Annotated in this window: 49 protein-coding genes, 1 tRNA gene and 1 pseudogene (1 of these 51 running past the window's edge); 24 read left to right on the top strand and 27 right to left on the bottom strand. The window is 66.6% G+C overall.

Translation table 11 applies throughout. The features are described from left to right. A protein-coding gene (locus AAFN46_RS17440; protein WP_347809967.1) for a HAMP domain-containing methyl-accepting chemotaxis protein crosses the window boundary here: on the top strand, positions 1-116 show its final stretch. The gene continues 1945 nt to the left of window position 1, outside the view; only the last 116 of its 2061 coding nucleotides appear in the window; its start codon lies beyond the left edge, outside the window; its stop codon occupies positions 114-116. Positions 117-443: 327 nt separating this feature from the next. Here the strand turns inward: AAFN46_RS17440 and AAFN46_RS17435 are convergent. The 5 genes from AAFN46_RS17435 to rpsU form a co-directional block, all read right to left on the bottom strand. Beyond that, positions 444-520, bottom strand: a tRNA-Ile gene (locus tag AAFN46_RS17435). 17 nt (positions 521-537) lie between these two features. Further along, complete coding sequence (locus tag AAFN46_RS17430; protein ID WP_347809966.1) at positions 538-4266, bottom strand: EAL domain-containing protein; 3729 nt, start codon at positions 4264-4266, stop codon at positions 538-540. A gap of 152 nt (positions 4267-4418) precedes the next feature. Next, positions 4419-6263: an RNA polymerase sigma factor RpoD gene (rpoD, locus tag AAFN46_RS17425; protein WP_347809965.1), complete on the bottom strand. Its 1845-nt coding sequence runs from the start codon at positions 6261-6263 to the stop codon at positions 4419-4421. A gap of 67 nt (positions 6264-6330) precedes the next feature. Beyond that, entirely contained in the window at positions 6331-8316 is a 1986-nt protein-coding gene (gene dnaG / locus AAFN46_RS17420; RefSeq protein WP_347809964.1) for a DNA primase, read from the bottom strand. Positions 8317-8456: 140 nt separating this feature from the next. Then, complete coding sequence (gene rpsU, locus AAFN46_RS17415; protein WP_021702507.1) at positions 8457-8672, bottom strand: 30S ribosomal protein S21; 216 nt, start codon at positions 8670-8672, stop codon at positions 8457-8459. 203 nt (positions 8673-8875) lie between these two features. Here rpsU and tsaD point away from each other — a divergent pair, with 203 nt between their 5' ends. Further along, positions 8876-9901, top strand: a complete 1026-nt coding sequence (gene tsaD, locus AAFN46_RS17410; protein ID WP_347809963.1) for a tRNA (adenosine(37)-N6)-threonylcarbamoyltransferase complex transferase subunit TsaD — start codon at positions 8876-8878, stop codon at positions 9899-9901. A gap of 9 nt (positions 9902-9910) precedes the next feature. On the opposite strand, the gene plsY is transcribed toward tsaD, so the two are convergent. Continuing rightward, positions 9911-10480 carry a glycerol-3-phosphate 1-O-acyltransferase PlsY gene (plsY, locus tag AAFN46_RS17405; protein WP_347809962.1) on the bottom strand — a complete coding sequence of 190 codons (570 nt, stop codon included), beginning with the start codon at positions 10478-10480 and terminating at the stop codon, positions 9911-9913. A gap of 60 nt (positions 10481-10540) precedes the next feature. Here plsY and folB point away from each other — a divergent pair, with 60 nt between their 5' ends. Beyond that, positions 10541-10894 (top strand): dihydroneopterin aldolase, encoded by a 354-nt coding sequence (gene folB / locus AAFN46_RS17400; RefSeq protein WP_347809961.1) that lies wholly within the window; start codon positions 10541-10543, stop codon positions 10892-10894. Continuing rightward, a complete protein-coding gene (gene folK / locus AAFN46_RS17395; protein WP_347809960.1) occupies positions 10891-11424 on the top strand; it encodes a 2-amino-4-hydroxy-6-hydroxymethyldihydropteridine diphosphokinase in 534 nt (177 codons plus the stop codon). Before folB ends, folK begins: the two co-directional genes overlap by 4 nt. A gap of 137 nt (positions 11425-11561) precedes the next feature. On the opposite strand, the gene AAFN46_RS17390 is transcribed toward folK, so the two are convergent. The 11 genes from AAFN46_RS17390 to AAFN46_RS17340 form a co-directional block, all read right to left on the bottom strand. Further along, complete coding sequence (locus tag AAFN46_RS17390; RefSeq protein WP_347809959.1) at positions 11562-12791, bottom strand: multifunctional CCA addition/repair protein; 1230 nt, start codon at positions 12789-12791, stop codon at positions 11562-11564. A gap of 174 nt (positions 12792-12965) precedes the next feature. Beyond that, positions 12966-14531 carry a SpoVR family protein gene (locus AAFN46_RS17385; RefSeq protein WP_347809958.1) on the bottom strand — a complete coding sequence of 522 codons (1566 nt, stop codon included), beginning with the start codon at positions 14529-14531 and terminating at the stop codon, positions 12966-12968. Positions 14532-14541: 10 nt separating this feature from the next. Then, complete coding sequence (locus AAFN46_RS17380; protein ID WP_347809957.1) at positions 14542-15813, bottom strand: YeaH/YhbH family protein; 1272 nt, start codon at positions 15811-15813, stop codon at positions 14542-14544. Between the two features lie 110 nt (positions 15814-15923). Beyond that, the gene (locus AAFN46_RS17375; RefSeq protein WP_347809956.1) at positions 15924-17846 is read right to left on the bottom strand and encodes a PrkA family serine protein kinase; all 1923 of its coding nucleotides are present in this window, start codon (positions 17844-17846) and stop codon (positions 15924-15926) included. A gap of 278 nt (positions 17847-18124) precedes the next feature. After that, on the bottom strand, positions 18125-18454 hold the full coding sequence (glpE, locus tag AAFN46_RS17370; protein WP_347809955.1) for a thiosulfate sulfurtransferase GlpE: 330 nt from the start codon (positions 18452-18454) through the stop codon (positions 18125-18127). Then, entirely contained in the window at positions 18451-19275 is an 825-nt protein-coding gene (locus AAFN46_RS17365) for a symmetrical bis(5'-nucleosyl)-tetraphosphatase (RefSeq protein WP_347809954.1), read from the bottom strand. The genes glpE and AAFN46_RS17365 overlap by 4 nt, the downstream gene beginning before the upstream one ends. Next, positions 19275-19655 carry a Co2+/Mg2+ efflux protein ApaG gene (apaG, locus tag AAFN46_RS17360; protein ID WP_347810028.1) on the bottom strand — a complete coding sequence of 127 codons (381 nt, stop codon included), beginning with the start codon at positions 19653-19655 and terminating at the stop codon, positions 19275-19277. Before apaG ends, AAFN46_RS17365 begins: the two co-directional genes overlap by 1 nt. Before the next feature lie 31 nt (positions 19656-19686). Next, positions 19687-20499, bottom strand: coding sequence for a 16S rRNA (adenine(1518)-N(6)/adenine(1519)-N(6))-dimethyltransferase RsmA (gene rsmA / locus AAFN46_RS17355; protein WP_347809953.1), 813 nt, complete (start codon positions 20497-20499; stop codon positions 19687-19689). 170 nt (positions 20500-20669) lie between these two features. After that, positions 20670-21659 (bottom strand): 4-hydroxythreonine-4-phosphate dehydrogenase PdxA, encoded by a 990-nt coding sequence (gene pdxA, locus AAFN46_RS17350; protein ID WP_347809952.1) that lies wholly within the window; start codon positions 21657-21659, stop codon positions 20670-20672. A gap of 84 nt (positions 21660-21743) precedes the next feature. Beyond that, positions 21744-23036: a peptidylprolyl isomerase gene (locus AAFN46_RS17345; protein ID WP_347809951.1), complete on the bottom strand. Its 1293-nt coding sequence runs from the start codon at positions 23034-23036 to the stop codon at positions 21744-21746. Further along, positions 23017-25770 (bottom strand): LPS-assembly protein LptD, encoded by a 2754-nt coding sequence (locus AAFN46_RS17340; RefSeq protein WP_347809950.1) that lies wholly within the window; start codon positions 25768-25770, stop codon positions 23017-23019. The genes AAFN46_RS17345 and AAFN46_RS17340 overlap by 20 nt, the downstream gene beginning before the upstream one ends. 127 nt (positions 25771-25897) lie before the next feature. On the opposite strand from AAFN46_RS17340, the gene AAFN46_RS17335 reads away from it, so the two are divergent. From AAFN46_RS17335 to AAFN46_RS17325, 3 genes are read left to right on the top strand one after another with little or no spacing between them, the layout of a single operon-like run. Next, entirely contained in the window at positions 25898-26923 is a 1026-nt protein-coding gene (locus tag AAFN46_RS17335; protein WP_347809949.1) for a phosphotransferase, read from the top strand. Continuing rightward, positions 26920-27591, top strand: coding sequence for an N-acetylmuramate alpha-1-phosphate uridylyltransferase MurU (murU, locus tag AAFN46_RS17330; RefSeq protein ID WP_347809948.1), 672 nt, complete (start codon positions 26920-26922; stop codon positions 27589-27591). The genes AAFN46_RS17335 and murU overlap by 4 nt, the downstream gene beginning before the upstream one ends. After that, the gene (locus AAFN46_RS17325; RefSeq protein WP_347809947.1) at positions 27592-28365 is read left to right on the top strand and encodes a TerB family tellurite resistance protein; all 774 of its coding nucleotides are present in this window, start codon (positions 27592-27594) and stop codon (positions 28363-28365) included. It abuts the gene before it with no gap. Between the two features lie 2 nt (positions 28366-28367). On the opposite strand, the gene AAFN46_RS17320 is transcribed toward AAFN46_RS17325, so the two are convergent. Further along, positions 28368-29345 carry a DUF3530 family protein gene (locus tag AAFN46_RS17320; RefSeq protein ID WP_347809946.1) on the bottom strand — a complete coding sequence of 326 codons (978 nt, stop codon included), beginning with the start codon at positions 29343-29345 and terminating at the stop codon, positions 28368-28370. A 94-nt stretch (positions 29346-29439) separates the two neighbouring features. On the opposite strand from AAFN46_RS17320, the gene AAFN46_RS17315 reads away from it, so the two are divergent. The 12 genes and pseudogenes from AAFN46_RS17315 to trpC all read left to right on the top strand — a co-directional run bounded on the left by AAFN46_RS17315 (position 29440) and on the right by trpC (position 42870). Continuing rightward, positions 29440-31818 (top strand): transporter substrate-binding domain-containing protein, encoded by a 2379-nt coding sequence (locus AAFN46_RS17315; protein ID WP_347810027.1) that lies wholly within the window; start codon positions 29440-29442, stop codon positions 31816-31818. After that, a complete protein-coding gene (locus AAFN46_RS17310; RefSeq protein WP_347809945.1) occupies positions 31815-32444 on the top strand; it encodes a response regulator transcription factor in 630 nt (209 codons plus the stop codon). The genes AAFN46_RS17315 and AAFN46_RS17310 overlap by 4 nt, the downstream gene beginning before the upstream one ends. A gap of 251 nt (positions 32445-32695) precedes the next feature. After that, positions 32696-33805, top strand: a complete 1110-nt coding sequence (locus tag AAFN46_RS17305) for an ABC transporter ATP-binding protein (protein WP_347809944.1) — start codon at positions 32696-32698, stop codon at positions 33803-33805. A gap of 41 nt (positions 33806-33846) precedes the next feature. After that, complete coding sequence (locus AAFN46_RS17300) at positions 33847-34890, top strand: ABC transporter substrate-binding protein (protein WP_347809943.1); 1044 nt, start codon at positions 33847-33849, stop codon at positions 34888-34890. 122 nt (positions 34891-35012) lie between these two features. Further along, positions 35013-36260 (top strand): ABC transporter permease, encoded by a 1248-nt coding sequence (locus AAFN46_RS17295; protein WP_347809942.1) that lies wholly within the window; start codon positions 35013-35015, stop codon positions 36258-36260. A 145-nt stretch (positions 36261-36405) separates the two neighbouring features. Further along, on the top strand, positions 36406-37233 hold the full coding sequence (locus tag AAFN46_RS17290) for an ABC transporter permease (RefSeq protein WP_347809941.1): 828 nt from the start codon (positions 36406-36408) through the stop codon (positions 37231-37233). Between the two features lie 100 nt (positions 37234-37333). Then, the gene (rpe, locus tag AAFN46_RS17285; RefSeq protein WP_347809940.1) at positions 37334-38008 is read left to right on the top strand and encodes a ribulose-phosphate 3-epimerase; all 675 of its coding nucleotides are present in this window, start codon (positions 37334-37336) and stop codon (positions 38006-38008) included. A 38-nt stretch (positions 38009-38046) separates the two neighbouring features. Beyond that, positions 38047-38819: pseudogene (locus AAFN46_RS17280) on the top strand (phosphoglycolate phosphatase). 69 nt (positions 38820-38888) lie between these two features. Further along, complete coding sequence (gene trpE, locus AAFN46_RS17275; protein WP_347809939.1) at positions 38889-40382, top strand: anthranilate synthase component I; 1494 nt, start codon at positions 38889-38891, stop codon at positions 40380-40382. A gap of 13 nt (positions 40383-40395) precedes the next feature. After that, complete coding sequence (locus AAFN46_RS17270) at positions 40396-40989, top strand: aminodeoxychorismate/anthranilate synthase component II (protein WP_347809938.1); 594 nt, start codon at positions 40396-40398, stop codon at positions 40987-40989. 1 nt (position 40990) lies between these two features. Next, entirely contained in the window at positions 40991-42037 is a 1047-nt protein-coding gene (gene trpD / locus AAFN46_RS17265) for an anthranilate phosphoribosyltransferase (protein WP_347809937.1), read from the top strand. After that, complete coding sequence (gene trpC, locus AAFN46_RS17260) at positions 42034-42870, top strand: indole-3-glycerol phosphate synthase TrpC (RefSeq protein ID WP_347809936.1); 837 nt, start codon at positions 42034-42036, stop codon at positions 42868-42870. Before trpD ends, trpC begins: the two co-directional genes overlap by 4 nt. Before the next feature lie 65 nt (positions 42871-42935). Here trpC and crp read toward each other — a convergent pair whose 3' ends face one another. After that, positions 42936-43580, bottom strand: coding sequence for a cAMP-activated global transcriptional regulator CRP (gene crp / locus AAFN46_RS17255; RefSeq protein WP_347809935.1), 645 nt, complete (start codon positions 43578-43580; stop codon positions 42936-42938). Positions 43581-43802: 222 nt separating this feature from the next. On the opposite strand from crp, the gene AAFN46_RS17250 reads away from it, so the two are divergent. After that, positions 43803-44225 carry an OsmC family protein gene (locus AAFN46_RS17250; protein WP_347809934.1) on the top strand — a complete coding sequence of 141 codons (423 nt, stop codon included), beginning with the start codon at positions 43803-43805 and terminating at the stop codon, positions 44223-44225. 45 nt (positions 44226-44270) lie between these two features. Here the strand turns inward: AAFN46_RS17250 and coq7 are convergent, their stop codons facing one another. Further along, a complete protein-coding gene (gene coq7 / locus AAFN46_RS17245) occupies positions 44271-44918 on the bottom strand; it encodes a 2-polyprenyl-3-methyl-6-methoxy-1,4-benzoquinone monooxygenase (RefSeq protein ID WP_347809933.1) in 648 nt (215 codons plus the stop codon). A gap of 74 nt (positions 44919-44992) precedes the next feature. Continuing rightward, positions 44993-45331 carry a histidine triad nucleotide-binding protein gene (locus AAFN46_RS17240; RefSeq protein ID WP_347809932.1) on the bottom strand — a complete coding sequence of 113 codons (339 nt, stop codon included), beginning with the start codon at positions 45329-45331 and terminating at the stop codon, positions 44993-44995. Between the two features lie 59 nt (positions 45332-45390). On the opposite strand from AAFN46_RS17240, the gene AAFN46_RS17235 reads away from it, so the two are divergent. Further along, entirely contained in the window at positions 45391-46872 is a 1482-nt protein-coding gene (locus tag AAFN46_RS17235; protein WP_347809931.1) for an AAA family ATPase, read from the top strand. On the opposite strand, the gene AAFN46_RS17230 is transcribed toward AAFN46_RS17235, so the two are convergent. From AAFN46_RS17230 to hemJ, 4 genes are all read right to left on the bottom strand, one after another. Further along, a complete protein-coding gene (locus AAFN46_RS17230) occupies positions 46869-47666 on the bottom strand; it encodes an SDR family oxidoreductase (RefSeq protein ID WP_347809930.1) in 798 nt (265 codons plus the stop codon). The genes AAFN46_RS17235 and AAFN46_RS17230 overlap by 4 nt on opposite strands. Then, the gene (locus AAFN46_RS17225) at positions 47663-48661 is read right to left on the bottom strand and encodes a DUF805 domain-containing protein (protein ID WP_347809929.1); all 999 of its coding nucleotides are present in this window, start codon (positions 48659-48661) and stop codon (positions 47663-47665) included. The genes AAFN46_RS17230 and AAFN46_RS17225 overlap by 4 nt, the downstream gene beginning before the upstream one ends. Before the next feature lie 86 nt (positions 48662-48747). Continuing rightward, the gene (locus AAFN46_RS17220) at positions 48748-49710 is read right to left on the bottom strand and encodes a nitronate monooxygenase family protein (protein ID WP_347809928.1); all 963 of its coding nucleotides are present in this window, start codon (positions 49708-49710) and stop codon (positions 48748-48750) included. Between the two features lie 20 nt (positions 49711-49730). Next, positions 49731-50156 carry a protoporphyrinogen oxidase HemJ gene (hemJ, locus tag AAFN46_RS17215; protein ID WP_347809927.1) on the bottom strand — a complete coding sequence of 142 codons (426 nt, stop codon included), beginning with the start codon at positions 50154-50156 and terminating at the stop codon, positions 49731-49733. A 135-nt stretch (positions 50157-50291) separates the two neighbouring features. Here hemJ and argC point away from each other — a divergent pair, with 135 nt between their 5' ends. Beyond that, the gene (gene argC / locus AAFN46_RS17210; RefSeq protein ID WP_347809926.1) at positions 50292-51326 is read left to right on the top strand and encodes an N-acetyl-gamma-glutamyl-phosphate reductase; all 1035 of its coding nucleotides are present in this window, start codon (positions 50292-50294) and stop codon (positions 51324-51326) included. 167 nt (positions 51327-51493) lie between these two features. Beyond that, positions 51494-51844: an iron-sulfur cluster insertion protein ErpA gene (gene erpA / locus AAFN46_RS17205; RefSeq protein ID WP_347809925.1), complete on the top strand. Its 351-nt coding sequence runs from the start codon at positions 51494-51496 to the stop codon at positions 51842-51844. Positions 51845-51895: 51 nt separating this feature from the next. Here erpA and AAFN46_RS17200 read toward each other — a convergent pair whose 3' ends face one another. Together AAFN46_RS17200 and AAFN46_RS17195 are read right to left on the bottom strand one after the other, a co-directional pair. After that, the gene (locus tag AAFN46_RS17200) at positions 51896-52987 is read right to left on the bottom strand and encodes an anhydro-N-acetylmuramic acid kinase (RefSeq protein ID WP_347809924.1); all 1092 of its coding nucleotides are present in this window, start codon (positions 52985-52987) and stop codon (positions 51896-51898) included. A 1-nt stretch (position 52988) separates the two neighbouring features. Continuing rightward, the gene (locus tag AAFN46_RS17195) at positions 52989-54410 is read right to left on the bottom strand and encodes a peptidoglycan DD-metalloendopeptidase family protein (RefSeq protein WP_347809923.1); all 1422 of its coding nucleotides are present in this window, start codon (positions 54408-54410) and stop codon (positions 52989-52991) included. 180 nt (positions 54411-54590) lie between these two features. Here AAFN46_RS17195 and tyrS point away from each other — a divergent pair, with 180 nt between their 5' ends. Then, positions 54591-55790, top strand: a complete 1200-nt coding sequence (gene tyrS, locus AAFN46_RS17190) for a tyrosine--tRNA ligase (RefSeq protein WP_347809922.1) — start codon at positions 54591-54593, stop codon at positions 55788-55790. The last annotated feature ends 123 nt before the right edge of the window (positions 55791-55913 follow it).

The raw sequence follows: 55913 nt of genomic DNA, 5'->3' as shown, positions 1-55913 counted from the left end.
ACGAGGCCGCCGCCGATCTACTGCACGGCGCGCAGACCGTGCATGGCGTCGCCGACCGCCTGAGCCAGGGCAGTCGCAGCCTGGCGCAGAATACCGCGCATTTCCATCTGGAATGATGCGTGCTGCCTAGGTAGGGCTACGTATGCACGAAGGCCTAAGGAAACGCTGAAGAAAACTTCCTGAATCAGGTGAGATGTACCGATCTCGTTGTTCGAGTATGTAGGTAATTACAAGCAGACCTGCTAGCAACTGCCCTCGAGGTAACGCTCGAGGGCCTCATCCAGTGTTACTCGCACGAAGCTGATGATTGTGGCTATCTATAAGGACTCTAAAGGCAGGCTGGCGTACCAGCACTGTACCGATTTTGTACCTTTGGACCATAGACTGATCCAGATGCCACTACCGTTATGAGAAAAAAGCCGCGCATTGCGCGGCTTTGGAGTTGGTGGGCCCACACGGACTCGAACCGTGGACCAAAGGATTATGAGTCCTCTGCTCTAACCGACTGAGCTATAGGCCCTCAGAAGGAGCGGCGGATTATACCGGCGCCTTTTCCGCGCTGCCAATCGTTAGCGGGCCGAGAAAGTTGGCGGCGAAGGCTTCGGCGCTGAGCGGGCGGCTGACCACGTAGCCCTGGATTTGCGCGCAGCCTTCGCTGGTGAGGAAGATCTCCTGGGCCTTGGTTTCCACGCCTTCGGCGATCACCGTCATCTGCAGGCTGCGGCCGAGGGCGATGATGGCGCGGGTGATGGCGGCGTCGTCGGGGTCGCCGGGCAGGCCGCGGACGAAGGACTTGTCGATCTTCAGGATGTCCAGCGGCAGGCGCTTGAGGTAGCTGAGCGAGGAGTAGCCGGTGCCGAAGTCGTCTATCGCTAGCTGCAGGCCGAGCGCCTTGAGTCCGTGGAGGATCGACAGGGCCTCTTCGGCCTGGGTCATGATGAAGCTCTCGGTGATTTCCAGCTGCAGTTTCTCGGCGGCCAGGCCGAAGTCGCTCAGGGCCCCGGCGATGCGCGCGGTCAGCTGTGGTTGGCGCAGTTGGCTGCCGGACAGGTTGATCGACAGCGGGCCGAAAGGTGCATGGTTTTCCTGCCAGATGCGCATTTGCCGGCAGGCCTCCTGCAGGACCCAGTCGCCGAGCGGGAGGATCAGGCCGCTCTCTTCGGCCAGCGGGATGAAGCGGTCCGGTGGGATGTCGCCGAACACTGGGTGGTGCCAGCGCAGCAGGGCTTCGGCGCCGACCAGTTCGCCCTTGTGCAGGCACAGCTTGGGTTGGTAATGCAGGCTCAGCTCGTCGCGTTCGATGGCGCGGCGCAGCTCCAGATCCAGGGTCATGCGTTCGGTGGCCTGGAAGGTCAGGCTGCGGGTGTAGAACTCGACGCGATTGCGGCCCTTGGCCTTGGAGCTGTACATGGCCGCGTCGGCGTTCTTCACCAGGGTGGCGACGTCGTTGCCGTTCTCGGGGAACAGGCTGATGCCGATGCTGGCGCTGATGAAGAACTCGTGGCCTTCGGCCTGGAAGGGGGCGTTGAAGCAGGCCAGCAGCTTGTTCGCCACCCGCTCGGCATCGCCTGGCAGATGCAGGCCGGGCAGCAGCACGATGAATTCGTCGCCACCCAGGCGCGCCACCGTGTCGATGTCGCGCAACTGCTCGCGCAGGCGCTGGGCGATGCTCTTGAGCAGCAGGTCGCCGACCGGGTGGCCGAGGCTGTCGTTGATGTGTTTGAAGCGGTCCAGATCGAGGAACAGCACGGCGCCGCGGGCATGGTCGGTGCGCACGTCGCGCAGCGCCTGCTCCAGGCGGCTCTCGAACAGCAGGCGGTTGGGCAGGCCGGTCAGCGGGTCGTGGTGGGCCTGGTAGTCCAGGCGGTCCTGGGCGAGTTTGAGCGAGCTGATGTCGGCGAACACGCCGACGAAGTGGGTGATCTGCCCGCTGCGGTCGCGCACCGCGCTGATGGTCAGCCACTCCGGGTACAGCTCGCCGTTCTTGCGCCTGTTCCACACCTCGCCTTGCCAGTGGCCGGTGGCGGCCAACTGGTGCCACATGGCGGCATAGAAGGCGCTGTCATGCTTGCCGGAGGCGAGCAGGCGCGGACTCTGCCCCAGGGCTTCTGCTTCGCTATAGCCGGTGATGTCGGTGAAGGCGCGGTTGACCGCGGTGATGCGCTGTTCCAGGTCGGTGATCATCACGCCTTCGGCGGTGCTCTCGAAGACGGTGGCGGCCTGGTGCAGGCGCTCCTGCATCTGTTCGCGCTCGGTGATGTCGCGGGCGATGATCAGCAGGCAGGGCTCCTCGTCGAGGGTCAGTGACTGCACCGCCAGCTCACCGAGACGGCGCTGGCCGTTGCGGGTGTTGATCCAGGCGCGGAAGCCGCTGAGCGCGCCATGTTCGCGCACCTGTTCGAGCATCCTCTGGCGGTCCTCTGGGTAGCTCCAGAGCCCCAGCTCCAGCGTGCTGTGGCCCACGATCTCCTCGGCCGTGTAGCCGCTGATGCGTTGCGCTCCGGTGTTGGCCTCGAGAATCATGCCGTCGCGCAGGCGGGTGATCAGCAGGCCATCCGGGGAGGCGTGGAAGGCCTTGGAGAACTTGTCCTGGGAGACTTCCAGCTGTTGCTGCATGTGTTTGAGCGCGGTGATGTCGCGCACGGCGACCACCAGGGCGGGCTCGCCGCCCAGCTCGATGTGCTGGGCCGAGATCAGGCCGGTGAAGGGCTCGCCATTGCGGGGCTGTAAGGGCAGCTCGATATTGTTCAGCACCTCGTGCTGCAGGCGGTCGAGCAGCATGGGGCCGACGCCCTGCTGGCCCCAGATGCCGAGTTCGGTGGCGGTCTTGCCGGTGGCCTCTTCGGCGGCGATACCCAGTTGCTGCTCGAAGGTGCGGTTGACGCTGAGTATCACGCCATCCTGGCGGCGCACGATGACCAGGCTGTCCGGGCAATTGTGGAACACCGAGGCGAAGCGCTCTTCCGACAGGCGCAGGGCCTGTTCGGCCTGTTTGGCGGCGCTGATATCGATCATCAGGCCGCGCAGCTGCTGACCGTCCTGGCGATCGAGCGTGACGATGTCGCGTATCCACACCACTCGCCCGTCGGCGCTCAGCATGCGGTAGTCCAGGCTGTGGTCGCGCCCGGCCTGGGTCTCGCCCATGCAGTAGTTCTGCGCGCGCTCGGCATCCTCGGGATGCAGGGTGCTCTGCCAGAAGCCGGCTTGCAGCCAGTCGGCGAGCGGGTAGCCGAGGAGTTTCTCGGCGTGTGGCGAGACGTAGGTGAAGCGGTAGTCGGGGAGGCGCATCTGCCAGGCGATGGCGCTGAGGCTCTCGACCAGGCTGCGATAGTGCAGTTCGCTGTCGCGCAGCTGTTCTTCCAGCGCTTTGCGGCCGTCGATCTCCCGGCGCAGGCGGCGGTTGCCGCGCAGGGCCAGGCCCAGTATCACCAGGGCCAGCAGCAGGGCCGGCAAGCCATAGAGCAGCACCTGGCGCCAGACGTGCCGGCTGTCCAGCACGCCGCCGACCCAGGGCTCCTGTAGCGCGGCGACTTCGGCCGGGCTGAGGTCGGCGAACAGCTTGTCGAGTATGCCGATCAGCGGCGCCTGGCTCTTCGGCGTGGCCATCGCCAGTTGGTAGCGATAGGGCGTTTCGCCGCTCACGCTGAGGCCTTCCAGTTTGAGTTGACGCAGGCTCCATACGCTGGAGGCGAGGTCGCCGACCATGGCGTCGGCCTGGCCGATGGCCAGGGCCTGCAGGGCGGCGCTGACGCTGGGTAGCGGCAGCAGGCTGAGGTCGGGGTGGCGGCTGCGCAGCAGTTCGTGCGGGGCGTAGTCCTTGACCACGGCGACCTTCAGCCCGTACAGCTGGTCGAGTCTGCTTGGCTGGGGCCCACCCTGGTGGGCGAGGATGACGATGGGGAAGTCCAGGTAGGGGCGGGTGAACAGCAAGTCGCGCTGTCGCTCCGGCGTGGACATCACCCCGGGCAGCAGGTCCAGGCTACCGGCCTTGGCGCTCTCCAGTACCTCGCTCCAGCTCTTGGGCTCGACCGGTATGAAACGGATGTCGAGGCGCTGCTCGATCAAGCCGATGTAGGCCGCGCTGAGGCCGCTGTAGCGGCCCTGTTCGTCGCGGAATTCGAAAGGCGGCCAGGAGGCATCTATTCCCAGGCGCAGCTGCGGGTGCTCCTGCAGCCAGGCCCGCTCCTCCGGGCTGAGTTCGAGGGCGAGCGCGGGCGGCGTCCAGCACGCCAGGCACGACAGGAGAATGGCCAGCAGGCGCGACATGCGACAGGTCCGAAAAGCCTGAGTACGGTTTCAGTGTAGTCGGCGCTCAGGCAAAAAATCGCGGGGGCGACTATTGCAGTCGCCCTTGCGGGCAGCGGCTCGAAGGGGGAGGTGGGATACAAAAAACCCGGCGTTTGCCGGGTTTTTTGTCGTCACTCGTCGAGGAAGGAACGCAGGTGCTCGCTGCGGGTCGGGTGGCGCAGCTTGCGCAGCGCCTTGGCCTCGATCTGGCGGATACGCTCGCGGGTGACATCGAACTGCTTGCCGACTTCCTCGAGGGTGTGGTCGGTGTTCATGTCGATGCCGAAGCGCATGCGCAGCACCTTGGCCTCGCGTGCGGTGAGCCCGGCGAGGACTTCGCGGGTGGCTTCCTTGAGGCTTTCCACGGTGGCCACCTCGATCGGCGACTGCATGGTGGAATCCTCGATGAAGTCGCCCAGATGCGAGTCTTCGTCGTCGCCGATCGGCGTTTCCATGGAGATCGGCTCCTTGGCGATCTTCAGCACCTTGCGGATCTTGTCCTCGGGCATCTCCATGCGCTCGCCCAGCTCTTCCGGGGTCGGCTCGCGGCCCATCTCCTGCAGCATCTGGCGGGAGATGCGGTTGAGCTTGTTGATCGTCTCGATCATGTGCACCGGGATGCGGATGGTGCGCGCCTGGTCGGCGATCGAGCGGGTGATCGCCTGGCGGATCCACCAGGTGGCGTAGGTCGAGAACTTGTAGCCGCGACGGTATTCGAACTTGTCCACCGCCTTCATCAGGCCGATGTTGCCTTCCTGGATCAGGTCGAGGAACTGCAGGCCGCGGTTGGTGTACTTCTTGGCGATGGAGATCACCAGGCGCAGGTTGGCCTCGACCATCTCCTTCTTGGCGCGGCGGGCCTTGGCCTCACCGATGCTCATGCGCCGGTTGATGTCCTTGATCTCGGCGACCACCAGGTCGGCGTCGGCCTCGATGGCGGCCATCTTCTCCTGGCAGCGCTGGATGTCGGCCTGCAGCTTGCCGATGGCTTCGGCGTACTTGGCCTTGCCCTTGGCCAGGCCGACGGACCACTGCAGGTCCACTTCGTTGCCGGGGAACAGCTTGAGGAAGTCGGCACGCGGCATGCGCGCGTCGCGCACGCACAGCTGCATGATGGCGCGCTCCTGGGCGCGCACCTGCTCCAGCGAGCCGCGCACGCGCTCGACCAGGGCATCGAACTGCTTGGGCACCAGCTTGATCGGCATGAACAGCTCGGCCAGCAGCAGCTGCTCCTTGTCCGCCTGCTTGCTGCCGCGGCCATGCTTCTTCAGAGCCTTGCGGGTCTTCTCCAGCTGCTCGGCGACCGCGCCGAAACGACGGGCGGCCTCTTCCGGATCGGGGCCGCCATCGCCCTCGTCATCGGAATCGCTGTCGTCGCTGTCGTCCTCTTCCTCGTCGTCCTTGGCTTCGGCGGCGGCTGCCTTGAGCTCGGGCTCGACTTCCTCGGCCGGCAGGCTGCCGTCGTCCGGGTCGATGTAGCCGCTGAGTACGTCGGACAGGCGGCCGCCTTCGCTGGTGACGCGCTGGTATTCGGCGAGGATGCTGTCGACGGTGCCGGGGAAGTGGGCGATGGCGCCCATCACCTCGCGGATGCCTTCCTCGATGCGCTTGGCGATCTCGATCTCGCCCTCGCGGGTCAGCAGCTCAACGGTACCCATTTCGCGCATGTACATGCGCACCGGGTCGGTGGTGCGACCTATGTCGGTCTCCACCGCGGCCAGGGCGGCGGCGGCTTCTTCGGCGGCGGCTTCGTCGGTGTCGGCCTCGGCCAGCAGCAGGGCGTCGGCGTCCGGAGCGCTCTCGAATACGTTGATCCCCATGTCGTTGATCATGCGGATGATGTCTTCCACCTGCTCCGGATCGGAGATGTCCTCCGGGAGGTGGTCGTTGACCTCGGCGTAAGTCAGGTAACCCTGCTCACGACCACGGCTGATCAACTCTTTCAAACGAGACTGCTGTTGCGCTTTTCCGGACATAGCACCCTATCCACTGAAGGTCTTGGCGGGCTGAAAATAAGCCGAGGATTATACCCGATTCGGCGCCTCAGGCGCCAGTTGGGCTCTTGCTGTCGGGCGACGAGGGGTGGCTGAACTGCTCTCTCAATAGAGCCTTCTCCTCGTCGCTAAGTTCGCTGGGGCTCTTGTGCATGACGCTGCGCAACAGCTGTTCGCGGCGTTTCTTCAGCTGGCCACTGGCAAGTGTAGTAATGGTGTCGAAGAACTGCCGTTCAAGATTTTCACTCTCGATCAGCCACTCTTTTTCCGCCAGGGCGCGCAGCAGGCGACCCTGCTCGGTGCCGTGCCAGCGCGCGATCAGTTGCAGCGAGCGTAGCTTGGGGTTCTTCTGCAGGGTGCCGACCAGGGCGACCAGTAGCTGGGCGTAGGTGTCGTCTTCGTCGGCGAAATGGCTGACATCCTCGACTTTCTGTGCCAGCTGGGGGTGGTGCAGCAGGGTGCGCAGGGCGGTCAGGGTCGGCGATTCGACGTGCACCGGCTTGCGCGGTGGTGCGTTCTCTCGATTGCCTTTCTTCCAGTCGCCGCCCTTCTTCCAGGCCTTGCCGTCGCCTTTCTGCCAGGTCTTCTTCGGTTCGAAGGCCGTGGCCGGTGGCTCGATATGGTCGGCGTAGTCGGCGATGTCGCCGTATTCCGGCTGGGCGTCGTAGTAATGGCCGTAGTCCGCAGGAGGCTCGTGGCTGCTGGTCGGCGCGGCGGGTGCGGGTGGGGCGCTCTGTGCGACCTGCTGCAGCATCTCGCCGGACAGGCCGGTGATCTCCGACAGGCGCTGGCGCATCAGGGCGCGCAGGTGGTTGCCGGGGATCCTGTCGATCAGTGGGGCGGCCAGGGTCACCAGGTGCGCCTTGCCTTCCAGGGAGCGCGGGTCGGCCTCCTCGGTGAGCTGCTGGAAGAAGTAGTCGGCCAGCGGCTGGGCGTGTTGGTTGATGCGCGCGCGGAAGGCGTCTGTGCCTTCGCTGCGCACCAGGGTGTCCGGGTCTTCGCCGTCGGGCAGGAACAGGAAGCGCGCGCGCCGGCCGTCCTGCAGGTTGGGCAGGGTGGCCTCCAGGGCGCGCCAGGCGGCCTTGCGCCCGGCGGCGTCGCCGTCGAAGCAGAACAGCACGCTGGGCACCAGGCGGAACAGGCGCTTGAGGTGCTCCTCGCTGGTCGCCGTGCCGAGGGTCGCCACCGCGTTGCGCAGGCCCTGCTGGGCCAGGGCGATGACGTCCATGTAGCCCTCGACCACCATGATCTCGTCGAGCTCGCGGTTGTTCTTGCGCGCCTCGTACAGGCCGTAGAGCTCCTGGCCCTTGTGGAACACCGGGGTCTCGGGCGAGTTCAGGTACTTGGGCTTGTCGTCGCCCAGCACGCGGCCGCCGAAGGCGATCACGCGGCCGCGGCTGTCGCGGATGGGGAACATCACGCGGTCGCGGAAGCGGTCGTAGATGCGCCCGTTCTCGGCGTTCTCGATCAGCAGGCCGGCGTCGATCATGGCCTTCTGCTGCAGCTTGTCGCCGGCCAGGTGCTTGTGCAGGTTGTCCCAGCCCGGCGGGGCGAAGCCGAGGCCGAAGTCGCGGGCGATCTCGCCGGTCAGGCCGCGGCGCTTGAGGTAGTTCACCGCCGCCTTGCGCGTCGGGTGGCTCTTCAGGGCCTGGCGGTAGTAGTCGGCGGCGGCGGTCAGTAGCGGATAGAGCGGCGAGTCGGTGGGCTGGCGCGGCGTGCGGCCGCGGCCGCCGTCCTCGCGCGGCACGTCCATGCCGGCGCGCTTGGCCAGGTCCTCGACGGCCTGGGGGAAGTCCAGGCCATCGTGGTCCATGACGAAGCCGAGGGCGTTGCCGCCGGCGCCGCAGCCGAAGCAGTAGTAGAACTGCTTGTCCGGGCTGACGCTGAAGGAGGGCGTCTTCTCCTTGTGGAAGGGGCAGCAGGCCGTGTAGTTCTTGCCGGCCTTCTTCAGCTGGATGCGCGAACTCACCACCTCGACTATGTCGGTGCGGTTGAGCAGGTCGTCGATGAAGGACTGCGGAATCAGACCGGCCATGGCGCGTCGGGAAAGGAGAGGGGAGGCGGCAGCATAAACGAAAAAACTCCGATCATCGCCGGATGGCGAAGCGGAGCCTTAAATGCAAAACCCGGCCGAAGCCGGGTAGTGCGGAAGCCTTCAGCGGCGCGACCGATAACTCAGTACAGGCGCTCGCGGCGGCGCTGCTCGCGCTGCACTTTCTTGGCGTGACGCTTAACAGCGGCGGCGGCCTTGCGCTTGCGCTCGGTGGTGGGCTTCTCGTAGAACTCGCGGCTGCGCACTTCGGCCAGGACACCGGCCTTTTCGCAGGAGCGCTTGAAGCGACGCAGAGCTACGTCGAAGGGTTCGTTCTCTTTAACTTTGACGGCTGGCATCCAGGTCGTACCTTCACTGTTTTACCGAATGGACGACGCGATCCGGCAAGGGCACGGGAATACGTCGGTTTTCAAGGGCTGCGGATATTAACGCCTCGCGCCAGGGAATGCAAAGCCTCTGATCGAAAAGCGCTGGCCCGGCCGTGGGGCGACGATTATCATGCGCGCCTTCCTATATAGCCAGTGTTGAAGGTTCTATCCCCATGCTAGTGCTGGGCCTGGAGACCTCCTGCGACGAGACCGGCGTCGCCCTCTACGATAGCGAGCGCGGCCTGTTGGCCGATGCCCTGTTCAGCCAGATCGACCTGCACCGCGTCTACGGCGGCGTGGTTCCGGAGCTGGCCTCGCGCGATCACGTCAAGCGCATGCTGCCGCTGATCCGTCAGGTGCTCGGCGAGGCCGGCGTGACGGGCGGGCAGGTCGAGGCCATCGCCTATACCTCCGGCCCCGGCCTGGTCGGCGCCCTGCTGGTCGGCGCCGCCTGTGCCCAGGCCATGGCCCTGGCCTGGGATATTCCCGCCGTGGGCGTGCACCATATGGAAGGCCATCTGCTGGCGCCCATGCTGGAAGAGTCGCCGCCGGCCTTTCCGTTCGTCGCCCTGCTGGTGTCCGGCGGCCATACCCAGCTGGTGCGGGTCGACGGCATTGGCCAGTACCAGATGCTCGGCGAGTCGATGGACGACGCCGCCGGCGAGGCCTTCGACAAGACCGCCAAGCTGATGGGCCTGCGCTATCCGGGCGGCCCGGAGATCGCCCGCCTGGCCGAGCAGGGCACGCCGGGGCGTTTCAGCTTCCCGCGGCCGATGACCGACAGGCCCGGCCTGGACTTCAGCTTTAGCGGCCTCAAGACCTTCACCCTGAACACCTGGCAGCAGTGCCGCGACGCCGGCGACGCCAGCGAGCAGACCCGCGCCGACATCGCCCGGGCGTTCCAGGAGGCGGTGGTCGACACCCTGACCATCAAGTGCAAGCGCGCGCTCAAGCAGACCGGCCTCAACAGCCTGGTGATCGCCGGCGGGGTGAGCGCCAACCAGGCCCTGCGGCAGTCCCTGGAGGGCATGTTGGCCGGGCTCAAGGGCAAGGTGTTCTATGCCCGTCCGCGCTTCTGCACCGACAACGGCGCGATGATCGCCTACGCCGGCTGCCAGCGCCTGCTGGCCGGCCAGCACGAGGGGCCGGAGATCAAGGTGCAGGCGCGCTGGCCGATGGAGCAGCTGCCGGCCATCTGAGCCGTGGGATTAGAAATGCCGTTCGCGTCCGGCCATCAGGTCGCGTAGATTGCCGCGATGACGCCAGACGATCAGCCCGGTGAGCGCGCACATCGGCAGCAGCGCCGCCGGTTGCTGCCAGGCCAGCAGCGGCAGGGTCAGCGGCGTGGCGATCAGCGAGGCCAGCGAGCTGGTGCGGGTGAGGTAGAAGGTCAGTGCCCAGCTCGCCAGGGCCAGCAGGGCGGCAGGCGGGTAGAGGCCGAGCAGCATGCCGGCGGCGGTGGCCACGCCCTTGCCGCCCTTGAAGCCAAAGTAGATGGGGTGGAGGTGACCGACCACGGCGGCCAGGCCGACCCAGGCCTGGTCCTGCAGTGGCAGGCCGAGCAGCTTGGCGAGCAGTACCGGCAGCAGGCCCTTGGCCAGATCGCCGAGCAGGGTCAGCAGGGCCAGCTTCCTGCCGGCGACCCGCAGCATGTTGGTGGCGCCGGGGTTGCCCGAGCCACTGGCGCGCGGGTCCGGCCCGCCGCTCAGGCGGCTGAGCAGGATGGCGAAGGACAGCGAGCCGAGCAGGTAGGCGAGCGGTGCCAGCAGCCAGAGCATGGTATCCATTCCGGGGCGAGGGAGCCCCGATTCTAGCGGCGTGCCGCGTGGAGTGAACAGGTGGACAAGGTTTTCATCGAGGGTCTGGAGGTCGACACCCTGATCGGTGCCTACGACTGGGAGCGAGGCATTCGCCAGTGCCTGCTGCTGGATCTGTGCTTCGCCTGGGATATCCGCCCGGCCGCTGCCGGCGACGACCTGAGCAAGGCGCTGGACTACGCCGCCATCAACCAGCAGGTGCAGGCCTTCGCCAGCGCCGCCCGCTTCGAGCTGGTGGAAACCTTCGCCGAGCGCCTGGCCGAGCAGCTGCTGGCGCAGTTCGGCATGCCCTGGCTGCGTCTCAAGGTGACCAAGCCGGGCGCCAATGCTCAGGCCCGCGCGGTGGGCGTGGAAATCGAGCGCAGCCACCCATGACCCCTATCTTCCTCGGCCTCGGCAGCAATACCGAGCGCGAGCTGCACTTGGCTGCCGGCCTCGATGCGCTGGCCGAACTGCTCGGCGACCTGCGCTGCTCGCCGGTGTTCGAGAGCCGCCCGGTGGGCATCAAGAGCGGCAACTTCTACAACCTGGTGGTCAGTGCGCACAGCGAGCTGCCGCTGGCCGAACTGGATCGCCGGCTCAAGTTCATCGAGGCCGACAACGGCCGCTATGCCCCCGAGCGCAAGGGCCTGCCGCTGGACATCGACGTGCTGCTGTATGGCGAGCGGGTCGGCAACTTCGCTGGCCTGGTGCTGCCGCGCGCGGAGATCCTCAAGAACGCCTTCGTGCTCTGGCCGCTGGCGCTGCTGGCCCCCGCCACGCCACACCCCGAGGCGCGCAGGTCCTTCGCCGAGCTGTGGCGCGAGGCGCAGATCGATCAGCAGCTATGGCCGGTGCCCTTCCAGTGGCGCGGCGCCGAGCTGACCCCGGCCGAGTTGCTGCAGGCGTACCCGGCCCCTGTGTAGGCTGGTCGGGCCGCGCAGGCGAGCGCTGCGACACCCGGCGCTGGGTTTCGGCGCATTGCGCCTCTACCCAGCCTACGACAGCCTCGCCGTAGCCCGGATGGCTCGTGCCTTGGCAACTTCGCGAGCAGGGCTCGCGCCTACGGGGCAGCTTTTGCCTTGTAGGCCTTGAGTGCCTGCAGGCGTTCGCGCCTGAGTGCCTCGCCCAGTTCGGCGTCTTTCAAGCCTTTTTCCAGCAGCGGCTGCACCGCCACCGCGCGGGCGGCCTGCATGGCACCGCGCAGGTAGGCGGCCTGCGGGTAATCGCGCCGCTCCAGGCCCAGGCGGCCACGGGCGTCCATCTCGCAGGCGGCGAGAAACTCCTCGAAACGCTGCGGCCGGCGATACACGTCGAAGCTCTGCAGCAGCTCCAGCATTGTGCTGGCGCGCAGCTCCAGGGCGCGATGGGCATGGCTGTGGTACTCGCCGACCAGCAGGGCCAGCTCGGCGCAATCGCGCGGCGCCTTGCAGCGCCGGTTCACCGCCGCGATCGGTTCGAGGCCGCGCTGCTCGTGGGCGATATGTCGCGGCCACTCGCCTTGCGGCGTGCGGCCCTTGCCCAGGTCGTGCAGTAGGCAGGCCCAGCGCACGGTGAGCGGCTGGGCGTGCAGGGCGCACTGCCGCAGCACCATCAGGCAGTGCAGGCCGGTGTCGACCTCCGGGTGATGGGCCTCGGGCTGCGGCACGCCGAACAGGGCGTCCAGCTCCGGCAGCAGCTCGGCCAGGGCGCCGCAGTCGCGCAGCACCTGGATGAACACGTCCGGGCGAGGCTCCAGCAGGGCGCGGGAGATCTCCTTCCAGCTGCGCTCGGCGGTCAGCGCCTGCAGCTCGCCGGATTCGGCCAGCCGGCGCATCAGCGCCAGGGTCTCGTCGGCGACGCGAAAGCCCAGCGGCGCATAGCGGGCGGCGAAGCGCGCCACCCGCAGCACCCGCAGCGGGTCCTCGGCGAAGGCCGGGGAGACGTGGCGCAGCACACGCTCCTGCAGGTCCTGTTGGCCGCCATAGGGGTCGATCACCCGGCCGTCGTCGTCCTCGGCCATGGCGTTGATGGTCAGGTCGCGGCGCAGCAGGTCCTGCTCCAGGGTCACGTCCGGGCTGGCGTGGAACACGAAGCCGCCGTAGCCCTGGCCGGACTTGCGCTCGGTGCGGGCCAGGGCATACTCCTCGCCGCTCTCGGGGTGGAGGAACACCGGGAAGTCCGCCCCCACCGGGCGAAAGCCCAGGGCCTGCATGGCCTCGGCACTGGCGCCCACCACCACCCAGTCGATGTCGGCCACCGGGCGGCCGAGCAGGCGGTCGCGCACGGCGCCGCCGACCTTGTAAATCTGCATGGAATCTTTCCTCCGTGCTGCGGAGGATGAGGGGATGCAGCCATCAGCTGCAAGCTACAAGCTGCAAGTCCGAGCGGAAAACAGCGCGAGCTGTTCGACAGGCACTGGTCGCCGGCCAGCACACTGACGGGCTTGCAGCTTGCAGCTTGCAGCTTGCAGCTTGCAGCTTGCAGCTCAGATCGGCGGTATCACCAGGTCCAGGCGCGGGTACTCGTTGTCGTCGCTCTGCTCGCCCTTGGGCGGCATGTGCTGCATGCCGACCACCTGATCGCCGCGCATGCTCTCCAGGTGGATGTCGAAGCCCCACAGGCGGTGCAGGTGCTTGAGCACCTCGGCGGTCGAGTTGCCCAGCGGCTTGCGGTCGTGCTGCTGGTGGCGCAGGGTCAGGGAGCGGTCGCCGCGGCGGTCGACGCTCCAGATCTGCACGTTGGGCTCGCGGTTGCCCAGGTTGTACTGCGCCGCCAGGGTCTCGCGGATCTGCCGGTAGCCCGGCTCGTCGTGGATGGCCGGGATCAGCAGGTCGTCCTGCTGGTCGTCGTCGAGCACGCTGAACAGCTTGAGGTCGCGGATCACTTTGGGCGAGAGGAACTGCAGGATGAAGCTCTCGTCCTTGAAGTTAGCCATGGCGAACTTGAGGGTGGACAGCCAGTCGCTGCCGGCGATGTCCGGGAACCAGCGCTTGTCCTCCTCGGTGGGGTGTTCGCACATGCGGCGCAGGTCGCTGTAGATGGCGAAGCCCAGGGTGTAGGGGTTGATGCCGCCGTAGTAGGGGCTGTCGAAACCGGGTTGGTAGATCACCCCGGTGTGCGACTGCAGGAACTCCATCATGAAGCCTTCGGTGACCAGGCCCTCGTCGTACAGGTCGTTCATCAGGGTGTAGTGCCAGAAGGTGGCCCAGCCCTCGTTCATCACCTGGGTTTGGCGCTGCGGGTAGAAGTACTGGGCGATCTTGCGCACGATGCGCACCACCTCGCGCTGCCAGGGTTCCAGCAGTGGCGCGTGCTTCTCCAGGAAGTACAGGATGTTCTCCTGCGGCTCGTCCGGCCAGCGCTTGCTGTCGTGCTCGTGGCCCTTGCGCGAGCTCTTGGGGATGGTGCGCCAGAGGTCGTTGATCTGCTTCTGCAGGTGTTCCTCGCGATCCTTCTGCCGGCGCCGCTCTTCCTCGGCGGAGATCGGGTAGGGGCGCTTGTAGCGGTCGACCCCGTAGTTCATCAGGGCGTGACAGGAGTCCAGCAGCTCCTCCACCGCATCGATGCCGTGGCGCTCCTCACATTGGGTGATGTACTGCTTGGCGAACACCAGGTAGTCGATGATCGAGCTGGCGTCGGTCCAGGTGCGGAACAGGTAGTTGCCCTTGAAGAAGCTGTTGTGGCCGTAGCAGGCGTGGGCGATCACCAGGGCCTGCATGCACATGGTGTTCTCTTCCATGAGGTAGGCGATGCAGGGGTCGGAGTTGATCACGATCTCGTAGGCCAGGCCCATCTGCCCGCGCGAATAGCCCTTCTCGGTGGCGAGGAAGTGCTTGCCGTAGGACCAGTGGTGATAGCCCAGCGGCATGCCCACCGAGGCGTAGGCGTCCATCATCTGCTCGGCGGTGATCACCTCGATCTGGTTGGGGTAGGTGTCCAGCGCGTAGCGCTCGGCCAGGCGGGCGATTTCCCTGTCGTACTGGCGGATCAGCTCGAAGGTCCACTCCGAACCGGTGGAGATGGGCTGGCGTCTCTTGGCAGGGGCATTCATGGGGCGGCCCTCAGGTGATCAGGCGGCGCTGGAACAGCTCGCGGAACACCGGGTAGATGTCCGCGGCGGAGACCAGCTGCTGCTGGGCGAAGGATTTGGCGAAGTTCTCGCCGACCTGTTCGTACTCGTACCACAGCGCCTGGTGCTCGCGCGGGGTGATCTCGACGTAGGTGAAGTACTGCACGAACGGCATGATCTGGTTGATCAGGATATCCCGGCACACCGGCGAGTCGTCGTTCCAGTTGTCGCCGTCCGAGGCCTGGGCGCCGTAGATGTTCCATTCGTTGATCGGGTAGCGCTCGGCCATGATCTCCTGCATCAGCTTGAGCGCGCTGGAGACTATGGTGCCGCCGGTTTCCCGCGAGTAGAAGAACTCCTCCTCGTCGACCTCCTTGGCGCTCGTATGGTGGCGGATGAACACCACCTCGATGCGCTCGTAGTTTCGCTTGAGGAACAGATAGAGAAGGATGAAGAAGCGCTTGGCGATGTCCTTGGTGGCCTGGGTCATCGAGCCGGAGACGTCCATCAGGCAGAACATCACCGCCTTGGAACTGGGGTTGGGCTGTTTGACCAGCAGGTTGTACTTGAGGTCGAAGGTGTCGAGGAAGGGGATGCGGTTGATCCGCGCACTGAGCCGTTCGATCTCCGCCTCCAGCTCCTGGATGTCGCCGAAGTTGTCCGGCTCATCCCGCTTGAGCCGTTCCAGCTCGGCCTTGACCTCGCGCAACCTATTGCGGCTGGAACCGGACAGGGCGATACGCCGTGCGTGCGCCGATCTCAGGGTGCGGACGATATTGATGCGCGAGGGATTGCCCTCGTTGCTGATACCGGCGCGCACCGTCTTGAAGGTGTCGGTGCCGCTCAGATGGCGCTTGACCAGATTGGGCAGTTCCAGATCCTCGAACATGAAGTCGAGGAACTCCTCCTGGGTGATCTGGAAGACGAACTCGTCCATGCCCTCGCCGGAGTTGCTCGCCTTGCCCTGGCCGCGCCCGCCGCCGCCACCCTGGGGGCGCGGCACATGGTCGCCGGCGGTGAATTCCTTGTTGCCCGGGTGCACGGTGGTCTGCCGCCCGCCGCGGCCGTGGTGCAGCACCGGCTCGTCGATATCGCGACCGGGGATGCTGATCTGCTCGCCGTGCTCCATGTCGGTGATGGAGCGGCGGCTGACGGCCTCCTCCACCGCCTTCTTGATGTGCTCACGGTAGCGCCGCAGGAAGCGCTGGCGGTTGACCGTGCTCTTGTTCTTGCCGTTCAGACGCCGGTCGATCACGTAGCTCATAGGCCCCTCCGGGGCAGCTTCAAGTCGCAAGCCTCAAGCTGCAAGTGAAAGCGGAACGGCAGGCGTCCGTGCCCTTGCTTGCCGCTTGAAGCTTGTCGCTCGCGGCTGCCTCACTGCGATTTGCGAACCCGCAGATACCATTCCGACAGCAGGCGTACCTGTTTCTCGGTGTAGCCGCGCTCGACCATGCGTTTGACGAAGTCGTTGTGCTTCTGTTGGTCCTCCTTGCTGGCCTTGGCGTTGAAGCTGATGACCGGCAGCAGGTCCTCGGTGTTGGAGAACATCTTCTTCTCGATGACCACGCGCAGCTTCTCGTAGCTGAGCCAGGTGGGGTTCTTGCCGTTGTTGTTGGCGCGGGCGCGCAGCACGAAGTTGACTATCTCGTTGCGGAAGTCCTTCGGGTTGCTGATGCCGGCCGGTTTCTCGATCTTCTCCAGCTCCTCGTTGAGGGCCACGCGGTTGAGGATCTCGCCGGTCTCCGGGTCGCGGTACTCCTGATCCTGGATCCAGAAGTCGGCGTACAGCACGTAGCGGTCGAAGATGTTCTGCCCGTACTCGCTGTAGGATTCCAGGTAGGCGGTCTGGATCTCCTTGCCGATGAACTCGATGTAGCGCGGTGCCAGGTATTCCTTGATGTAACGCAGGTAGCGCTCGCGCATCTCGGCGGGGAACTGCTCCTGCTCGATCTGCTGTTCCAGCACGTACAGCAGGTGCACCGGGTTCGCCGCGATCTCGTGGGGGTCGAAGTTGAACACCTTGGAGAGGATCTTGAAGGCGAAGCGGGTCGACAGCCCGGCCATGCCCTCGTCGACGCCGGCGGAGTCGCGGTACTCCTGGATCGACTTGGCCTTGGGATCGGTGTCCTTGAGGTTCTCGCCGTCGTAGACGCGCATCTTCGAGTAGATGTTGGAGTTCTCCGGCTCCTTCAGGCGGCTCAGCACGGAGAACTGGGCGAGCATCTTCAGGGTGTCCGGCGCGCAGTGGGCGTTGGCCAGCGAGCTGTGGGCGAGCAGCTTGTCGTAGATCTTGATCTCGTCGGTGACGCGCAGGCAGTAGGGCACCTTGACGATGTAGATGCGGTCGATGAAGGCCTCGTTGTTCTTGTTGTTCCTGAAGCTGTGCCACTCCGACTCGTTGGAGTGGGCCAGGATAATGCCGCTGTAGGGCAGGCCGCCGAGGCCCTCGGTGCTGTTGTAGTTGCCTTCCTGGGTGGCGGTCAGCAGCGGGTGCAGCACCTTGATCGGCGCCTTGAACATCTCGACGAACTCCATCAGGCCCTGGTTGGCCCGGCACAGCGCGCCCGAGTAGCTGTAGGCGTCGGCGTCGTTCTGCGGGAACTCCTCCAGCTTGCGAATATCCACCTTGCCCACCAGCGAGGAGATGTCCTGGTTGTTCTCGTCGCCCGGCTCGGTCTTGGCGATGGCGATCTGGTTGAGGATCGAGGGGTGCAGCTTGACCACGCGGAACTTGCTGATGTCGCCGCCGAACTCGTTGAGGCGCTTGGTCGCCCAGGGCGAGATCACCGTACGCAGGTAACGCTGCGGGATGCCGTATTCCTCTTCGAGGATCTTGCCGTCCTCGTCGGCGTTGAACAGGCCGAGCGGCGATTCGAACACCGGCGAGCCCTTGATGGCGTAGAAGGGAATGTGCTCCATCAGCTGCTTGAGCTTTTCGGCCAGCGAGGACTTGCCGCCGCCGACCGGGCCGAGCAGGTAGAGAATCTGCTTCTTCTCTTCCAGGCCCTGGGCGGCGTGGCGGAAGTAGGAGACGATCTGGTCGATGCACTCCTCCATGCCGTGGAAGTCGGCGAAGGCCGGATAGCGGCGGATCACCTTGTTGGAGAAGATCCGTGACAGGCGCGGATCGGCCGAGGTGTCGAGCAACTCGGGCGAGCCTATGGCCATCAGCATGCGTTCGGCGGCGGTGGCATAGGCGCTGGGATCCGTTTTGCACAGCTCCAGATATTCCTGCAGGGAATACTCTTCCTGCCGAGTCGCCTCGAATCTCTGCTGGAAGTGGCTGAATATACTCATGACTGCACCTCGCTCGCTTGCGTGGAGCCGGCGTGGGTCATTCGGGCGGGTGCGCGGGAGGACGGCGGGTCGGCCGTTGGGAATCCCCCAGAACACCTCAAAAAGCTACCGATGGCCCGGAACCGGTGTGCCGGCTCTCCCTTCTGGATGGCCTCGACTTAAGAGTAGTTCGGTTTCGGCGGGGTCAAGCGTGGCGAGAGGGTGACAAGACATTGCCGTTCGTCGGCGAGTGCCCTGCGGGCGACGGCTGGCGCGGCTTTGCGCCGCGCAGAAAATTTTTATTCGGCGTCGCCCTGGCTGACCTGGTCGGGGAACTGGCTGCGCCACAGCTCGAAGCCGCCGTCGAGGCTGTAGACCTCGGCGAAGCCCTGGTGCGCCAGGTAGGCGGCGGCGCTCTGGCTGGAGTTGCCGTGGTAGCAAGTGACGATCAGCGGCTTGTCGAAGTCGGCGGCGGCGATGAAGGCGGCCAGATTGTGGTTGTCCAGATGGCTGGAGCCGCTGATATGGCCGCTGGCGAAGCTCTGCGGGTCGCGGATGTCGACCACCACGGCGCCCTGTTCGCGTAGGGCCTGGGCCTGTTCCGGGGGGATACGTTTGAATTCGCTCATCGGGCGATCTCCTTGCAGTCGCAGCGCAGTTTCTCGCCGCTGTCGATATTCATCAGGGTCATGGCGCCACCCCACACGCAGCCGCTGTCCAGGGCGAACAGGCCGGGCTCGTCGCAGTGGCCCTCCAGCGCCGCCCAGTGGCCGAAGACGATCTTCTGGCCGCGGGTCCTGCGCTGCGGCCAGGCGAACCAGGGGGCGTAGCCGGGCGGGGCGCTGTCCAGGCCTTCCTTGCTCTTCAGGTCGAGCGTACCGTCCTCGGCGCAGAAGCGCATGCGGGTGAAGTAGTTGGTGATCACCCGCAGCCGGGTGACGCCGTGCAGGTCGCCGTCCCACCTGGCCGGCTCGTTGCCGTACATGCCCTCGAGGAACAGTGGCAGGCGCGCGTCGTCGCGCAGCGCCTCCTCGACCTCGGCGGCACGCTTGAGCGCCTTGCGCAGCGTCCATTGCGGCGCGATGCCGGCATGCACCAGGGCGATGTCGCGCTCTTCGTCGTAGTGCATCAGCTTCTGTCGGCGCAGCCAGTCGATCAGCTCGGCGCAGTCCGGTGCGTCGATGATCTCGCGCAGGGTGTCGTTCTTCTTCAGGCGCTCGATGCTGTGCGCCACTGCGATCAGGTGCAGGTCGTGGTTGCCCAGCACGCAGACCAGCGCTTCGCGCATGGCGTAGAGGTAACGCAGGGTCTCCAGCGACTGCGGGCCGCGGTTGACCAGATCGCCGACCAGCCACAGTCGGTCCTTGGCCGGGTCGAAGGCGACCCGTTCGAGCAGGCACTTCAGCGGCTGCAGGCAACCCTGCAGGTCGCCGACGGCATAGGTCGCCATCAGTGCAGGGCTCCCGGCACGGCCAGGCGGAACGGCGCGATGGGGGCGTCGAAGCGTTTGCCGTCGTCGGCCAGCATCTGGTAGCTGCCGTGCATATTGCCGACCTGGGTCGCCATGACCGTGCCGCTGCTGTAGGTATGGCTTTCTCCGGGCTGCAGGTGCGGCTGCTGGCCGACCACGCCGGCGCCGCGCACTTCCTGCACGCGGCCGTCGCCATCGGTGATGATCCAGTGGCGGGTCAGCAGCTTGGCCGCCAGCGTGCCGCCGTTGTGGAGGGTCACGGTGTAGGCGAAGGCGTAGCGGTTCTGTTCCGGAGTCGATTGCTCCGGCAGGTAGCGGGTCTCGACGCTGACGTCGATCTGGTAACGCGGGTCGGCCATCTGGGGAAACTCGGCAGGCTGGAAGGGCAGTTTAGTCTGCTTGTTCGGCACTCTGGCGTTCGGCCAGCTGATCGGCCAGACGCACGAAGGCGGCCAGGTCGAGCTGCTCCGGGCGCAATCCGCCATCCACGCCGGCGGCCTCGATGGCTTCGCCCGGCAGCAACTGCTTGAGGGTGTTGCGCAGGGTCTTGCGCCGCATGTTGAAGGCCTCGCGCACCACCCGTTCGAGCAGGCGGTGGTCCTTGGCCGGGTGCGGCAGAGCTTCGTGCGGCACCAGGCGGACGATGGCCGAGTCGACCTTGGGCGGCGGATTGAAGGCGCCGGGGCCGACGTTGAACAGGTGCTCCACCCGGCAGTGGTACTGGACCATGATCGACAGGCGGCCCCAATCGCCGCCGCCCGGTTCGGCGGCCAGGCGTTCGACGACCTCTTTTTGCAGCATAAAGTGCATGTCGCGGATCAGCGGGGCGTTGTCTAGCAGGTGGAAGATCAGCGGCGTGGAGATGTTGTACGGCAGGTTGCCGACCACCCGCAGGCTGCGCGGCGCGGCGTCGAGGCGGGCGAAATCGAACTTGAGGGCGTCGCCCTGGTTGAGCTTGAAGCGTGGGTTGTCGCCAAACTTGGCCTGCAGGATGGGGATCAGGTCGAGGTCCAGCTCGATCACGTCGAGCTGGGCGCCGCTGCCGAGCAGTCCCTCGGTCAGGGCGCCCTGGCCCGGGCCGATCTCCAGCAGGCGCTCGCCCTCCTTGGCGTGGATGGCGCGCAGGATGCGGTGGATCACCCCGGCATCGTGCAGGAAGTTCTGGCCGAAGCGCTTGCGGGCGCGGTGCTGGTATTCGCTCATGGGTACGGCTCCAAGCTTCAAGCCACAAGCTCAAAGCACAATCTAAAGAGCGGCAGTTTAACAGCATCGCCGGCGGCAGCCGTAGGCTGGGTCGGGCCGCGTAGGTAGAGCGTAGCGAAACCCAGCATGGAAGCAGCGCTGGGTTTCGGCGCAAAGCGCCTCTACCCAGCCTACGTCCTACGTCCGGCTCGTGCCATCTGGTAGGCCGTCTCCAGGGCGACCTGCAGGCTGCCGGTGTCGACCCGGCCGCTACCGGCCAGATCCAGCGCGGTGCCGTGGTCGACCGAGGTACGGATGATCGGCAGGCCCAGGGTGACGTTGACGGCGGCACCGAAGCCCTTGTACTTGAGCACCGGCAGGCCCTGGTCGTGGTACATGGCCAGCACCGCATCGCAGTGCTCCAGGTGCTTGGGGGTGAACAGGGTGTCGGCCGGCAGCGGGCCGACCAGGTCGATGCCTTCGCTGCGTAGATATTCGAGGGTAGGCTCGATTACCTCGATCTCCTCGCGGCCCAGATGGCCGCCCTCGCCGGCGTGCGGGTTGAGGCCGCAGACCAGGATGCGCGGGGCGGCGATGCCGAACTTCGCCACCAGGTCGGCGTGCAGGATGCGCGCGACCCGCTCCAGGCGCTCGCCGGTGATGGCGGCGGCGACGTCCTTGAGCGGCAGGTGGGTGGTCACCAGGGCCACGCGCAGGCCGCGGGTGGCCAGCATCATCACCACCTGCTGGCTGGCGGTCAGCTCGGCGAGGAACTCGGTGTGGCCGGAGAAGGGGATGCCGGCCTCGTTGATCACGCCCTTGTGCACCGGCGCGGTGATCATCCCGGCGAAGCTGCCGTCGAGGCAGCCGCGGCCGGCGCGCGTCAGGGTCTCCAGTACATAGGCGGCGTTGGCCCTGTTCAGCTCGCCGGCGGTGGCCGGCACCGCCAGCGGGGTATCCCAGACGTAGAGGCTGCCGGCCGGCGCGGGGCCGTGTGGCCACTGTCCGGGGCCGACCTCGCGCAGTTCGATGCCCAGCCCCAGTTGGCTGGCGCGCTCGGCGAGCAGGGCGCGGCTGGCGATGGCGACCAGTGCTTCGGGCTGTTGTTCGCGGGCCAGCAGCAGGCAGAGGTCGGGGCCGATGCCGGCGGGTTCGCCGGGGGTCAGGGCAAACAGGGCCATGGGACAGTTCTCGTCGGTTGGGAGGGACAGTTTAGAGGCGAAAAAAAGCCCGGCGCCAGGCCGGGCTTGTTGGCGCCGAGGCGCTTACAGCTTGATCTCGACGTAGGCCTCGTCGCGGATCTGGCGCAGCCAGGTCTGCAGCTCCTCGTCGTACTTGCGGTTGCGCAGGGCGTTCATCGCCTGCTGCTCGCGGTACTGCTCGCTGCTGTCGGTGGCGCGGCGGCCCAGTACTTCCAGCACATGCCAGCCGTAGGGGCTCTTGAACGGCTCGGACAGGCGACCGCTGGGGGTCTTGGCCATCACCTCGCGGAACTCCGGCACCAGGATATTGGGGTCGACCCAGTTCATGTCGCCGCCGTTGAGGGCCGAGCCCGGGTCTTCGGAGAAGCTCTTGGCCAGGGTGGCGAAGTCCTCGCCGGCGACGATGCGCTCGTGCAGGCGCTCGACCAGGCGGCGGGTTTCGGCCTCGCTGCGCACTTCGTTGGGCTTGATCAGGATATGCCGCACATGCACTTCGTCGCGCACCTGGGTGTCGCCGCCGCGCTTGTCCAGCAGCTTAACGATCATGAAGCCGCTGGGCATGCGCACCGGCTGGGCGACATCGCCGGGGTTGAGGCTGCGCAGCATCTCGACGAAGGCGGGTGGCAGCTGCGCGGCCTTGCGCCAGCCGATCTCGCCGCCTTCCAGGGCGTTATCTCCGGCGGAGTTGGAGAGCGCGGCCTGAGCGAAGTCGGCACCGGCACGCAGGCTGTCGTAGAGCTCTGCGGTCTTCTGGGCCGCGGCGCGTACCTGATCCGGCGATGCCGCGTCCGGCACCGAAATCAGGATATTGGCCAGGCGGTACTCCTCGGACAGGTGCATCTGGCCCAGGTCGGAGGCCAGGAAGTTCTGCACCTCCTGGTCGGTGACTTGGATGCGCTCGGCCACGCGGCGCTGGCGTACGCGGCTGATCACCATCTCGCGGCGAATTTGCTCGCGGGCCTGATCGTAGGACAGGCCGTCGCGGACCAGCGCCTCGCGGAACTGCTCGAGGCTCAGGCGATTGCGCTGGGCGATGCTGGCCATCGCCTGGTTCAGCTCCTCGTCGGTGATGCGAATGCCGGAGCGTTCGCCGATCTGCAATTGCAGGTTCTCGACGATCAGGCGTTCCAGCACCTGCTGTTGCAGCACGTCCTGCGGCGGCAGCTGACCGCCGCGCTTGTCGATGGTCTGCTCGACCTCGCGCAGGCGCTGGTCGAGCTGGCTGTACATGATCACGTCGTTGTCGACGATGGCGACCACGCGATCGAGGGACTGAAACTGGGCTTGAGCGGTCGAAGCGAGTAGAGCGGCGCCCAGCAGCAGCGGGCGCAGGCAATCAGAAAGCTTGGTCTTCACGTTCACGGTAACCTTGGATGCCTTGGTCGAGGAAAGTCTCGGTCGAGCCGCCCAGCACATTGCCGAGGCCCTTGAGGACGATCTGCAAGAAGATGCCGCGATCCGGCTCTTCGTTGACGTCCGGGTTCAGGCTGGTCTCGTCGTAGTCGATCCAGTAGCGGTTGATCAGGCGCAGTTTCCAGCAGCAGCTGTCGTACTCGAAGCCGCCGAACGCCTCCAGGGTGCGGTCGCGGGCGTAGTCGCGCTGCCAGCGGGCGATCAGGCTCCACTGCGGCACCAGCGGCCAGATGACCGAGAAGTCGTGCTGCTGGATCTTGTAGTAGTCCTCGATGTAGTTGGCGCTGCCCGGGGTGCCGAAGTCGCTGCCGTAGATCCAGGCACCGCTGGCCTGGTCGTAGCGCAGGGTATCGTTGCGGTAGCGATAGCCGAGGTTGACCACCTTGTTCGGGTTGTCTTCCGGCTGGTAGTGGAACATCAGGCTGCCTGAGCGGGTGGTGTGGCTGTCCGGATCCCAGTTGAAGTCCGAGCTCAGGCGCCAGTCGCGGTTGAAACGGTAGAGATACTGCAGGGCATAGGGCGAGACGCTGGACTGATAGTCGTTGCGGTCTCTGAGGGTGCCCGTGCGGTCCGGCATGGTGACCTTGCGGTCTTCGAAGTAGAAGGCCTGACCGATGGCGAGGCGCTGACGCTCGAAGCCATCGTCCTCGATCCAGCGGCTGGTCACGCCGAGGGACAACTTGTTCTCGTCGCCGATGCGGTCGCGGCCGCTGAAGCGGTTGTCGCGCCACAGCGAGGCGTAGTCGAAGCTGTATTCGCCGGTGTCGAAGATCGGGATATCGTCCTGATCCTTCTCCGGCACATAGAGATAGAAGGCGCGCGGCTCCAGGGTCTGGCGGTAGTTGTTGCCGAACCACTGGGTATTGCGGTCGAAGTACAGGCCGCTGTCGAGGCCGAAGATCGGCACGCTGCGATCCGGGCTGTCATCGAAGTTGCCGCCCAGCTGGGCCTTGCCGATGGAGTCCAGATCCAGGTCGTAGCGGGTGTAGGCGTATTTCAGGCTCGGCTTGAGATAGCCCCAGGTCGCCTGCATCGGCAGGCTGATGCCGGGCTCGAGGTGAACGCGCTCACCGTTGGCGCGGTCGAGGCCGAAGACGTTGTTATCGTACCAGGGCTGGGCGTTGCCATCTTCGTCGACGAAGTTGCCGCTGCGCAGGTCGCGGTCGAAGTTCACGTACTCGGTGGCGTAGAAGAGGTTCAGGCCGCCGGGCTGGAAGGGTAGACGGCCGTCCAGGGTCAGTTGTGGCAGGCGCTCGTACGGCGTGACGTCGACGACGCTGGTCTGCGAGTAGGCGTGGGCATTGAGCCTGGCGGTGTAGCTGTCGCCGCGATAGGTCAGGGTGCCGCGCTGGTTGAGGAAGTCCGGCGTCTCTAGGTTTTCCAGATCGCTGTCCAAGTCCTGGAAGTAGTAGGGGTCGCTGATCTCGGTGTAGTCCACCTCGGCCAGCAGGCGCTCGTCGAGGCCGCCCTTGTGCTGCCAGTTATACAGCCAGCGCTGGTCTTCGTAGTCGGACTGCAGTTTGCGTTTGTCTTCCTGGTCGTCCAGGTAGGCGCCGCCGACCTGGCCCTCGCTGCCCTTGGTCAGGTAGCGGAACTCGCCCTCCAGCAGCAGGCCGCGCTTGGCCATGTAGGTCGGGTAGAGGGTGGCGTCGTAGTTCGGTGCCAGGTTGAAGTAGTAGGGGGTCGACAGGGTGAAGCCGTTGTCGCTGGTCGAACCCAGACCCGGGGCGAGGAAGCCGGACTGGCGGCGATCGTCGATAGGGAAGTAGATGTAAGGGGTATAGAACACCGGAATGTCCTTCACCCGCAGGGTCACGTTGGTCGCGGTGCCGAAGCCTGTAGCCGGGTCCAGCTTGATGTTCTTGCCTTTCAGCTGCCAGGCGTTGCTGCCCGGTTCGCAGCGGGTGTAGGTGCCGTCCTTGAGGCGTACCACGGCGCTCTCTTCGCGCTTGGCATAGAGCGCGCTGCCGCGTACGTGACCCTTGTGGATGACGTACTCGGCGTTCTCCACCTTGGCTTCGCCGTTGTCCAGCTGGATCTCGGCGCGGTCGCCGACCACCAGCATGCCGTTGTCACGGATGCGTACGTTGCCTTTCAGCTCGCCGCGGTTCTCGGCCTGGTGCAGGGTGGCCTCTTCGGCTTCGACCTGCATGCTGGCCTGGCGCAGCACCACGTCGCCGGCCAGGGTGGCGGCTTCCCTTTCCTGCTCGTAGCGCGAGGCCTTGGCCGAGACGAACAGCGGCGCCTCGTCCTTCGGCGTTTCATCGCTCATGCCCGGTCGCAGCGGCTCGATATAGGAGCCCTCGCAGTAGGGGCCGACCTCGGCCAGCTGGGCGGCGGTCAGTTGCTCGCGCGGCACCCAGTCCAGGTGGCTGTAGTCGGCGCTGCGGCTCTGCAGGCCGCGGCCACCGCTCTCGGTAACCAGCGTCGGCTGCTCGCCTTGCTGAGCTGGCTCGCCGGAGGCGGCGCTGACCGCCGTGGCGCTGTGTTGCGGGCGCGGCAGCTGGGCGGCGGCACTGGATTTGGGGGTGCAGGCCCAGCCTCCCGTGGGGGAGGCGCTGCAGTCGTACTGCTCGGCGGCGACGACGAAGGACGAGGCCAGGGGTTGCAGGGCCAGCAGGCCGCCGGTCACCAGCAACGGGAATTTCTTACGGAACAGCGGGAGTTTTACTGCCATCTTGTTAGTCCGGGCTTCCTGCGCGCCTTCGACCCGCGGGGGCCGCACGCCTCTCGATGGGCTGAAAAAGATGCTGGATAATAAAGCATGACCCGCGCAACGGCTAGCGCCGTCGGAGACCCCTGCAATGCCCGATCAAGATGTGCGTCTCCAGCTCCTGCAGAGCTGGCTGGAAGATTGTTTGCCCACCCTTTTTCAACGCGAGGGCTGGGGCGCGGTGCCTGCCGCCAGCCTGGCTCCGGCCAGCAGCGACGCTAGTTTCCGCCGCTATTTCCGCTGGCAGGCCGAGGGCCGCAGCCTGATCCTGATGGATGCGCCACCGCCGCAGGAAGACTGCCGCCCCTTCGTCAAGGTCGCCGCGATGCTGGCCGAGGCGGGCGTGCATGTGCCGCGCATTCTCGTCGCCGATGTCGAGCGCGGCTTCCTGGTGCTGGACGATCTGGGCAGCCAGACCTGGCTGGAAGTACTCGATGCGGACAACGCCGATGCCCTGTTCGAGCAGGCCCTGCGGGCGCTGGTGAAATTCCAGCGGCTGCCGGTCGAGGGCCTGCTGCCGGCCTATGACGACGCCCTGCTGCGCCGCGAGCTGCAGCTGTTCCCCGACTGGTACCTGCATCGCCATCTCGGCGTGGAGCTGGACGAACGTCAGCAGGGCTTGTGGCAACGAGTCTGCGATCTGCTGGTGGAAAGCGCCCTGGCACAGTCGAGGGTGTTCGTGCATCGCGACTTCATGCCGCGCAACCTGATGCTCAGCGAGCCCAACCCCGGCGTCCTCGACTTCCAGGACGCGGTACATGGCCCGTTGACCTACGACGTCACCTGCCTGTTCAAGGACGCCTTTCTCAGCTGGCCGGAGGCGCGCGTGGAGGGCTGGCTGCGGCGCTACTGGCAACTGGCGGGCGAAGCGGGCATCGCCGTGCCGGCGGAGTTCGCCGAGTTTCACCGCGCCAGCGACCTGATGGGCGTGCAGCGCCACCTCAAGGTGATCGGCATCTTCGCCCGCATCTGCCACCGCGACGGCAAGCCCAAGTACCTCGGCGACGTGCCGCGCTTCTTCGCCTATATAGAAGCGGTGCTGGCGCGCCGGGCGGAGCTGGCCGTGCTCGGCGAACTGCTGGCCAGCCTGCCGCAGCGCGAGGCGCAGCCGGCATGAAGGCGATGATCCTCGCGGCGGGCAAGGGCGAGCGCCTGCGCCCGCTGACCCTGCATACGCCCAAGCCGTTGGTGCGCGCCGCCGGCACGCCGCTGATCGAGTTCCATCTGCGCGCCCTGGCCGCTGCCGGCTTCGCCGAGCTGGTGATCAACCATGCCTGGCTCGGCCAGCAGATCGAGGAGCACCTGGGCGATGGCGCGCGTTTCGGCCTGCGCATCGCCTATTCGGCCGAGGGCGAGCCGCTGGAGACCGGCGGCGGCATCTTCAAGGCGCTGCCGCTGCTCGGCGACGAGCCCTTCCTGGTGGTCAACGGCGATATCTGGACCGACTACGACTTCGCCACCCTGCGTCGCCCGCTGCCGGGCCTGGCTCACCTGGTGCTGGTGGACAACCCGGCGCATCACCAGGGCGGCGACTTCCGTCTGCGCGACGGCCGGGTCGACGATGCCGTGGCCGGCGAGCCGGCGTTGACCTACAGCGGCATCGCCGTGCTGCATCCACGCCTGTTCGCCGGCTGCCGGGCGGGCGCCTTCAAGCTGGCACCGCTGCTGCGTGCGGCCATGGCGCAGGGGCAGGTGAGTGGCGAGCGCTTCGCCGGGCGCTGGATAGACGTCGGTACCCACGAGCGCCTGGCCGAGGTCGAGCGCCAGCTGCTGGCGGAGGCCTGAGTGATCTGGCCGGCGACCGTGCTCGGGGCCGCGGCCGGTCTGGCCCTGGCCAGCATTCCCGGGGCCCTGCTCGGCGGTCTGCTGGGCCAGGTGCTGGATCGGCGCATGCGCCTGCAGTCGCTGCAGCACTTGCGCGCGCTGCTGGGTCCCAGGCGCCCGGCCATAGACGACGAGGACCTGCTGTTCATGCTGGTCGGCCGGCTGGCCAAGAGCGATGGTCGGGTGCTCGACAGCCATATCCAGACGGCGCGCAACGAGATGCAGCGGCTGGGCCTGGACGAGCCGGCGCGGCGTCGGGCCATGCAGGCCTTCGCCCGCGGCAAGCAGGTCGCCGATCAGGAACTGCGCGCACCGTTGCACGCCCTGCGGGCCCGCCCCGAGCGCGCCGAGGCGTTGCTGCGCACCTGCTGGCGCATGGCCTGGGCCGATGGTCGGGTGAGCGTGGCGGAGCGCCGGCTGATCGAGCAGTGGGGGCGCTGGCTGGGCTGGAAGCCCGCCGCGCTGGCCGCGCTGGCCGGCGAATACGAGCCGACGCGCAAGGTGGCGGAAGTGACGAGCAGCGACTACCAGGCCGCCCTGCGCCTGCTCGGCGTGCGTGCCGACAGCGAGCCCGCGGCGATCAAGCGGGCTTACCGCCGCCTGCTCAGTCGCCACCACCCGGACAAGCTGGCCGGCTCGGGCGCGACGGCGGCGCAGCTGCGTGCCGCCACGGACAAGACTCGCGAGCTGCAGCTCGCCTACGAACTGGTACGCCGGCGCCACGGCTTTCGCTGAGGCTACTGCTTCTCCAGCCAGCCGCGCACGCGGCGGAACAGCTGCTCCTGCTCGGCCTCGCGGTTGCCCGGCAGGGCCTGCAGCGCGACCTGGGTGTAGCCGTCGTGGCCCAGGCGCTTGCTGGCCTGCATCCGGCGCGCCGCGGCGCTGCGTTCGCTGCCCTGGTCCTTGTAGAAGAAATCGCCGGTGGCCAGCTCGAGGTTCGGGATCAGTTCATCCAGAGGTGGCGTCTGCCCACCCGGCAATTGCGGCGCGACCACTGCCAGTCTTGCGATCCGCTCGGGCTTGCGCTCCTTGAGGTAGAGCGCGGCCCAGTAGGCGCCGGCGCCATGGCCGAGCAGCACCAGGTGCTTGGCATCCTGCTGTTCGGCGAAGGCGATGCCGGCGTCGATGCGGGCGAACACCCGTTGCGCCGGATCCATGGGCGGCGCTGCAGGCGCCTCGGTCGTGGGCTCGGCTGGCGCGGCCTCCGCCTCCGTCTCATCCTCAGCCTCAGCCCCTGCCTCGGTGGCGCTGGCCGCGGTGTCGACCGTGATCGGCTCCGGCGCGCGCGGCAGCACCGCTTCGGGCAGCGGCTCTTGCGGGCTGTCCGGCAGGCTCAGGCTCAGGCTGCTCCAGCCGATATCGGGCAACTTGCTGCGCAACGGGTTGATCGCCAGCGGCCAGTCGGCCGTCTCGTTGGCGCCGGGAATGAGGATCACCACGCCCTTGGCCTCCGGCGCATTGGCCGCTTTCCACAAGGCCAGGAAGCGACTGCCTTCGGCCTGCAGCATCTGCTGCTCGCCCTTGGGCAGTTGTCGCTCCAGCGCCTCGGCGCTGTCGGCGCTGCGCTCCTCGAGGGGCAGGCGCTGAGGTTCCTCGGACTGCTCCGGGGGCGTTGGCGCGGTGCTGTCGGCTGGACTGGCTGCTTCCTCGGCCAGTGCGGGCAGCGCGAGGCTCAGCAGCAGGGCGATGAGTGTCGGGGAGGCTGGACGGCGCATCTCAGGGGCTCCGCGTGGTCGATGATGTAGCAGCCTAAGCGCTGCGAGGTGGTTTGTCAGGTAAGGTAGCGGGCCGGAGGTCGCTGTCGTGCGCATGATTCGACTGTTCTGTTGGTTATTGCTGTTCTGGGCGCTGCCCGCTCAGGCGGCGCCGCTGCACCTGGCGCCGCCTGAGCGGGCCTGGCTGGCCGAGCACCCGCGCCTGCGCGTGGGCGTGGTGCTGCAGGCGCCCTATGCCGAGTATCGGCGGCGTCAGCAACAATTGAACGGGCTCAGTATCGAGCTCACCGAGATGCTCGCCAAGCGCATCGGCGTCGAGCTGAGCTGGCGCAGCTTCGACAACCAAGTCGCGTTGGAGGCGGCCCTGCGCGCCGGCCGCATCGACCTGGCGCCCGGGCTGCAGCAGAGCCCGGCAGGTCTGCGCCTGTGGCAGTTCTCCGACCCCTATATGCGCATTCCACATCTCTTGGTGGGGGAGCCGGGCGGCGAAGTCGGCCTGGAGCTTGAGCGGCTCGGCGAGCAGGATGCGATCGCCGTGCGGGTGCCCAGTGCGGTGGCCGACTACCTGCGCAGCAACTACTTCAACCTGCGGCTGCTGGCCGAGCCGTCCGAACGCGAGGCCCTGCGCGCGGTGCTGGAGCAGAAGGCACGTTTCGCCGCCATCGATCAGGCCCAGCTCAGCCGTCTGGCTCAGGAGAGCGAGTTCGCCAACCTGCGGGTGCTGGCCGATGTCGGGCTGCCGCTGCTATTGCGCGTTGCGACCCGGCGCGACTGGCCCGAGCTGGCCAGTATCGTGCAGCAGGCTTTGCGCGAGATGCCCGCGACGGAGCTGGACGGCCTGCAGCGCCGCTGGCTGACCGCACACACGCCGGGGCTCGGTGATTCACCACGCTTCTGGCGCAGCCTGAGCCTGCTGCTCGGTCTGCTGCTGCTGGTCTGCCTGCTGCTGCTCGGCGTGCTGCGCCGCCAGCGTGGCCAGCTGGAAAAGCGCCTGCTCGACGCGCGGCAGATCCTCAGTCAGCGCGAGGTGGCCGAGGAGGCGCTGCGCCTGGCGCAGTTCTCCCTCGACCACAGTACCGTGGGCATCCTCTGGGTCAGCTGGGACGGCCGCGTGCGTTATGCCAACCAGGCGGTGGCCGGCATGCTCGGCTACAGCGAGGCGGCCATGGTCGATCGGCCCGTGCAGGACTTCGAGCGCACGCTGGGCATGGACCGCTGGCTCAACCTGTGGCGCCGAGTGCGTCAGCAGGAGGGCGCCGCCCTGAGTTTCGAGAGCCTCTGCCAGCGCGCGGATGGCAGTGACATGCCGGCCGACGTCACCCTGGGCTTTCTGCGTTTTCGCGAGGCCGAGTATCTGGTGGTCTATCTCAGCGATGCCACCGAGCGGCGTCGCGCCCGCGCCGCCCTGGAGGAGAGCGAGGCGCGCCTCAAGGGCATCGCCGGCAATGTGCCGGGGCTGGTGTTCCGCCTGGAGCGTGCGAACCTGGACGCGCCGCCGGACTTCGCCTTTATCAGCGAGGGTAGCGAGCAGCTGGTCGGCTATCCGCCGGCGACCATCATGGATATCGATTTCGGTATCCGCAGCCTGGTACATCCGGACGATCGCCCCTCCTATCACCAGACCCAGGACGCCGCGCTGGCCAATGCCAGCGACTGGCACTGGCAGGGGCGCATCCTCACGCGCGACGGGCGGGTGCGCTGGGCCGACATCAAGGCCAGTGCCCGCCAGCTCGGCGACGAGCATGTGGTGTGGGATGGTGTGGTGTGGGACATCAGCGAGAACAAGGCCATCGAGCTGGAGCTGGCCGACTCCCGTGCCCAGCTGCGCGAGCTGTCGGCGCACCTGGAGAGCGTGCGCGAGGAAGAGAAGGCGCGCATCGCCCGCGAGGTGCACGACGAGCTGGGCCAGGTGCTGACCGTGCTCAAGCTGGAGACTTCGATGTGCGAACTGGCCTTCGCCGGACTCGATCCGGGCCTGCAGACGCGCCTGGACAGCATGAAGAAGCTGATCGCCAATCTGTTCCAGCTGGTGCGCGACGTGGCCACCGCCTTGCGCCCGCCGATCCTCGATGCCGGTCTGGGCTCGGCCATCGAGTGGCAGGCGCGGCGCTTCGAGGCGCGCAGCGGCATCGCCTGCCTGGTGCAGGTGCCCGAGCAGCTGCCGAAACTGGCCGACGCCAAGGCGGTGGGCCTGTTCCGCGTGCTGCAGGAGGCACTGACCAATGTGCTGCGCCATGCCCAGGCCCATACGGTGGAGATCACGCTAAGTGTCGAGGGCGCTGAGCTGTGCCTGCGGGTCAGCGACGATGGGCGGGGTTTCGATAGCCGTGCGCCACGCGCACAATCCTTCGGCCTGGTCGGCATGCGCGAGCGCGTGCTGATGCTGGGGGGCAGCCTGGAAATCGACAGCCAGGTGGGCGAGGGCACCACCCTGCGTGTGCGGGTGGCACTGGATGAAGAGGTAATGGCGTGATTCGAGTACTGGTGGCCGAAGACCACACCATAGTCCGCGAGGGCATCAAGCAACTGATCGGCCTGGCCAAGGATCTGCAGGTGGCCGGCGAGGCGAGCAATGGCGAGCAGCTGATGGAAACCCTGCGCCACACGCCCTGCGAGGTGGTGCTGCTGGATATCTCCATGCCCGGTGTCAACGGCCTGGAGGCGATCCCGCGGATTCGCGCCCTGAGCAACCCGCCGGCGGTACTGGTGCTGTCCATGCACGACGAGGCGCAGATGGCGGCGCGCGCGCTGAAGATCGGCGCGGCCGGTTATGCCACCAAGGACAGCGACCCGGCACTGCTGCTCACCGCCATTCGCAAGGTGGCCGGCGGCGGGCGCTATATCGATCCGGAGCTGGCCGACCGCATGGTCTTCGAGGTCGGCCTGACCGATTCGCGGCCGCCCCATGCACTGCTGTCCGAGCGCGAGTTCTCGGTGTTCGAGCGCCTGGTGCGCGGCGAGGGGGTCAACGAGATCGCCCTGCACCTGTCGGTCAGCAGCAAGACCATCAGCACCCACAAGGCGCGTCTGATGCAGAAGCTCAATCTGCATTCGGTGGCCGACCTGGTGAAGTACGCGGTGGAGCACAAGCTGCTCTAAGGTTTTCCCTCACCCCTAGCCCTCTCCCGAGGGGAGAGGGGATAAGGATGTGCCGGCCTTTTGACCCGTGCACCCCTCTCCCTCTGGGAGAGGGGCAGGGGTGAGGGTCTTCTCAGCAGCTCGCACCTTGTAGGGCGATCCCTACACGCCGTCGTCCTGCCGCCTTATAGCAATCTCTCCTCGCGCCCGATTTGCGCCGTCTGCGCGTCTTCCTAGTCTTACCGCACGGCAACCAGAACAAGGGTGCGGCAATGGCCGAGAATGCTTCCAGCGATGTGCTCGTCAGTTTCAAGGGCGTGCAGAAGAGCTACGACGGCGAAAGCCTGATCGTCAAAGACCTCAACCTGGACATCCGCAAGGGCGAGTTCCTCACCCTGCTCGGCCCGTCCGGCTCCGGCAAGACCACCAGCCTGATGATGCTGGCCGGCTTCGAGACGCCCACCGCCGGGGAAATCCTCCTGGCCGGGCGCTCGATCAACAACGTGCCGCCGCATAAGCGCGACATCGGCATGGTGTTCCAGAACTACGCGCTGTTCCCGCACATGACGGTGGCCGAGAACCTGGCTTTCCCGCTCAGCGTGCGTGGCATGAACAAGACCGATGTCACCGAGCGGGTCAAGCGTGCGCTGTCCATGGTGCAGCTCGACAGCTTCCGCAACCGTTACCCGGCGCAGCTCTCCGGCGGCCAGCAGCAGCGCGTGGCGCTGGCCCGCGCGCTGGTGTTCGAGCCGCAACTGGTGCTGATGGACGAGCCGCTGGGCGCCTTGGACAAGCAGCTGCGCGAGCACATGCAGATGGAGATCAAGCACATCCACCAGCGTCTGGGTGTGACCGTGGTCTACGTGACCCACGACCAGGGCGAGGCGCTGACCATGTCCGATCGCGTGGCGGTGTTCCACCAGGGCGAGATCCAGCAGATCGCCCCGCCGCGCGACCTCTACGAGGCGCCGAGCAACACCTTCGTCGCCCAGTTCATCGGCGAGAACAATCGCCTGGCCGGCGAACTGGTGGCCCGCGATGGCGAGCGCTGCACCGTGCGCCTGGCCCGTGGCGAGCAGGTGCAGGCGCTGGCGGTGCGGGTCGGCGCGCCGGGCGAGCCGGTCAGCCTGTCGATCCGCCCCGAGCGGGTACGCATCAACGGCGCCAGCGAGAACTGCGCCAACCGTTTCAGCGGCCGGGTGGCCGAGTTCATCTACCTGGGTGACCACGTGCGCGTGCGCATGGAGGTCTGCGGCAACCCCAGCTTCTTCGTCAAACAGCCGATCGCCGAGCTCGATCCCGCCCTGCGCGTGGGCGATGTGGTGCCGCTCGGCTGGCATGTGGAACACGTCAGGGCGCTCGATCCGCAGCTCGCGGATTGATGGCGCCACGCCTTACCAACCCTGCACTCTGGAGAACAACAATGAATACAGCCGTTCGCAGTACCTTCCGTCTCGCCGCCCTGGCCATGGGGCTGGCCGGTGCGGCCCAGGCCATGGCCGCCGATCTGACGGTGATTTCCTTCGGTGGCGCCAACAAGAACGCCCAGCAGAAGGCCTTCTACCAGCCGTGGGAAGCGGCCGGCAAAGGCAAGATCATCGCCGGCGAATACAACGGCGAGATGGCCAAGGTCAAAGCCATGGTCGACACCAACAGCGTGTCCTGGCACCTGGTGGAAGTGGAATCGCCGGAACTGGCCCGTGGTTGCGACGAGGGCCTGTTCGAGGAGATCGACCCCGCACTGTTCGGCAACGCCGACGACTTCATCGAGGGCGCCATCCAGCCCTGCGGCGTGGGCTTCTTCGTCTGGTCCACCGTGCTGGCCTACAACGCCGACAAACTGGCCAGCGCGCCGAGCGGCTGGGCCGATTTCTGGGACGTGCAGAAATTCCCGGGCAAGCGCGGCCTGCGCAAGGGCGCCAAGTACACCCTGGAGTTCGCCCTGATGGCCGATGGCGTGGCGCCCAAGGACGTCTACAGCGTGTTGGCCACCAAGGAAGGCCAGGACCGCGCCTTCAAGAAGCTCGACGAGATCAAGCCGAGCATCCAGTGGTGGGAAGCCGGCGCCCAGCCGCCGCAGTTCCTTGCCTCCGGCGACGTGGTCATGAGCTCGGCCTACAACGGCCGCATCGCCGCCGTGCAGAAGGAAAGCAACCTGCAGGTGGTGTGGAACGGCGGCATCTACGACTTCGACTCCTGGGCCATCCCGCGTGGCGCTAAGGACGGCGACGCCGCCAAGGCCTTCGCCGCCTTCAGCGTGCAGCCCGAGCAGCAGAAGGTCTATTCCTCGAACATCGCCTACGGCCCGGCCAACAAGAAGGCGGTCGAACTGCTCGACCCGGCGCTGCTCAAGGACATGCCGACCACCCCGGAAAACATCGCGGGCCAGGTGCCGATGAACGTGACTTTCTGGGCCGACTTCGGCGAGCAACTGGAACAGCGTTTCAACGCCTGGGCGGCGAAGTAAGTCTCCCGTGCAGTGCCCCCTTCTTCTGAAGGGGTTTGGTAGGAGGAAGGTTCCCCCGTTCCTCTCGAACCCTCGCCCGCAGTTGGGCGAGGGTGCTTTATCCCGGTTTTCTGGAGCCTGCGATGGCCACTACCGCTACCCTCACCGACGCATCCGGCCCGACCCTGAAGCAGAAGCTGGCCCGTGCCGAGCGCATCAACCGGCTCAAGGCCCAGGGCCTGATCCTGCCGCTGCTGGTGTTCCTCTTCGCGGTGTTCCTGCTGCCGATCGGCATCCTGCTGTACAAGAGCGTGGAGAACCCCGAGGTGGTCGGCAGCCTGCCGCGTACCGTCGAGGCCATTTCGGCCTGGGATGGCCGTGGTCTGCCGGACGAGCCCGTGTACCGCGCCCTGGCCGACGACCTGGCCGAAGCGCGCAAACAGCAGACCATCGGCGATCTGTCCAAGCGCCTGAACATGGAACTGGCCGGCTACCGCAGCCTGATGGCCAAGACCGGTCGCGCGCTGCCGTTCAAGCAGCAGCCGCAGTCCTACAAGGACGCCCTGGAAAACCTCGACGAGCGTTGGGGCGACCCGGCCTACTGGCAGGTGATCCGTCGCAACAGCTCCGCCTTCACCCCCTATTACCTGCTGGCCGCCCTCGACCATCGCATCGACGATCTCGGCGAGCTGGCGGCCGCCACGCCGGACCAGGCCATCTACCTGGACATCTTCGCCCGTACCTTCTGGATGGGTGTGGTGATCACCGTCATCTGCCTGCTGCTGGCCTATCCGCTGGCCTACCTGCTGGCCAACCTGCCGACCCGCAGCAGCAACCTGCTGATGATCCTGGTGCTGCTGCCGTTCTGGACCTCGATCCTGGTGCGGGTGGCGGCCTGGATAGTGCTGCTGCAGTCCGGCGGCCTGATCAATGGCGCGCTGATGGCCATGGGCATCATCGATAAGCCGCTGCAACTGGTGTTCAACCGCGTCGGTGTGTACATCTCCATGGTGCACATCATGCTGCCGTTCATGATCCTGCCGATCTTCAGCGTGATGAAGGGCATCTCGCCCAGCTACATGCGCGCGGCGATCTCCCTCGGCTGCCATCCCTTCGCCAGCTTCTGGCGGGTGTACTTCCCGCAGACCCTGGCCGGCGTCGGTGCCGGTTGCCTGCTGGTGTTCATCCTGTCCATCGGCTACTACATCACCCCGGCGCTGCTGGGCAGCCCGAGCGACCAGATGATCAGCTACTTCGTCGCCTTCTACACCAACACCACCATCAACTGGGGCATGGCCACGGCCCTCGGCGGCCTGCTGCTGCTGGCCACCATGCTGCTCTACGTGGTGTACAGCTGGCTGGTCGGCGCCAGCCGCCTGCGGCTTGGATAAAAGGCCTGCGTAGCAGGTCCGCTGATGACCCTCGCCCCTCCGGGGAGAGGGTGCCCACAGGGCGGGAGAGGGGAGTTGCCAACGCCGCCCTCTCCCCCAGCCCCTCTCCCGCAAGCGGGAGAGGGGCGTTGATTGGAGAATGCAGATGCTGAGCCCCTACAAGTCCCCCATCGAGCGCGCCTGGTTCTGGACCCACCGCAGCCTGTGCGCGCTGGTGCTGCTGTTCCTGATCCTGCCGGTGCTGGTGATCATCCCGCTGTCGTTCAACTCCGGCAGCTTCCTGGTCTACCCGCTGCAGGGCTTCTCCCTGCGCTGGTACGAAACCTTCTTCGGCTCCGCCGAATGGATGCGCGCGCTGAAGAACAGCCTGATCGTGGCGCCGGCGGCGACCCTGCTGGCCATGGTCTTCGGCACCCTGGCGGCCATCGGCCTGACCCGTGGCGAATTCCGCGGCAAGGCGCTGGTGATGAGCCTGCTGATCTCGCCCATGGTCGCCCCGGTGGTGATAGTCGGCGTGGCCAGCTACCTGTTCTTCGCCCCGCTGGGCCTGGGCAACAGCTACACCGGACTGATCCTGGTGCACGCGGTGCTCGGCGTGCCCTTCGTCATCATCACAGTGTCGGCCACCCTGCAGGGCTTCAACCACAACCTGGTGCGCGCCGCCGCCAGCCTGGGCGCCTCGCCGCTGCTGGCGTTCCGCAAAGTGACCCTGCCGCTGATCGCCCCCGGGGTGATTTCCGGTGCGCTGTTCGCTTTCGCCACCTCGTTCGACGAAGTGGTGGTGACCCTGTTTCTCGCCGGCCCGGAGCAGGCCACCCTGCCGCGGCAGATGTTCAGCGGCATCCGCGAGAACCTGTCGCCGACCATCGCCGCCGCCGCCACCCTGCTGATCGGCTTCTCCATCCTCCTGCTGCTGACCCTGGAGTGGCTGCGCGGGCGCAGCGAGAAGATGCGCACCTCATTGCCGGAATAGCGCTCGACCATGGTCGATGCGCTCGACTGACGCATGACAGCGGCCGCCAGGGCTCACTCAGGCTACAATCGCGCCACCCTGATTCAAGCCTGAGGCCGCCATGCAACCCTTCGCCATCGCTCCGTCGATCCTCTCCGCCGATTTCGCCCGCTTGGGCGAGGAAGTCGACAAGGTCCTCGCCGCCGGCGCCGACATCGTCCACTTCGACGTGATGGACAATCACTACGTGCCCAACCTGACCATCGGCCCGATGGTCTGCGCCGCGCTGCGCAAGTACGGCATCGCCGCGCCGATCGATGCGCACCTGATGGTCAAGCCGGTCGATCGCATCATCGGCGACTTCATCGAGGCCGGTGCCAGCTTCATCACCTTCCACCCCGAGGCCAGCGAACACATCGACCGCTCCCTGCAGCTGATCAAGGCCGGCGGCGCCAAGGCCGGTCTGGTGTTCAACCCGGCCACGCCGCTGGACGTGCTCAAGTATGTGATGGACAAGGTCGACATGATCCTGCTGATGAGCGTCAACCCCGGTTTCGGCGGGCAGAAGTTCATCCCCGGCACCCTCGACAAGCTGCGTGAAGCGCGTGCGCTGATCGATGCCAGTGGCCGCGAAATCCGCCTGGAGATCGATGGCGGGGTCAACGTACAGAACATCCGCGAGATTGCCGAAGCGGGTGCCGACACTTTCGTCGCCGGCTCGGCGATCTTCAACCAGCCGGACTACAAGGCCGTGATCGACGCCATGCGCGCCGAGCTGGCCCAGGTGCGCGCGTGATACTGGAGCTGTTTCGCGGCGAGCTGCCGCGCCTGGTGATGTTCGACCTCGACGGCACCCTGGTCGACTCGGTGCCCGATCTGGCCGCGGCGGTGGACAGCATGCTGCTGCAGCTGGGGCGCGAGCCGGCCGGCGTCGAGCGCGTGCGCCACTGGGTCGGCAACGGTGCGCGCGTGCTGGTGCGCCGCGCCCTGGCCGGCGATATCGAGCATGCCGCCATCGGCGAAGAGCAAACCCTGCAGGCGCTGGAGCTGTTCAACGAGGCCTATGCCGGCAGCCATGCGCTGAGCCGGGTCTACCCGGGCGTGGTCGGTGCCCTGGACTGGCTGTACGGTGCCGCCGTGGAGCTGGCGCTGGTCACCAACAAGCCGGAGCGTTTCGTCGCCCCGCTGCTCGACGAGATGGGCCTGGGCGGTTACTTCCGCTGGATCATCGGTGGCGACACCCTGCCGCAGCAGAAGCCCGATCCGGCCGCGCTGCTGCATGTGCTGCACCTGGCAGGCGTTGCGCCCGAGCAGGCCCTGTTCGTCGGCGACTCGCGCAACGATGTGCTGGCCGCGCACGCCGCCGGCGTGACCTGCGTGGCGCTGTCCTATGGCTACAACCATGGCCGGCCGATCGCCGAAGAAAATCCGGCGCGGGTCATCGACGACCTGCGCCAGCTGCTGCCCGGTTGCGCGGGGGAGGGCGCTGGGGTAATGTCCCCGGACTCCTCCGATCACCCACCGCACGAGACAGCATCGTGGTAGTTGCCCACAAACACTGGATGAAACTGGTCAAGGCCCTGGCCCGCTGGCGCTGGCGCGCCTGATTTCCTCCTGGCCGGTCGTTCCGGCGCGTTTGTCCGACTCCCGTTTACCCTCCTCACGAGGCTGTGTGCATGACCCGCGAAACTCTTTCCCGCGAAGCCTTCCTGCGTTTGGCCGGCGAAGGCTACAACCGCATTCCGCTGGCCTTCGAGACCCTGGCCGATTTCGACACCCCGCTGTCGATCTACCTCAAGCTGGCCGATACCCCCAATTCCTACCTGCTGGAGTCCGTGCAGGGCGGCGAGAAGTGGGGCCGCTACTCGATCATCGGCCTGCCGGCGCGCACCGTGCTGCGCGCCCATGGCCACCACGTCAGCGTCAGCGTCGACGGCGTCGAGACCGAGAGCCTCGACTGCGAGGACCCGCTGGCTTTCGTCGAGCAGTTCAAGGCGCGCTACAAGGTGCCGACCATCCCCGGCCTGCCGCGCTTCAACGGCGGCCTGGTTGGCTACTTCGGCTACGACAGCGTGCGCTACGTGGAGAAGAAGCTGGCGCAGTGCCCCAATCCCGATCCGCTGGGCACGCCGGATATCCTGCTGATGGTCTCGGATGCGGTCGTCGTCTTCGACAATCTGGCCGGCAAGATGCACGCCATCGTCCTCGCCGACCCGGCGCAAAGCGATGCCTACGAGCAGGGCCAGGCCCAGCTGCGCGAGCTGCTGAACAAGCTGCGCCAGCCGATCACCCCACGCCTGGGCGTGGACCTGGCCAAGGCCGCCGGTCCGGAGCCGGACTTCGTCTCCAGCTTCAAGCGTGACGACTACGAGGCGGCGGTCGGCGCGATCAAGGAATACATCCTGGCCGGCGACTGCATGCAGGTGGTGATTTCCCAGCGCATGTCGATTCCGTTCAACGCCGCGCCGATCGATCTGTATCGCGCGCTGCGCTGCATCAACCCGACGCCCTACATGTACTTCTTCAACTTCGGCGACTTCCACGTGGTCGGCAGTTCGCCGGAGGTGCTGGTGCGGGTCGAGGACAACCTGGTCACCGTGCGCCCGATCGCCGGCACCCGCCCGCGCGGCGCCAGCGAGGAGGCCGATATCGAGTTGGAGAAGGACCTGCTGTCCGACGCCAAGGAGCTCGCCGAGCACCTGATGCTGATCGACCTGGGCCGCAACGACGTCGGCCGCGTGTCCAGCACCGGCACGGTGAAGGTCACCGAGCAGATGGTGATCGAGCGCTATTCCAACGTCATGCATATCGTCTCCAATGTGACGGGGCAGCTGAAGCACGGCCTCAGCGCGATGGACGCCCTGCGCGCCATCCTGCCGGCCGGCACCCTGTCCGGTGCGCCCAAGGTGCGCGCCATGGAAATCATCGACGAGCTGGAGCCGGTCAAGCGCGGCGTCTACGGCGGTGCCGTGGGCTACCTGGCGTGGAACGGCAATATGGACACGGCTATCGCCATCCGCACCGCGGTGATCAAGGACGGCGAGCTGCACGTGCAGGCCGGCGCCGGCATAGTCGCCGACTCGCAGCCGGCGCTGGAGTGGGAAGAAACCCTGAACAAGCGGCGCGCCATGTTCCGCGCGGTCAGCCTCGCCGAACAGTCCGTGCAGTAAGGGAGACGCCAACATGCTGCTGATGATCGACAACTACGACTCCTTTACCTACAACGTGGTGCAGTACCTGGGCGAGCTGGGCGCCGATGTCCACGTGATCCGCAACGACGAGCTGACGGTGGCCGAGATCGAGGCGTTGCAGCCCGAGCGCATCGTCGTCTCGCCCGGCCCCTGCACGCCGACCGAGGCGGGGGTGTCCATCGCGGCCATCCTGCACTTCGCCGGCAAGCTGCCGATCCTCGGCGTGTGCCTCGGCCACCAGAGCATCGGCCATGCCTTCGGCGGCGACGTGGTGCGCGCGCGCCAGGTGATGCACGGCAAGACCAGCCCGGTATTCCACCAGGACAAGGGCGTGTTCGCCGGCCTCAACAGGCCGCTGACCGTGACCCGCTACCATTCCCTGGTGGTCAAGCGCGAGACCCTGCCAGACTGCCTGGAAATGACCGCCTGGACCCAGCATGAAGACGGCAGCGTCGACGAGATCATGGGCCTGCGCCACAAGACCCTGAACATCGAGGGCGTGCAGTTCCACCCGGAATCCATCCTCACCGAGCAGGGCCACGAACTGCTGGCCAACTTCCTCAAACAACAAGGCGGAGTGCGCTGACATGGAGATCAAGGAAGCCCTCAACCGGGTGGTCAACCAGCTGGACCTGACCACCGCCGAGATGCAGGACGTGATGCGCCTGATCATGACCGGCCAGTGCACAGACGCGCAGATCGGCGCCTTCCTCATGGGCATGCGCATGAAGAGCGAGACCATCGACGAAATCGTCGGCGCCGCCACCGTCATGCGCGAACTGGCCTCGCCGGTGCGGATCGACGCCGAGCGCCTGGTCGACACCTGCGGCACCGGCGGCGACGGCATGAACGTGTTCAATGTCTCCACCGCTGCGGCGTTCGTCGTTGCCGCGGCCGGCGGCAAGGTGGCCAAGCACGGCAACCGCGCGGTGTCCGGCAAGAGCGGCAGCGCCGATCTGCTGGAGGCCGCCGGGGTCTACTTGAACCTCAAGCCCGAGCAGGTGGCGCGCTGCGTCGAATCCGTCGGCGTCGGCTTCATGTTCGCCCCGGCCCACCACGGTGCCATGAAGCACGCCATCGGCCCGCGTCGCGAGATGGGCCTGCGCACCCTGTTCAACATGCTTGGGCCCATGACCAACCCGGCCGGGGTCAAGCACCAGGTGATCGGCGTGTTCAGCCAGGCGCTGTGCCGGCCGATGGCCGAGGTGCTGCAGCGCCTGGGCAGCCAGCATGTGCTGGTGGTGCATGCCAGCGACGGCCTGGACGAGATCAGCCTGGCCGCGCCGACCCACGTCGCCGAGCTGAAGAACGGCGTGATCAGCGAGTACCGCATCCAGCCCGAGGACTTCGGCATCAAGAGCCAGAGTCTGATCGGCCTGACCGTCGAGGACGCAGCGGATTCGCTGGCGCTGATCCGCGACGCGCTGGGCAAGCGCAAGACCGAGAACGGCCAGAAGGCCGCCGACATGATAGTGCTCAACGCCGGCGCCGCGCTGTACGCCGCCGACCTGGCGACTAGTCTCAAGGAAGGCATGCAGCTGGCGCAGGACGCCCTGCACACCGGCCTGGCCTGGGAGAAACTGGACGAGCTGGTGTCCTTTACCGCTGTATTTCGCGTGGAGAACGAAGGGTGAGCATTCCAACCGTGCTGGAGAAGATCATCGCCCGCAAGTTCGAGGAAGTGACCGAGCGCCTAGCGCGGGTCAGCCTGGCCGAGCTCGAGGCGCAGGCGCGCGGCGCCGATGCGCCGCGCGGCTTCGCCCGCGCCATGCAGCAGCGCGTGGCCAGCAAGCAGGCGGCGGTGATCGCCGAGATCAAGAAGGCCTCGCCGAGCAAGGGCGTGCTGCGCGAACACTTCGTGCCGGCCGAGATCGCCAGGAGCTACGAGGCCGGTGGTGCCGCCTGCCTGTCGGTGCTGACCGACATCGACTTCTTCCAGGGCGCCGACGAATACCTGCAGCAGGCCCGCGCGGCCTGTGCGCTGCCGGTGATCCGCAAGGACTTCATGGTCGACCCCTACCAGATCATCGAGGCCCGCGCGCTGGGCGCCGACTGCGTGCTGCTGATAGTGTCCGCGCTGGACGATGCACGCATGGTCGAGCTGGCCAGCGTGGCCAGGGAGCAGGGGCTGGACGTGCTGGTGGAAGTGCACGACGGCGAGGAGCTGGAGCGTGCGCTCAAGCATCTGGACACGCCGCTGGTGGGCATCAACAACCGTAACCTGCATACCTTCGAAGTCAGCCTGGAAACCACCCTCGACCTGCTGCCGCGCATCCCGCGCGATCGCCTGGTGGTCACCGAGAGTGGCATCCTCAGCCGCGCCGACGTGGAGCTGATGGAGATCAGCGAGGTCTACGCCTTCCTGGTCGGCGAGGCCTTCATGCGCGCAGATGAGCCGGGGGCCGAGCTCAAGCGCCTGTTCTTCCCCGATGGCAAGCGCGTGGTGCAGGGCGCCGATCCGGACTGATTTACTCCGGGCTGCAGAAACAAAAACGCCGCTGATTCAGCGGCGTTTTGCATGGCGCGAGATACTCAGCGGGTGCCGTAGACCACCATGGTCTTGCCCTTCACATGCACCAGGCCCTGCTCCTCCAGTGACTTGAGCACACGTCCGACCATCTCCCGCGAGCAGCCGACGATGCGGCCGATTTCCTGGCGGGTGATCTTGATCTGCATGCCGTCCGGGTGGGTCATGGCGTCCGGTTGCTTGCACAGGTCGAGCAGGGTGCGCGCGACGCGGCCGGTGACGTCGAGGAAGGCCAGGTCACCCACCTTGCGCGTGGTGTTGCGCAGGCGGTCGGCCATCTGGCTGCCCAGGGCGTAGAGGATCTCCGGATCCTGCTGGGTCAGCTCGCGGAACTTCGCGTAGCTCAGTTCCGCGACCTCGCATTCGGTCTTGGCCCGTACCCAGGCACTGCGTTCCTTCTCCTGGCCTTCGCGTTCGAACAGGCCCATCTCGCCGAAGAAGTCTCCGGCATTGAGGTAGGCGATGATCATCTCGCGACCATCGTCGTCCTCGATGAGAATGGTGACCGAGCCCTTGATGATGAAGAACAGGGTTTCGCAACGATCCCCTGCATAGATGATGGTGCTTTTGGCCGTGTAACGGCGGCGGTGACAGTGCGCGAGCAGCTTGTCGATGTTCTTGATCTTGGGTGTGAGGGTAATAGCGACCATGCCCGAGTCCCGAAATTAGTGTAAGCCTTTGTCCAACAGGCGAATTTCTTATTAGTTATCCGAACAAGTGTGCCAGTTATCCGCCGCCAGCTTAACAGACACTGTAGGGCCGACAATGCGAAATTGCGACATAGTCAACACTGATGGCCAGTTAGCATGCCCGAACTGAGCGCTGGGGCGCTGTGCTAAGCTAGCCGACTTTTTCGGGACGGGAGTCTGGCGATGAAAGCACGCATTCAATGGGCCGGCGAGGCCATGTTCCTCGGCGAGTCCGGCAGCGGCCATGTCGTGGTGATGGATGGCCCGCCCGAAGCCGGCGGTCGCAACCTGGGCGTGCGGCCGATGGAGATGGTGCTGCTGGGCCTGGGCGGCTGCAGCAATTTCGATGTGGTCAGCATCCTGAGGAAGGCTCGCCAGCCGGTGGAGAGCTGCGAGGCCTTCCTCGAGGCCGAGCGCGCCGACGAGGATCCCAAGGTGTTCACCAAGATCCACCTGCACTTCGTGGTCAAGGGCCGCGGGCTGAAGGAACCCCAGGTCAAGCGCGCCGTGGAACTGTCGGCGGAGAAGTACTGCTCGGCCTCGATCATGCTCGGCCGTGCCGGCGTGGAAATCAGCCACGACTACGAGATAGTCGAGCTGGGCTGAACCGGTCCATATGAAAAGGCGCCTTGGGGCGCCTTTTCGTTTTCTTCAGATCCGGTAGGTGCTCTTGGTCATGACCTTGGACAGCAGGCTCATGCCCAGCTTGACCGGGGCCGGGAAGCGCAGGCCGCCCGCCTCTATGGCACTGGTCGAGTGCTGCTGCTCGTCCTCGCGCATCTGCTCGAGAATCGCGCGGGTCTTGGCGTCGCCCAGCGGGATCTGCTCCAGGTGCTCGTCCAGGTGTTTGACCACCTGGTCCTCGGTGGCGGCGACGAAGCCCAGGCTGACCCTGTCGCTGATCAGCCCGGCCACCGCGCCGACGCCGAAGGACAGGCCGTAGAACAGCGGGTTGAGCACGCTCGGGTGGCTGCCCAGCTCGCGGATGCGCTGCTCGCACCAGGCCAGGTGATCGACTTCCTCGTCGGCCGCGTGCTCCATGGCCTCGCGCACTCGCGGCAGCCTGGCGGTCAGCGCCTGGCCCTGGTACAGCGCCTGGGCGCAGACCTCGCCGGTGTGGTTGATGCGCATCAGCCCGGCCACGTGGCGGGCCTCGTCCTCGCTCAGTTCGGCGTCGCCCTGCAGTATGGCCGGCGAGGGTCGCGCCGGCGCGCCGCTGAACGGCAGCAGGGTGCGCATGGCGGCATCGGCCTGGATCAACAGGCGGTCTAAGGGGGAAAACTGGCGTTGGCTGGTCATGGCCATCTCCACGGAATGCATGGGCGCAGTTTACCCGAAGCGCGAGGCAGTTTTTTGACCCGCGACAAGGCGACTCAGCCCGGTGGCCAGTGCAGCTGTCGCTGGCCGAGCACATGCATATGGATGTGCTGCACGGTTTGCCCACCCAGGTCGTTGCAATTCATCACCAGGCGGAAGCCCTCGGCGCAGCCCTGCTCCATGGCCAGGCGCTGGGCGGTGTAGAGCAGATGTCCGGCCAGTGGGCGGTCGGCCTCGGTGAGTCGGTCGAGGCTGGCGATGTGGCGCTTGGGGATCACCAGGAAATGCACCGGCGCCTGCGGGCCTATGTCGTGGAAGGCCAGCAGCTGGTCGTCCTCGTAGAGCGTGCGGGCCGCTATCTCGCCGGCGACTATGCGGCAGAACAGGCAGTCCATGAGCTTTCCTCCTGCGGCTTTGGGTATCCTGCGAGTCTAGTACCGCGCAAGGAGTGGCTGTGAAGAACGACGTACACGATCTGGGGCTGGTCCTGGAGTCCCGCGTCAAACTGGTGGTGATCGAGTCCTGGGACGAGCCACGGGTGCTGGAGACCCTGACCTCGCTGGCGATCAAGCGCGGCCTCGGCATCTATACCTGGGCGGTGACCGAGGGGCTGCAGCGCCTGGGCTTCGGCGGCGAGCCGGTGGGCGAGCTGGACAGCCGCGAGCCGGAGCAGGCGCTGCGCCTGATCAAGGCCGACCCGACGCCGAACCTCTATGTGATGTGTGACCTGCACCCCTTCCTCGCCGACAACCCCAAGCTGGTGCGCCTGCTCAAGGAGATCGCGATGAACGAGGCACCGCACAAGCCGACCCTGGTGCTGGTGTCCCACGCGCTCAAGCTGCCGGCCGAGGTGCAGCGGCATGCCGCGCGCTTCAGCCTGGCCCTGCCCGGCGAGGAGGAGCTGCTGGCGCTGGTGCGCGAGGAGGCGGCGCGCTGGAGCGAACGTAACCGTGGCGCGCGGGTGCGCACCGACAATCGCACCCTGCAGCAGGTGGTGAAGAACCTGCGCGGCATGAGTCACGCCGAGGCGCGCACCCTGGCGCGCAGCCTGATCTGCGACGACGGCGCCATCACCCAGGAAGACCTGCCCGAGCTGAACAAGGCCAAGTTCCAGTTGCTCGACATGGAGGGTGTGCTCAGCTTCGAGCACGACACCGCGCGTTTCGCCGAGGTTGGCGGCCTGGTCAACCTCAAGCGCTGGCTGGGCGAGCGCCAGGATATCTTCCTCGGCGGCAAGGCCATGGACATGCCGCGCGGCATGCTGCTGGTCGGCGTGCAGGGGGGCGGCAAGAGCCTGGCGGCCAAGGCGGTGGCCGGTCTGTGGGGCTTGCCGCTGCTGCGGCTGGACTTCGCCGGGCTGTACAACAAGTTCTTCGGCGAGACCGAGCGCAATTTGCGCGAGGCGCTCAAGCTGGCCGAGCAGATGGCGCCCTGCGTGCTGTGGATGGACGAGATCGAGAAGGGCCTGGCCAGCGGCGACAACGACGGCGGCGTCAGTCAGCGCGTGCTCGGCACCCTGCTGACCTGGATGGCCGAGCGCAAGGCGCCGGTGTTCATGGTCGCCACCGCCAACAGCATTCACCGCCTGCCGCCGGAGCTGGTGCGCAAGGGGCGCTTCGACGAGCTGTTCTTCGTCGATCTGCCGGACGCGGCGGTGCGCGCGGAGATCTTCGCCATCCACCTGCGCCGGCGCGAACTGGAACCCGAACAGTTCGACCTGGCGGGTCTGGCCGCGGCCTGCGAGGGCTTCACCGGGGCGGAGATCGAGCAGGTGGTGGTCAGTGCCCTGTATGCGGCCCAGGCGCGTCAGCAGTCGGTGAGTCAGGAGCTGCTGCTGGCCAATATCCAGGGCACGGCGCCGCTGTCGGTGGTGATGGCCGAGGACCTGGCGGCGCTGCGCGCCTGGGCCGACGGGCGCACGGTGAGCGCCGGCTAGGCCTGCTCGACGCCGGCGCGCGGCAGGAGCGGGCGGATCATGCGCATGCTCAGCCGGCGCACCAGGGCTCTTGGAGTCAGGCGCAACAGCTGCGGCAGCAGGCGCTGGCGCCAGTCGGGAATGATGATCGCGCGGTTCTGCTCCAGGCCGCGCACGGCGGCCAGGGCGATGCGCTCCGGGTTGGCCATCCGCCCGTGCCGCTCCAGGCCGGCGCTGTGCAGGCCGGCACGGCGGAAGAAGGCGGTGGCCACCGGTCCCGGGCAGAGCACCGAGACGCCCACGCCGAAGGGCGCCAGTTCGCTGCGCAGCGCCTCGGAGAAGTGCAGCACATAGGCCTTGCTGGCGAAGTAGTTGGCCATCAGCGGCCCCGGCTGGAAGGCGGCCAGGGACGCGACGTTGAGGATCTGCCCGCCACCGTGAGCCTTCATCTCGGCGCCGAGGGCATGGCAGAGCCGGGCCAGCGCCAGCACGTTGAGCTCGATCAGCTCCTGCTCGCGGCGCCAGTCCTGCTCGACGTACGGCCCGGCGCTGCCGATGCCGGCATTGTTCACCAGCAGGTCGATGCGCCGCTCGCCCTGTTCCAGCTCGTGGAGCAGGCCGCTCAGCTGCAGCGGTTCGCTCAGGTCACAGACGCGCAACAGCGCCTCGACGCCGAAGCGCTGGCTCAGTTCGCAGGCGATGCTTTCCAGGGCGTCGCGCTGGCGCGCCACCAGGATCAGGTTACGCCCGCGCCGGGCCAGGGCCAGGCCGAGGCCGCTGGAGGCCCCGGTGACCAGGGCGTAACCGTCGCTCATTCCTGATACTCGGGCATGCCTTCCAGCATCTGTTCGGCCTGCTGGGCGCTTTCGACATAGTCCTGGTATTGCGGGATGGCGATGGCGGCGAGGATGCCGACGATCACAGGGAGCAACAGCCAGCCGAAGGCGAGCACCTTGACCGCGGTGCTGTTGGGCGGCGGCGGCGGTCCATAGCGATTGGCTTCGGAGCTGCCCGGCACCACCAGCATGAGGATGGCGATCACCATGTTGGCCACCGGCACCAGCATCAGCAGCCAGAGCCAGCCCGACCAGTTGAGGTCGTGCAGGCGCTGCACGCCGATCTGCACGCTCACCACCATGGCGGCGATGACGACGGCGGCCAGCAGCAGGCCGCCGACCACGGGGGAGACGGACATGGCGATCAGGGCCGGCACGTAGAGCAGCATGAACAGCAGCGTCATCACCGCGGACCAGCCCAGATAGCGCACCCGGCCTATCCGGCCGTTGACGGTGAAGACTTTCAGCGGACCGTATTCTGGCAGCGCTTCGCCGACTTCGGCCTTGGGCGTGCTGTAGGGCGATGGTTGCTCCGCAGCGGCCGGTGCAGCGGGTGCGCTGGCCGCCAGCTGCGCCTGGCGCGCCAGGTACTTCTCGACGATGATGCCGCAGGCGGCGCACTCGGCGGCCTTGACCTGCCTGTGCCCGCATTTGGGACACTCCATCTCGCCGCTAGCGTCTTGCGCGGCCGGTTCGGCGGGGCGCTGATCGTCGCCATCCACCAGGCTGAGCCCCACGGCCATGTCCTGCTCCTTGCGCACCAGGGCGCCGGCCTTCTGCAGCGCCGCCAGGTACTTGTCGGCTTCCGCCTCGGCCAGGTCGCGCTTGAGCGCCACCGGCGAGCCACTGAACAGCGCATCTATCTTGCTCTGGTCGCTCTTGAACAGGCGGGCCAGGTTGTCTTTCACCGTCTCCAGCGCCATCTCCGGCATCAGCTGGCCGTCGAAGACAATCTTGTAGCGTGCTTCGCTCATACTGCGTCCCTGTCTGCGTTATTGAATGGCTAGAGCCTAGGAGCTTTGCCGGGCGCGGACAAGCAAGCGCCCGGGCAAATTCCCGCTCAGCGCGGCCAGTGCTGGCTAAGCGACGCGGAGCGTCCCTGGGCGGCGCGGTACTCGGCGTCGAGGCGGGCGACCAGTTCCGCCACGCTGGGCAGGTCGTCGATGCCGCCGACGCCCTGGCCGGCGGACCACACGGTCTTCCAGGCCTTGGCCTCGTCGTCCACCGGCTTGAGCTTCTCGCCGTAATTGATGTCGCCCTTGTCCTGCAGGCGCTTCAGATCGTAGCCGGCCTTCTCCAGGCTCTGCCGCATGAAGCTGGCCGGCACGCCGGACACCGCCGGGGTATGCACGATGTCGGCGGCGCGGGCGCCGAGGATCATCTGCTTGTAGGCCTCGTCGGCGTTGCTCTCGCGGGTGGCGATGAAGCGTGTGCCCATGTAGGCCAGGTCGGCGCCGAGCAGTTGGGCGGCGAGCACCTCGTGGCCATGGTTGAGGCAGCCGGAGAGCAGCAGGGTCTTGTCGAAGAACTGGCGGATCTCGGCGATCAGGGCGAAGGGGCTCCAGGTGCCGGCGTGCCCGCCGGCGCCGGCGGCCACCGCGATCAGGCCATCGACTCCGGCCTCGGCGGCCTTTTCCGCGTGGCGGCGGGTGGTGACGTCGTGGAACACCAGGCCGCCGTAGCCGTGCACCGCGTCCACCACCTCCTTGACCGCGCCCAAGCTGGTGATCACCACCGGCACCCTGTGCCGCTCGCAGATGGCCAGGTCCGCCTGCAGACGCGGATTGCTGCCATGCACGATGAGGTTGACCGCGTAGGGCGCCGACTCGGCCGTCAGGCCGGCCTCGATCTCCTCCAGCCAGGCCGCGAAACCGGCGCTGTCGCGCTGGTTCAGTGCCGGAAAGCTGCCCAGCACGCCGCTGTGGCAGCAGGCCAGCACCAGTTGCGGGTTGGACACCAGGAACATCGGCGCGGCGACCACCGGCAGGCGCAGGCGCTGATCGAGCAGGGCGGGCAGGGACATGGTCTTTCCTCTCGTCGTTGTCAGAAGGGTTTCACCACCACCAGGATCACGATGGCCAGCAGGAACAGCACCGGCACCTCGTTGAACCAGCGGTAGAACACATGGCCGCGAACGTTCTCGCCGCGGGCGAAACGCTTGAGCTGGGCGCCGCAGACATGGTGATAGCCGACCAGCAGCAGCACCAGCAGCAGCTTGGCATGCAGCCAGCCCATCTGCAGCCAGGCCGGATTCAGATAGAGCAGCCAGGCGCCGAAGGCCAGGGTGGCGAGCATCGACGGATTCATGATGCCGCGGTACAGCTTGCGCTCCATCACGCAGAAACGCTCACGGCTGGGCGCGTCCTTGGCCATGGCGTGATAGACGAACAGGCGCGGCAAGTAGAACAACCCGGCGAACCAGCAGACGATGGCGATGATGTGCAGGGCCTTGACCCAGAGATAGAGCATGGACGGCATCCGGCGGAGGTTTGCCGTCGATAGTAGAGAAAGCCGCGCCCGCGCGTCACCCATAAGGTTGGCCGGCGCCGCCCGGGGCCTTATCATCGGCAGTCTTTCTCAACGGTCGCGCAGCGGGGGTATGCAATGGTCAAGGTCGGAATAGTCGGCGGCACGGGTTACACCGGCGTGGAGCTGCTGCGTCTGCTGGCCCAGCATCCGCAGGCCGAGGTGGCGGTGATCACCTCGCGCTCCGAGGCCGGAGTCCGGGTCGCCGACATGTACCCCAACCTGCGCGGTCACTACGACGAGCTGGCCTTCAGCGTGCCGGACGTGGCCACCCTGGGCGCCTGCGACGTGGTGTTCTTCGCCACCCCGCACGGCGTGGCCCATGCCCTGGCCGGCGAACTGCTGGCGGCCGGCACCAAGGTCATCGACCTGTCCGCCGACTTCCGTCTGCAGGATGCCGAGGAGTGGGCGCAGTGGTACGGCCAGCCGCACGGCGCGCCCGAACTGCTGCCGGAGGCGGTATACGGCCTGCCGGAAGTCAATCGCGAGGCGATCAAGGGGGCGCGCCTGATCGCCGTGCCCGGCTGCTACCCGACCGCCACCCAGCTCGGCCTGATTCCTCTGCTGGAGGCCGGCCTGGCCGACCCGAGCCGGCTGATCGCCAACTGCGCCTCCGGTGTCAGCGGCGCCGGTCGCGGCGCCAAGGTCGGCTCGCTGCTGTGCGAAGCCAGCGAGAGCATGATGGCCTATTCGGTCAAGGGCCACCGTCACCTGCCGGAGATCAGCCAGGGCCTGCGCCGCGCCGCCGGCGGGCCGGTCGGCCTGACCTTCGTGCCGCACCTGGCGCCGATGATCCGCGGCATCCACGCCACCCTGTACGCCACCGTCGCCGATCGCGGCGTGGACCTGCAGGCGCTGTTCGAGAAGCGCTATGCCAACGAGCCCTTCGTCGATGTGATGCCGACCGGCAGTCATCCGGAGACCCGCAGCGTGCGTGGCGCCAACGTCTGCCGCATCGCCGTGCATCGCCCGCAGGGCGGCGAGTTGGTGGTGGTGCTGGCGGTCATCGACAACCTGGTCAAGGGCGCCTCCGGTCAGGCCGTGCAGAACATGAACATCCTGTTCGGTCTGGACGAGCGCCTGGGTCTGGCCCACGCCGCGCTGCTGCCCTGATCTTGCCCGCAACCGCGGCACGTTGAATTCGTCGCGCTCGCGGCCCTCTAAGCAACAGGTGCGCGGGCTCGCGCCGCTGCACAATAATTGACCGATTTACTCGGGTAAGTGGATAATGCCGCCCCTGTGGTATGCAACATGGCGCCGGGCGCCGGGAGAACAGCAAGATGAGCGTCGAGACCTTCACTCCAACCCCCCTGATCTTCACCCAGGGCGCGGCGAACAAGGTGAAGAGCCTGGTCGATGAGGAGGGCAACCCGCGCCTGAAGCTGCGCGTGTTCGTCACCGGCGGCGGCTGCTCCGGCTTCCAGTACGGCTTCACCTTCGATGAGGAGGTGGCTGAGGACGACACCATAGTCGAGCGCGAGGGCGTCAGCCTGGTGGTCGACCCGATGAGCTTCCAGTACCTGGCCGGCGCCGAGGTGGACTATCAGGAAGGCCTGGAAGGTTCGCGCTTCGTGATCAACAACCCCAACGCCACCACCACCTGCGGTTGCGGCTCGTCCTTCTCGATCTGAGTCCGCCGCAATGAACGAGGCCGCGCCTGTGCGCGGCCTTTTCGTTTGCGGCTAGGCCGGGTAGATGGCGCCGAGCACGCGCGGCCCTCGGGCGCCGCTGACGCTGGGGCGGTTGGCCGCAATGCGCTGCAGACAGCAGTGAGCCAGCCAGGCGAAGGCCATGGCCTCCACCCAGTCCGGCGGCACGCCGCGCGTGGCGGTGCTGGCCACCTTGCAGCCCGGCAGCAGTTCCTGCAGGCGCCGCATCAGCATGCCGTTGTGCGCGCCGCCGCCGCAGACCAGCAGCTCGCCGGTGTCTGGCTGGGCCTGGCGCAGCGACTCGACGATGCTGCGCGCGCTCAGTTCCAGCAGGCTGCGCTGGACATCGGCGGCGGGCAGTTCGGTGAAGGAGGCCAAGTGGCGTTCCAGCCAGGACAGATTGAACAGCTCGCGACCGGTGCTCTTCGGCCCCGTGCCGGCGAAGTAGGGATCGCCCAGCAGGCGGCCCAACAGCGCCTCGTTCGGGCTACCGCTAGCGGCCCAGGCGCCGTCGCGGTCGAAGCTTTCGCCGCGGATCTTGCCGATCCAGGCGTCCAGCAGCACGTTACCCGGCCCGCAGTCGAAGCCGCGCACCGGCTGACCGGGGGCGATTAGGCTGAGGTTGCTGAAGCCGCCGATATTGAGCACGGCGCAGGGGATGTCCGCATGCTCGAACAGCGCCTCGTGGAAGGCCGGTACCAGCGGCGCGCCCTGGCCGCCAGCGGCTACGTCGCGGCGGCGGAAGTCGGCGACCACCTCGATGCCGGTCAGCTCGGCCAGCAGGGCGGGATTGCCGATCTGCACGGTGAAGCCGCGCGCCGGCTCGTGGCGCACGGTCTGGCCGTGGCTACCGATGGCGCGGATATCGCTCGGGCCGAGTCCTTCGCGCTGCAGCAGTTCATGGATGCCGGTGGCCGCCAGTTCCACCCAGTGCCGTTCGGCGATGGCGGCGCGCGCCAGCTCGTCCGGCCCCGGCGCGCACAGTGCCAGCAGCTCGGCGCGCAGCTCGGTCGGCATGGGTAGGTAGTGGTGGGCGAGCAGGCTGGGCTGGCTGTCCTGCTGGATCAGGGCGATGTCCAGCCCGTCGAGACTGGTGCCGGACATCACCCCCAGGTAGCGCGGCATCTCAGGGCTGCTTGGCAGAGGCCAACAGGGTGGCCTTTTCCTGATCCATGCGTGCCATCAGCGGCTTGCTCAGCTGCAGGAAACGCTGTTTCTCGCTGCGCGCGATGGGGTCGGCCATCGGCAGCTTCTGGCTGAGCGGGTCGACATGGCGGCCGTTGACCTGAAACTCGTAGTGCAGGTGCGGCCCGGTGGACAGGCCGGTGGTGCCGATATAGCCGATGATCTGCCCCTGCTTGACGCTGCCACCGGTGCGGATGCCCTTGGCGAAGCCCTGCATGTGCGCGTACAGGGTGCGGTAGCTGTTGCCGTGCTGGATGATGACGGTATTGCCGTAACCGCCCTTGCGCCCGGCCAGCTGTATCCGGCCATCGCCGGCGGCCTTGATCGGGGTGCCGCGCGGGGCGGCGTAGTCCACGCCCTTGTGCGCGCGAATCTTGTTGAGAATCGGATGGCGGCGGCCCATGGAGAACTTCGAGCTGATGCGGGCGAAGTCCACCGGCGTGCGGATGAACGCCTTGCGCATGCTGGTGCCATCGGCGTTGTAGTAGCTGGTGACGCCCTGCTTGTTGGTGTAGCGCACGGCACTGTAGGTCTTGCCGCGGTTGGTGAAGCGTGCCGAGAGGATATTGCCGCTGCCGACGCGCTTGTCGTTCACCACCTGCTCTTCGTAGATCAGCTCGAATTCGTCACCTTCGCGGATGTCCAGGGCGAAGTCGATGTCGTAGCCGAAGATGTTGGCCAGGTCCATGGTCAGGCTGTGCGACAGCCCGGCGCGCTTGGCCGACAGGAACAGCGAGCTGTTGATCACGCCGTGCGCATAAGCGGTGCGCACGTCGGGTTTGACCAGTTCGCGCTTGAAGGCGAAGCCCTTGTCGCTGCGGTTCAGGGAGATGCTTTCCAGGTCGCTGAGCCTGCTGCTCAGGCGCTCCAGCTTGCCATCGTCGGTCAGTTTGAAGTCCAGAACCTGGCCGACGTGCAGACGGCCGAAGCGCTTAGCCTCCTTGCTGCTATTCAGGGCTTCGTGCAGTGCGTTGGCGTCCAGGCCGACCCGCGAGAACACGGTCGACAGCGTATCGCCGTTGGCGACGGTGACGCTCTTCTGCAGCGGGTCTGTGGCTTGGGTGGGCTGGCTATCTTCGTTGTTCTTGTTCGCGTCTGCTCGGGCGCTGTTCTTGTTGTCGGTGAGTCGGGTGGCGAAAGGCGACTGACGATCCCCATCGGGCTGGCCGGGTCGGAGATCGTCCTTCTCCTGCACTACCTGCTCGGAGCCGTTGTCCAGCTCCAGATTGAGGTAGGTCTTCTTCGCCTCGACTTCGCGCGATGGGAACACCAGCAAGGCCAGGCTCAGCAGCGCCGCTACGCCGCTGGCCGCCAGCAGGTGGCTCCGCGGATAGGGCGGGGCTTTGGGTACGGAATGCGTCATGGCTCAGGGTGTTTCTTGGAAGAATGCATTAACTGATTAAAATATAATCAAATTTCTCTGTAGGCAACCCTGGCGCCAGATTATCGGCCAGGCGGTCCCTCGGCCGCAGAGCTTGTAATTGGTCATTGATCTTGTATGTTTGGTTCCCTTTTCGGTTAGCGAGTGGCGACGAGTCCTGTCATGAAGTCGGTAGAAGAGCAGCTGACGCTGATCAAGCGTGGCGCGGAAGAGGTTCTGGTCGAGGCCGAACTGGTGGAGAAGCTCAAGCGCGGTGAGCCGCTGCGGATCAAGGCGGGCTTCGACCCGACCGCGCCGGACCTGCACCTGGGGCACACCGTGCTTATTAATAAGCTGCGCCAGTTTCAGGAGCTTGGTCATCAGGTGATCTTCCTGATCGGTGACTTCACCGGGATGATCGGTGACCCCAGCGGCAAGAGCGCTACCCGTCCGCCGCTGACCCGCGAGCAGGTATTGGCCAACGCCGAGACCTACAAGGCCCAGGTATTCAAGATCCTCGATCCGGCCAAGACCGAGGTGGCCTTCAACTCCACCTGGATGGATCAGCTGAGTCCGGCGGATTTCATTCGTCTGGCCTCCCAGTACACCGTGGCGCGCATGCTCGAGCGCGACGACTTCCAGAAGCGTTACGAGGGTAGCCAGCCGATCGCCATCCACGAGTTCCTCTATCCGCTGGTGCAGGGCTACGACTCGGTGGCGCTGCGCGCGGACGTCGAGCTCGGCGGCACCGACCAGAAGTTCAACCTGCTGATGGGGCGCGAGCTGCAGCGCGCCTACGGTCAGTCGTCGCAGTGCATCGTCACCATGCCGCTGCTCGAAGGCCTGGATGGCGTGAAGAAGATGTCCAAGTCGCTGGGTAACTATGTCGGCATCCAGGAGGCGCCGGGCGTCATGTACAACAAGCTGGTGTCGATGCCCGACTCGCTGATGTGGCGTTACTTCGAGCTGCTGAGCTTCCGTTCCATGGAAGAGATCGAGCAGTTCAAGGTCGAGGTGGACAAGGGCGCCAATCCCCGCGACATCAAGATCAAGCTGGCCGAGGAGATCGTCGCGCGCTTCCATGGCGAAGAGGCCGCGGCAACCGCGCACCGTTCCGCGGGCAATCGCCTGAAGGATGGCGAGCTGCCGGACGATCTGCCGGAGGTCGAGCTGCTCTCTATGGAGGATATGCCGATCTCGTCCGTCCTTAATAAGGCAGGCCTGGTAAAGAACGCGGCCGCCGCCCGCGACCTGCTGAATGCCGGCAGCGTGAAGGTGGATGGCGAGGTGGTCGATCGCGGCTTCGTCTTCAAGCTGGGCTCCGTGCATGTCTGTCAGGCCGGGAAGAAGGCCTTCGCACGTATCTCCCTGAAAGCAGAGTGAAAATCTTTGCACAAAGGAGTTGACGGCGCGGATTAGATCCTTAGAATGCGCACCACTTCCGGCGCGGTCCTCTCGGAAAACTCCTTGAAAATCAAAGAGTTGATCCGAATGAAGGGTTGCGCC

Source organism: Pseudomonas sp. CAU 1711 (assembly GCF_039888625.1).
In the GTDB taxonomy this organism is placed as follows: Bacteria; Pseudomonadota; Gammaproteobacteria; order Pseudomonadales; family Pseudomonadaceae; genus Aquipseudomonas.
The sequence above is the reverse complement of the archived record's forward strand: the minus strand, read 5'-3'. Positions and strand labels throughout refer to the sequence as shown.

What these genes read in the sequence shown, in the direction of transcription:
- AAFN46_RS17430 (WP_347809966.1), bottom strand. Translation starts at nt 4,266, where the DNA reads ATGTCGCGCCTGCTGGCCATTCTCCTGTCGTGCCTGGCGTGCTGGACG.
- rpoD (WP_347809965.1), bottom strand. Translation starts at nt 6,263, where the DNA reads ATGTCCGGAAAAGCGCAACAGCAGTCTCGTTTGAAAGAGTTGATCAGC.
- dnaG (WP_347809964.1), bottom strand. Translation starts at nt 8,316, where the DNA reads ATGGCCGGTCTGATTCCGCAGTCCTTCATCGACGACCTGCTCAACCGC.
- rpsU (WP_021702507.1), bottom strand. Translation starts at nt 8,672, where the DNA reads ATGCCAGCCGTCAAAGTTAAAGAGAACGAACCCTTCGACGTAGCTCTG.
- tsaD (WP_347809963.1), top strand. Translation starts at nt 8,876, where the DNA reads ATGCTAGTGCTGGGCCTGGAGACCTCCTGCGACGAGACCGGCGTCGCC.
- plsY (WP_347809962.1), bottom strand. Translation starts at nt 10,480, where the DNA reads ATGCTCTGGCTGCTGGCACCGCTCGCCTACCTGCTCGGCTCGCTGTCC.
- folK (WP_347809960.1), top strand. Translation starts at nt 10,891, where the DNA reads ATGACCCCTATCTTCCTCGGCCTCGGCAGCAATACCGAGCGCGAGCTG.
- AAFN46_RS17390 (WP_347809959.1), bottom strand. Translation starts at nt 12,791, where the DNA reads ATGCAGATTTACAAGGTCGGCGGCGCCGTGCGCGACCGCCTGCTCGGC.
- AAFN46_RS17385 (WP_347809958.1), bottom strand. Translation starts at nt 14,531, where the DNA reads ATGAATGCCCCTGCCAAGAGACGCCAGCCCATCTCCACCGGTTCGGAG.
- AAFN46_RS17380 (WP_347809957.1), bottom strand. Translation starts at nt 15,813, where the DNA reads ATGAGCTACGTGATCGACCGGCGTCTGAACGGCAAGAACAAGAGCACG.
- AAFN46_RS17375 (WP_347809956.1), bottom strand. Translation starts at nt 17,846, where the DNA reads ATGAGTATATTCAGCCACTTCCAGCAGAGATTCGAGGCGACTCGGCAG.
- glpE (WP_347809955.1), bottom strand. Translation starts at nt 18,454, where the DNA reads ATGAGCGAATTCAAACGTATCCCCCCGGAACAGGCCCAGGCCCTACGC.
- AAFN46_RS17365 (WP_347809954.1), bottom strand. Translation starts at nt 19,275, where the DNA reads ATGGCGACCTATGCCGTCGGCGACCTGCAGGGTTGCCTGCAGCCGCTG.
- apaG (WP_347810028.1), bottom strand. Translation starts at nt 19,655, where the DNA reads ATGGCCGACCCGCGTTACCAGATCGACGTCAGCGTCGAGACCCGCTAC.
- rsmA (WP_347809953.1), bottom strand. Translation starts at nt 20,499, where the DNA reads ATGAGCGAATACCAGCACCGCGCCCGCAAGCGCTTCGGCCAGAACTTC.
- pdxA (WP_347809952.1), bottom strand. Translation starts at nt 21,659, where the DNA reads ATGGCCCTGTTTGCCCTGACCCCCGGCGAACCCGCCGGCATCGGCCCC.
- AAFN46_RS17340 (WP_347809950.1), bottom strand. Translation starts at nt 25,770, where the DNA reads ATGGCAGTAAAACTCCCGCTGTTCCGTAAGAAATTCCCGTTGCTGGTG.
- AAFN46_RS17335 (WP_347809949.1), top strand. Translation starts at nt 25,898, where the DNA reads ATGCCCGATCAAGATGTGCGTCTCCAGCTCCTGCAGAGCTGGCTGGAA.
- murU (WP_347809948.1), top strand. Translation starts at nt 26,920, where the DNA reads ATGAAGGCGATGATCCTCGCGGCGGGCAAGGGCGAGCGCCTGCGCCCG.
- AAFN46_RS17320 (WP_347809946.1), bottom strand. Translation starts at nt 29,345, where the DNA reads ATGCGCCGTCCAGCCTCCCCGACACTCATCGCCCTGCTGCTGAGCCTC.
- AAFN46_RS17315 (WP_347810027.1), top strand. Translation starts at nt 29,440, where the DNA reads ATGATTCGACTGTTCTGTTGGTTATTGCTGTTCTGGGCGCTGCCCGCT.
- AAFN46_RS17305 (WP_347809944.1), top strand. Translation starts at nt 32,696, where the DNA reads ATGGCCGAGAATGCTTCCAGCGATGTGCTCGTCAGTTTCAAGGGCGTG.
- AAFN46_RS17300 (WP_347809943.1), top strand. Translation starts at nt 33,847, where the DNA reads ATGAATACAGCCGTTCGCAGTACCTTCCGTCTCGCCGCCCTGGCCATG.
- AAFN46_RS17295 (WP_347809942.1), top strand. Translation starts at nt 35,013, where the DNA reads ATGGCCACTACCGCTACCCTCACCGACGCATCCGGCCCGACCCTGAAG.
- AAFN46_RS17290 (WP_347809941.1), top strand. Translation starts at nt 36,406, where the DNA reads ATGCTGAGCCCCTACAAGTCCCCCATCGAGCGCGCCTGGTTCTGGACC.
- rpe (WP_347809940.1), top strand. Translation starts at nt 37,334, where the DNA reads ATGCAACCCTTCGCCATCGCTCCGTCGATCCTCTCCGCCGATTTCGCC.
- trpE (WP_347809939.1), top strand. Translation starts at nt 38,889, where the DNA reads ATGACCCGCGAAACTCTTTCCCGCGAAGCCTTCCTGCGTTTGGCCGGC.
- AAFN46_RS17270 (WP_347809938.1), top strand. Translation starts at nt 40,396, where the DNA reads ATGCTGCTGATGATCGACAACTACGACTCCTTTACCTACAACGTGGTG.
- trpD (WP_347809937.1), top strand. Translation starts at nt 40,991, where the DNA reads ATGGAGATCAAGGAAGCCCTCAACCGGGTGGTCAACCAGCTGGACCTG.
- crp (WP_347809935.1), bottom strand. Translation starts at nt 43,580, where the DNA reads ATGGTCGCTATTACCCTCACACCCAAGATCAAGAACATCGACAAGCTG.
- AAFN46_RS17250 (WP_347809934.1), top strand. Translation starts at nt 43,803, where the DNA reads ATGAAAGCACGCATTCAATGGGCCGGCGAGGCCATGTTCCTCGGCGAG.
- coq7 (WP_347809933.1), bottom strand. Translation starts at nt 44,918, where the DNA reads ATGACCAGCCAACGCCAGTTTTCCCCCTTAGACCGCCTGTTGATCCAG.
- AAFN46_RS17240 (WP_347809932.1), bottom strand. Translation starts at nt 45,331, where the DNA reads ATGGACTGCCTGTTCTGCCGCATAGTCGCCGGCGAGATAGCGGCCCGC.
- AAFN46_RS17230 (WP_347809930.1), bottom strand. Translation starts at nt 47,666, where the DNA reads ATGAGCGACGGTTACGCCCTGGTCACCGGGGCCTCCAGCGGCCTCGGC.
- AAFN46_RS17225 (WP_347809929.1), bottom strand. Translation starts at nt 48,661, where the DNA reads ATGAGCGAAGCACGCTACAAGATTGTCTTCGACGGCCAGCTGATGCCG.
- AAFN46_RS17220 (WP_347809928.1), bottom strand. Translation starts at nt 49,710, where the DNA reads ATGTCCCTGCCCGCCCTGCTCGATCAGCGCCTGCGCCTGCCGGTGGTC.
- hemJ (WP_347809927.1), bottom strand. Translation starts at nt 50,156, where the DNA reads ATGCTCTATCTCTGGGTCAAGGCCCTGCACATCATCGCCATCGTCTGC.
- argC (WP_347809926.1), top strand. Translation starts at nt 50,292, where the DNA reads ATGGTCAAGGTCGGAATAGTCGGCGGCACGGGTTACACCGGCGTGGAG.
- erpA (WP_347809925.1), top strand. Translation starts at nt 51,494, where the DNA reads ATGAGCGTCGAGACCTTCACTCCAACCCCCCTGATCTTCACCCAGGGC.
- AAFN46_RS17200 (WP_347809924.1), bottom strand. Translation starts at nt 52,987, where the DNA reads ATGCCGCGCTACCTGGGGGTGATGTCCGGCACCAGTCTCGACGGGCTG.
- AAFN46_RS17195 (WP_347809923.1), bottom strand. Translation starts at nt 54,410, where the DNA reads ATGACGCATTCCGTACCCAAAGCCCCGCCCTATCCGCGGAGCCACCTG.
- tyrS (WP_347809922.1), top strand. Translation starts at nt 54,591, where the DNA reads ATGAAGTCGGTAGAAGAGCAGCTGACGCTGATCAAGCGTGGCGCGGAA.